At 71.1% G+C, this 57022-nt stretch carries 49 protein-coding genes and 2 tRNA genes (1 of these 51 cut by a window edge); 17 read left to right on the top strand and 34 right to left on the bottom strand.

The genetic code is table 11. From position 1 onward, the window contains the following. Positions 1 to 35: the 5' end (the start) of a hypothetical protein gene (locus ACZ5C2_RS23275; RefSeq protein WP_468794101.1), read on the bottom strand. Its footprint begins 217 nt before the window's first position; 35 of the gene's 252 nt are visible here — the first part of the coding sequence; it begins with the start codon at positions 33 to 35; its stop codon lies beyond the left edge, outside the window. Between the two features lie 93 nt (positions 36 to 128). On the opposite strand from ACZ5C2_RS23275, the gene ACZ5C2_RS23270 reads away from it, so the two are divergent. Then, positions 129 to 1091: a GlxA family transcriptional regulator gene (locus ACZ5C2_RS23270; RefSeq protein WP_468794099.1), complete on the top strand. Its 963-nt coding sequence runs from the start codon at positions 129 to 131 to the stop codon at positions 1089 to 1091. Positions 1092 to 1110: 19 nt separating this feature from the next. Here ACZ5C2_RS23270 and ACZ5C2_RS23265 read toward each other — a convergent pair whose 3' ends face one another. The 10 genes from ACZ5C2_RS23265 to ACZ5C2_RS23220 form a co-directional block, all read right to left on the bottom strand. Further along, positions 1111 to 2481, bottom strand: a complete 1371-nt coding sequence (locus ACZ5C2_RS23265; protein WP_468794097.1) for a bifunctional albaflavenone monooxygenase/terpene synthase — start codon at positions 2479 to 2481, stop codon at positions 1111 to 1113. Continuing rightward, the gene (gene cyc1 / locus ACZ5C2_RS23260) at positions 2478 to 3563 is read right to left on the bottom strand and encodes an epi-isozizaene synthase (RefSeq protein ID WP_468794094.1); all 1086 of its coding nucleotides are present in this window, start codon (positions 3561 to 3563) and stop codon (positions 2478 to 2480) included. The genes ACZ5C2_RS23265 and cyc1 overlap by 4 nt, the downstream gene beginning before the upstream one ends. Positions 3564 to 3787: 224 nt before the next feature. Next, a complete protein-coding gene (def, locus tag ACZ5C2_RS23255; protein WP_468794091.1) occupies positions 3788 to 4438 on the bottom strand; it encodes a peptide deformylase in 651 nt (216 codons plus the stop codon). 152 nt (positions 4439 to 4590) lie between these two features. After that, positions 4591 to 5571 carry a tetratricopeptide repeat protein gene (locus ACZ5C2_RS23250; RefSeq protein ID WP_468794088.1) on the bottom strand — a complete coding sequence of 327 codons (981 nt, stop codon included), beginning with the start codon at positions 5569 to 5571 and terminating at the stop codon, positions 4591 to 4593. Between the two features lie 177 nt (positions 5572 to 5748). Further along, positions 5749 to 6975 carry an HD-GYP domain-containing protein gene (locus tag ACZ5C2_RS23245; protein WP_468794085.1) on the bottom strand — a complete coding sequence of 409 codons (1227 nt, stop codon included), beginning with the start codon at positions 6973 to 6975 and terminating at the stop codon, positions 5749 to 5751. Further along, positions 6972 to 8390, bottom strand: coding sequence for an HD-GYP domain-containing protein (locus ACZ5C2_RS23240; RefSeq protein ID WP_468794083.1), 1419 nt, complete (start codon positions 8388 to 8390; stop codon positions 6972 to 6974). Before ACZ5C2_RS23240 ends, ACZ5C2_RS23245 begins: the two co-directional genes overlap by 4 nt. 147 nt (positions 8391 to 8537) lie before the next feature. Then, entirely contained in the window at positions 8538 to 8840 is a 303-nt protein-coding gene (rsrA, locus tag ACZ5C2_RS23235) for a mycothiol system anti-sigma-R factor (protein WP_468794080.1), read from the bottom strand. Then, positions 8837 to 9523: an RNA polymerase sigma factor SigR gene (sigR, locus tag ACZ5C2_RS23230; protein WP_468794077.1), complete on the bottom strand. Its 687-nt coding sequence runs from the start codon at positions 9521 to 9523 to the stop codon at positions 8837 to 8839. Before sigR ends, rsrA begins: the two co-directional genes overlap by 4 nt. Positions 9524 to 9778: 255 nt before the next feature. Next, positions 9779 to 10465, bottom strand: a complete 687-nt coding sequence (locus ACZ5C2_RS23225; protein ID WP_468794074.1) for an alpha/beta hydrolase family protein — start codon at positions 10463 to 10465, stop codon at positions 9779 to 9781. A 1-nt stretch (position 10466) separates the two neighbouring features. Next, positions 10467 to 11282, bottom strand: a complete 816-nt coding sequence (locus ACZ5C2_RS23220; protein WP_468794071.1) for an SOS response-associated peptidase — start codon at positions 11280 to 11282, stop codon at positions 10467 to 10469. Between the two features lie 60 nt (positions 11283 to 11342). On the opposite strand from ACZ5C2_RS23220, the gene ACZ5C2_RS23215 reads away from it, so the two are divergent. From ACZ5C2_RS23215 to ACZ5C2_RS23200, 4 genes are all read left to right on the top strand, one after another. Continuing rightward, complete coding sequence (locus tag ACZ5C2_RS23215; protein WP_468794310.1) at positions 11343 to 12065, top strand: M50 family metallopeptidase; 723 nt, start codon at positions 11343 to 11345, stop codon at positions 12063 to 12065. A gap of 94 nt (positions 12066 to 12159) precedes the next feature. Then, complete coding sequence (gene aroA / locus ACZ5C2_RS23210) at positions 12160 to 13476, top strand: 3-phosphoshikimate 1-carboxyvinyltransferase (RefSeq protein ID WP_468794069.1); 1317 nt, start codon at positions 12160 to 12162, stop codon at positions 13474 to 13476. 9 nt (positions 13477 to 13485) lie between these two features. Next, complete coding sequence (gene rsgA, locus ACZ5C2_RS23205; RefSeq protein WP_468794066.1) at positions 13486 to 14496, top strand: ribosome small subunit-dependent GTPase A; 1011 nt, start codon at positions 13486 to 13488, stop codon at positions 14494 to 14496. 126 nt (positions 14497 to 14622) lie between these two features. After that, positions 14623 to 14946 carry a DMT family transporter gene (locus tag ACZ5C2_RS23200; RefSeq protein WP_125504317.1) on the top strand — a complete coding sequence of 108 codons (324 nt, stop codon included), beginning with the start codon at positions 14623 to 14625 and terminating at the stop codon, positions 14944 to 14946. Positions 14947 to 14953: 7 nt separating this feature from the next. Here ACZ5C2_RS23200 and ACZ5C2_RS23195 read toward each other — a convergent pair whose 3' ends face one another. Continuing rightward, positions 14954 to 15562, bottom strand: a complete 609-nt coding sequence (locus ACZ5C2_RS23195; RefSeq protein WP_468794063.1) for a TetR/AcrR family transcriptional regulator — start codon at positions 15560 to 15562, stop codon at positions 14954 to 14956. Between the two features lie 128 nt (positions 15563 to 15690). On the opposite strand from ACZ5C2_RS23195, the gene hisN reads away from it, so the two are divergent. The 3 genes from hisN (at position 15691) to ACZ5C2_RS23180 (ending at position 17689) form a co-directional block, all read left to right on the top strand. After that, a complete protein-coding gene (gene hisN / locus ACZ5C2_RS23190; RefSeq protein ID WP_468794060.1) occupies positions 15691 to 16491 on the top strand; it encodes a histidinol-phosphatase in 801 nt (266 codons plus the stop codon). Between the two features lie 169 nt (positions 16492 to 16660). Beyond that, complete coding sequence (locus ACZ5C2_RS23185) at positions 16661 to 17062, top strand: CBS domain-containing protein (protein WP_468794057.1); 402 nt, start codon at positions 16661 to 16663, stop codon at positions 17060 to 17062. 207 nt (positions 17063 to 17269) lie between these two features. Beyond that, positions 17270 to 17689: a Fur family transcriptional regulator gene (locus tag ACZ5C2_RS23180; RefSeq protein WP_468794054.1), complete on the top strand. Its 420-nt coding sequence runs from the start codon at positions 17270 to 17272 to the stop codon at positions 17687 to 17689. Between the two features lie 118 nt (positions 17690 to 17807). On the opposite strand, the gene ACZ5C2_RS23175 is transcribed toward ACZ5C2_RS23180, so the two are convergent. From ACZ5C2_RS23175 to ACZ5C2_RS23160, 4 genes are all read right to left on the bottom strand, one after another. Beyond that, positions 17808 to 17881, bottom strand: a tRNA-Met gene (locus tag ACZ5C2_RS23175). 278 nt (positions 17882 to 18159) lie between these two features. Further along, positions 18160 to 19974, bottom strand: coding sequence for a tetratricopeptide repeat protein (locus ACZ5C2_RS23170; protein ID WP_468794051.1), 1815 nt, complete (start codon positions 19972 to 19974; stop codon positions 18160 to 18162). Positions 19975 to 20197: 223 nt separating this feature from the next. Beyond that, positions 20198 to 20271, bottom strand: a tRNA-Met gene (locus tag ACZ5C2_RS23165). 55 nt (positions 20272 to 20326) lie between these two features. Continuing rightward, entirely contained in the window at positions 20327 to 23266 is a 2940-nt protein-coding gene (locus ACZ5C2_RS23160) for a UPF0182 family membrane protein (RefSeq protein ID WP_468794308.1), read from the bottom strand. Positions 23267 to 23430: 164 nt separating this feature from the next. On the opposite strand from ACZ5C2_RS23160, the gene ACZ5C2_RS23155 reads away from it, so the two are divergent. Further along, positions 23431 to 23973, top strand: a complete 543-nt coding sequence (locus ACZ5C2_RS23155; RefSeq protein WP_468794048.1) for a PPA1309 family protein — start codon at positions 23431 to 23433, stop codon at positions 23971 to 23973. A 9-nt stretch (positions 23974 to 23982) separates the two neighbouring features. On the opposite strand, the gene ACZ5C2_RS23150 is transcribed toward ACZ5C2_RS23155, so the two are convergent. The 4 genes from ACZ5C2_RS23150 to ACZ5C2_RS23135 form a co-directional block, all read right to left on the bottom strand. Further along, entirely contained in the window at positions 23983 to 25077 is a 1095-nt protein-coding gene (locus tag ACZ5C2_RS23150) for a YlbL family protein (protein WP_468794045.1), read from the bottom strand. Positions 25078 to 25176: 99 nt separating this feature from the next. Then, positions 25177 to 25341, bottom strand: a complete 165-nt coding sequence (locus ACZ5C2_RS23145; RefSeq protein ID WP_228969642.1) for a hypothetical protein — start codon at positions 25339 to 25341, stop codon at positions 25177 to 25179. 212 nt (positions 25342 to 25553) lie between these two features. Beyond that, positions 25554 to 26012, bottom strand: a complete 459-nt coding sequence (locus ACZ5C2_RS23140; RefSeq protein ID WP_468794042.1) for a molybdenum cofactor biosynthesis protein MoaE — start codon at positions 26010 to 26012, stop codon at positions 25554 to 25556. 107 nt (positions 26013 to 26119) lie between these two features. Next, positions 26120 to 27232, bottom strand: coding sequence for an SDR family oxidoreductase (locus tag ACZ5C2_RS23135; RefSeq protein ID WP_468794038.1), 1113 nt, complete (start codon positions 27230 to 27232; stop codon positions 26120 to 26122). A 192-nt stretch (positions 27233 to 27424) separates the two neighbouring features. Between ACZ5C2_RS23135 and ACZ5C2_RS23130 the strand changes: the two genes are divergently transcribed. Together ACZ5C2_RS23130 and ACZ5C2_RS23125 are read left to right on the top strand one after the other, a co-directional pair. After that, on the top strand, positions 27425 to 28867 hold the full coding sequence (locus tag ACZ5C2_RS23130; protein WP_468794035.1) for a zinc-dependent metalloprotease: 1443 nt from the start codon (positions 27425 to 27427) through the stop codon (positions 28865 to 28867). Continuing rightward, positions 28864 to 29391: an NUDIX hydrolase gene (locus ACZ5C2_RS23125; RefSeq protein WP_468794032.1), complete on the top strand. Its 528-nt coding sequence runs from the start codon at positions 28864 to 28866 to the stop codon at positions 29389 to 29391. Before ACZ5C2_RS23130 ends, ACZ5C2_RS23125 begins: the two co-directional genes overlap by 4 nt. Before the next feature lie 57 nt (positions 29392 to 29448). Here ACZ5C2_RS23125 and ACZ5C2_RS23120 read toward each other — a convergent pair whose 3' ends face one another. The 4 genes from ACZ5C2_RS23120 to ACZ5C2_RS23105 form a co-directional block, all read right to left on the bottom strand. Continuing rightward, positions 29449 to 30204, bottom strand: a complete 756-nt coding sequence (locus ACZ5C2_RS23120) for an AIM24 family protein (RefSeq protein ID WP_468794029.1) — start codon at positions 30202 to 30204, stop codon at positions 29449 to 29451. Positions 30205 to 30221: 17 nt separating this feature from the next. After that, positions 30222 to 30902, bottom strand: a complete 681-nt coding sequence (locus ACZ5C2_RS23115; RefSeq protein WP_215205501.1) for an AIM24 family protein — start codon at positions 30900 to 30902, stop codon at positions 30222 to 30224. An 11-nt stretch (positions 30903 to 30913) separates the two neighbouring features. Next, entirely contained in the window at positions 30914 to 32677 is a 1764-nt protein-coding gene (locus ACZ5C2_RS23110) for a TerD family protein (RefSeq protein ID WP_468794026.1), read from the bottom strand. 136 nt (positions 32678 to 32813) lie between these two features. Beyond that, on the bottom strand, positions 32814 to 33410 hold the full coding sequence (locus ACZ5C2_RS23105; RefSeq protein ID WP_468794022.1) for a M48 metallopeptidase family protein: 597 nt from the start codon (positions 33408 to 33410) through the stop codon (positions 32814 to 32816). Positions 33411 to 33625: 215 nt separating this feature from the next. On the opposite strand from ACZ5C2_RS23105, the gene ACZ5C2_RS23100 reads away from it, so the two are divergent. Together ACZ5C2_RS23100 and ACZ5C2_RS23095 are read left to right on the top strand one after the other, a co-directional pair. Then, positions 33626 to 34876: a TOMM precursor leader peptide-binding protein gene (locus ACZ5C2_RS23100; RefSeq protein WP_468794019.1), complete on the top strand. Its 1251-nt coding sequence runs from the start codon at positions 33626 to 33628 to the stop codon at positions 34874 to 34876. Continuing rightward, positions 34869 to 36233: an ABC1 kinase family protein gene (locus ACZ5C2_RS23095; protein WP_468794016.1), complete on the top strand. Its 1365-nt coding sequence runs from the start codon at positions 34869 to 34871 to the stop codon at positions 36231 to 36233. The genes ACZ5C2_RS23100 and ACZ5C2_RS23095 overlap by 8 nt, the downstream gene beginning before the upstream one ends. A gap of 54 nt (positions 36234 to 36287) precedes the next feature. Here the strand turns inward: ACZ5C2_RS23095 and ACZ5C2_RS23090 are convergent, their stop codons facing one another. From ACZ5C2_RS23090 to ACZ5C2_RS23070, 5 genes are all read right to left on the bottom strand, one after another. Beyond that, positions 36288 to 36497 carry a hypothetical protein gene (locus ACZ5C2_RS23090; protein ID WP_468794013.1) on the bottom strand — a complete coding sequence of 70 codons (210 nt, stop codon included), beginning with the start codon at positions 36495 to 36497 and terminating at the stop codon, positions 36288 to 36290. A 135-nt stretch (positions 36498 to 36632) separates the two neighbouring features. Beyond that, positions 36633 to 36956 carry a hypothetical protein gene (locus ACZ5C2_RS23085; protein WP_468794010.1) on the bottom strand — a complete coding sequence of 108 codons (324 nt, stop codon included), beginning with the start codon at positions 36954 to 36956 and terminating at the stop codon, positions 36633 to 36635. Continuing rightward, positions 36953 to 37321: a WhiB family transcriptional regulator gene (locus ACZ5C2_RS23080; RefSeq protein WP_215205507.1), complete on the bottom strand. Its 369-nt coding sequence runs from the start codon at positions 37319 to 37321 to the stop codon at positions 36953 to 36955. Before ACZ5C2_RS23080 ends, ACZ5C2_RS23085 begins: the two co-directional genes overlap by 4 nt. A gap of 170 nt (positions 37322 to 37491) precedes the next feature. Continuing rightward, positions 37492 to 37806, bottom strand: a complete 315-nt coding sequence (locus ACZ5C2_RS23075; protein WP_468794007.1) for a hypothetical protein — start codon at positions 37804 to 37806, stop codon at positions 37492 to 37494. Positions 37807 to 37970: 164 nt separating this feature from the next. After that, on the bottom strand, positions 37971 to 40265 hold the full coding sequence (locus ACZ5C2_RS23070; RefSeq protein ID WP_468794004.1) for an ATP-dependent DNA helicase UvrD2: 2295 nt from the start codon (positions 40263 to 40265) through the stop codon (positions 37971 to 37973). Positions 40266 to 40340: 75 nt separating this feature from the next. On the opposite strand from ACZ5C2_RS23070, the gene ACZ5C2_RS23065 reads away from it, so the two are divergent. Then, positions 40341 to 40583: a mycoredoxin gene (locus ACZ5C2_RS23065; RefSeq protein WP_468794001.1), complete on the top strand. Its 243-nt coding sequence runs from the start codon at positions 40341 to 40343 to the stop codon at positions 40581 to 40583. A 66-nt stretch (positions 40584 to 40649) separates the two neighbouring features. On the opposite strand, the gene nudC is transcribed toward ACZ5C2_RS23065, so the two are convergent. The 5 genes from nudC to ACZ5C2_RS23040 form a co-directional block, all read right to left on the bottom strand. Further along, positions 40650 to 41594: an NAD(+) diphosphatase gene (gene nudC / locus ACZ5C2_RS23060; RefSeq protein ID WP_468793998.1), complete on the bottom strand. Its 945-nt coding sequence runs from the start codon at positions 41592 to 41594 to the stop codon at positions 40650 to 40652. A gap of 148 nt (positions 41595 to 41742) precedes the next feature. After that, entirely contained in the window at positions 41743 to 43155 is a 1413-nt protein-coding gene (locus ACZ5C2_RS23055; protein ID WP_468793996.1) for a dipeptidase, read from the bottom strand. A gap of 10 nt (positions 43156 to 43165) precedes the next feature. Then, a complete protein-coding gene (locus ACZ5C2_RS23050) occupies positions 43166 to 46702 on the bottom strand; it encodes a UvrD-helicase domain-containing protein (RefSeq protein ID WP_468793993.1) in 3537 nt (1178 codons plus the stop codon). Positions 46703 to 46802: 100 nt separating this feature from the next. Next, complete coding sequence (locus ACZ5C2_RS23045; RefSeq protein WP_468793990.1) at positions 46803 to 50123, bottom strand: ATP-dependent helicase; 3321 nt, start codon at positions 50121 to 50123, stop codon at positions 46803 to 46805. 254 nt (positions 50124 to 50377) lie between these two features. Beyond that, the gene (locus tag ACZ5C2_RS23040) at positions 50378 to 50764 is read right to left on the bottom strand and encodes an MGMT family protein (RefSeq protein ID WP_468793987.1); all 387 of its coding nucleotides are present in this window, start codon (positions 50762 to 50764) and stop codon (positions 50378 to 50380) included. Between the two features lie 186 nt (positions 50765 to 50950). Between ACZ5C2_RS23040 and ACZ5C2_RS23035 the strand changes: the two genes are divergently transcribed. The 3 genes from ACZ5C2_RS23035 (at position 50951) to ACZ5C2_RS23025 (ending at position 56939) form a co-directional block, all read left to right on the top strand. After that, on the top strand, positions 50951 to 53650 hold the full coding sequence (locus ACZ5C2_RS23035; protein ID WP_468794305.1) for a lysylphosphatidylglycerol synthase transmembrane domain-containing protein: 2700 nt from the start codon (positions 50951 to 50953) through the stop codon (positions 53648 to 53650). Between the two features lie 86 nt (positions 53651 to 53736). Beyond that, positions 53737 to 55284 (top strand): alpha/beta hydrolase, encoded by a 1548-nt coding sequence (locus ACZ5C2_RS23030; RefSeq protein WP_468793984.1) that lies wholly within the window; start codon positions 53737 to 53739, stop codon positions 55282 to 55284. A gap of 137 nt (positions 55285 to 55421) precedes the next feature. Beyond that, positions 55422 to 56939, top strand: coding sequence for an alpha/beta hydrolase (locus ACZ5C2_RS23025; RefSeq protein WP_468793981.1), 1518 nt, complete (start codon positions 55422 to 55424; stop codon positions 56937 to 56939). The last annotated feature ends 83 nt before the right edge of the window (positions 56940 to 57022 follow it).

The raw sequence follows: 57022 nt of genomic DNA, 5'->3' as shown, positions 1-57022 counted from the left end.
ATCGCGATCAGTGCTTCCATCTGCGTCGTATCCATGAACACCAGTGTTCTTCCCTACGCTCCTTACCAACAGTGGCAGGACTGCCGCGCACCCTCGATTTACCGCCAAGGACGGGGCACACTGGCGTCATGCTCCAGAACGTGGCCGCCGTCCTCCTCGACGGTGTGAACCCCTTCGAACTCGGCGTCGTCTGCGAGGTCTTCGGCATCGACCGCAGCGACGACGGGCTGCCGGTCTACGACTTCGCCGTCGTTTCGGCCGACGGTCCCGCGGTGCGCACCAACACGGGCTTCTCCCTCCAGGTCGAGCACGGTCTGGAGCGCCTGGAGGCGGCGGACCTCATCGCCGTGCCCGCCGGTGCCTCCTACGTGTCCCGGGAGTTCCCACCCGAGCTGCTGGACGCCCTGCGCCGGGGCGTGGACCGGGGCGCCCGGGTACTCAGCGTCTGCTCCGGCGTCTTCGTACTCGCCGCCGCCGGACTGCTCGACGGCCGGCGGGTCACCTCCCACTGGAAGCACGCGGAGGCGCTGACCAGGCGATATCCCGATCTGACCGTCGAGCCGGATGTGCTCTACGTCGACGAGGACCCCGTCATCACCTCCGCGGGCACCGCCGCCGGCATCGACGCCTGTCTGCACCTGGTGCGCAAGGAGCAGGGCCCGGAGGTCGCCAACAAGATCGCCCGGCGCATGGTGGTGCCTCCGCACCGCGACGGCGGCCAGGCCCAGTACATCGAGCGCCCGCTGCCGCAGTCCAAGGGCGACACCGTCTCCGAGGTACTGGTGTGGATGGAGCGGCATCTCGACGAGGAGACCACCGTCGAGCAGCTCGCCGCCCGCGCTCATATGTCCCCGCGCACCTTCGCCCGCCGCTTCCAGCAGGAGACCGGCACCACGCCCTACCGCTGGATCCTTGGCCAGCGGGTGCTCCTGGCCCAGCATCTGCTGGAGGCGACGGACGAGACGGTGGACGCGATCGCGGCCCGGACCGGATTCGGCAACGCGGCGGCACTGCGCCACCACTTCGTACGCGCCGTGGGGACCACCCCGCAGGCCTACCGGCGCACGTTCAGGGGCCCGGAGGCCGCCTGAACGCACGTCGGCCGGGCGGTCAGCGGGGCAGTGCCCGCAGCATCAACCTGCGCGGCCGGAGCGTGATGCCGATCCGGGGCCGGATGTCGGAACCGGACGCGTGCTCGAACCGATAGGCCGAGGCGACCACCGCGGTGATGAGCGTGAGCTCGGCCATCGAGAAGTGGTCGCTGGGGCACTTCCGGTTGCCGACACTGAACGGGCTCATCGCGTACTTGGGCACGTCCCGGGCCCGCTCCGGAAGCCAGCGGTCGGGGTCGAACTCCTCGTTCCGCTCATACGACCGCGGGTCGCGCTGGATGGCGTAAGGGCTGTAGATGAGGTCCGCCCCCTTGGGAATGCGGTATCCGCCGAGTTCCGTGTCCGCCACCGCGCGGCGCGTCAATATCCATACGGCCGGATACAGTCGCAGGGTCTCGGTGACGACATTCGCGGTGTACGTCAGCTTTCGGACGTCCTCGAATGCGATGGGACGGTCACCGACGACGCTTTTCACCTCGTCGCGGATCTTGTCACCGAGGTCCGGGTGTTCGGTGAGAACCAGGAGGAGCGACATGACCGTGGCTCCGACGGTTTCGCTGCCGGGGGTGAGTATGGCGATGACCTGATCGTGGATCTCCTGTTCCCCGATGGGCTCCCCATTGTCATCCTTCGCCTCTAGCAAAGCCGTCAGCAAATCGTCCGGCTTTTGACCGCTTGCCCGTCGGTCGGCGACGATCTCGTCCACCAGGACGTGCAAATCGGCCAGGGCCCGGTTGAATTCCCGGTTGGCCGGAAGCGGCACCTTGTAGAGCGGTCCGAGCGGTACCACCATGCGCTGGTACATGCCGCTGAACAGCGTCGCGAGGTCGGCACAGATACGGTCGGCCCGGGCGTCCATGTAGCCGCCACGCATCAGGCAGCGGGCGGAGACCCGGACGGCCGCGTGGAAGGACTCCCTCGTGACGTCCAGTTCCTCACCGGAGCGCCAGCGCTCCACGAGCGCGTACGCCTCTTCCACCATGATCGGCCCGTACGCGGGGATCGCCTCGAGCTTGAACGCGGGCTGAATGGTGCGGCGCTGACGGCGGTGCAGCGGGCCGTTGGCGGTGGCCACGCCCTCCTCGCCGAGCAGGTCCTGCAGGGACTCCCACAGCGGTCCGGCGATGATGTAGTCGGGGCTGAGTGCCACCGCCCCGGTGAGGGCGGGGGTGGTGACGGCGTACACCGTCTTCGGCCCGATCCTCAGTCGTACGACCTCACCGTGGTCACGCAGTCGGGACATGAAGGCGAGCGGATCGCGCGCCAGTTTCCAGCCGTGGCCGAGGAGGGGGACTCCTCCGCCGGCCAGGGGCGGCTCGCGCAGTGCGGTCGCCGCGGTTGCTCCGGGTTCCACCGACTCGACGGTCATTTCCCACCTGCCGCTTCGTTGTTGACGTACGGGGGCGTGGACCGGTCGTCCCAGCTGTCGATCCGGTACCGGCCGGACTCGTGGTGGAACCAGTAGACGGAACTGAACCAGTTCCGCATGTTGCCGACGCATGCGCGTACGGCAGCGCTCGTTTCCTTTCCTCCCACTGTGCCGTCGTCGAGGACGTCGGCGAACCGTAAGGCTTCCCGTTCGGCTTCCTGAAATTCGCGAATGCATTCCTGTACTCGGTGCCTCACGTCGGCGATCGCTTCTTCCAGTGTCAGTCCCTCATGGATGACGAGACTGATTCCGAGATTGTGGACCTCGCTGCCCGCTATTTCCTTCGGCAATGAGCACAGATCGTTGTACCAGGCGGCGAATTCCTGACTGAGCAGTGCCGCTTTCCGGTACGCCGGGTTCTTCCGTACCGCGTCCGGGAGTTCACCGCCCGCACTCGGTTCCAGCAGATCGGTCCAGATCCAGTGCGCAAAGGTGAGCCGGCGCAGTTCCAGATATTCTTCGACGGTGGGGACGATTCCCTCCGTACGGTTGTGGAATTCACGGTCGTACGCCTCGATCACCGTGTGGAAGTGCCGGGCGAACCGGGCGTTCCAACTGTCCGGCAGGAACGCGTACAGCCGCCGCACACTGTCCGCGAGCCCCGCGACCACGGGATCCTCGTGACTCAGGTGGTCGTCGGGGCTGTCGAGGGCACTGTGCAGCCGTTCCTTCAGCCGCTGCCAGGCGGCGGGGCGGCCGTGCACGACGTCGCGGTCGTGCCGGTCGTCCCAGACGAAGAACCACGCGCTGTAGTCCGCTATCGCCTGCAGGACCTCGTCGGGGGCGCCTATGTAGTACCCCGCCATAAGGTCGGTGTAGCACAGGCCGTCGGCATATTCCTCCACCTTGTCCGCCGGCATGAGCCGCTTTTCGAGCAGCCACGCCCTGGTCGTCTCCTGAAGCCTCGGCCAATACGGGTGGAGTTTCCGGGAAAACGCCGCCTCGATCACCGGAAGGGACAGCGCCGGTGGAACCGCGATGGTGGTCGGTGTCGATGTGGTGCCGTGTGACAAAGCATGCACGAACAATCCCCTCTCAGCCGCCAGTTGCCGCGTGCCCGGCCCCCCGTGCCGGGCGCACGCCGTGCGTATCCCCGCACCTCTATTCAGCACCACAACTGACCGCTCTGGGAACGGATTTGCTTCTTTCGCTACTTCTCAGGCGCGCACGGACGACCGAACGCCCGGCCGGAGAGAGGTCCCGGCCGGGCGTGCTGCGCGAGGCGGTGAAGGGCTTCTGCCCCTGGTCAGTCGCCCGCGACCACGGGGTAGCGCGGCTCGTTCTCGGCCATCTGCTGCAGGGCGGCCTTCCGCTCCCGCTTGGACAGCCGGTCGATGTACAGGTAGCCGTAGAGGTGGTCGGTCTCGTGCTGCAAACACCGTGCGAAGTAGCCCGTGCCGCGTACCCGCACCGGGTTGCCCTTCTCGTCCTGCCCGGTCACTTCGGCGTAGTCCGGACGAGCCAGCGACGCGTAAGCGGTGGGCACCGACAGACAGCCCTCGCTGCTGTCGTCCAGTCGGCGCCGCTCGGCGGGCAGATCGACCAGCTTCGGGTTGCAGATCACACCGGTGTGCCGCGCGCCCTCGTCGTCAGGGCAGTCGTAGACGAAGACCTTGAGGTCGACGCCGATCTGGTTGGCGGCCAGGCCCACGCCCTCGGCGGTGCGCTGGCTGGCGAACATGTCGGCGACCAGCTGCTGGAACTCCTCGCCGAAGTCCGTGACGTCCTTGCACTCCTTGTGGAGCACCGGATTGCCGACCACCGTGATCGGGCGCGAGGTGCCGCGCTCCCGCCAGGCCGCCTCGCGCTCCTCGCAGTCCTCCGTGTCGATGACGTATCCCTCGTCGTCCACGGGGAGCACGCCCGCGTGCTGCTGATCGGTGTCCTGCTGAGCCATGACCGACGTACGCCTTCCTCAGTGAAACCCAGGGGGATGCTCGATACAGGGTACGGGGAAACGCGCCCCGGCAGGGGCGCGGGACCGCGTCGACGGGCCGCTCCGCGCGTGGGCGCGGTCAACCCCCACGAACCCGCGCCCGGGGAGCGGTCTCAGCACACCTCTTCGAGATCCCGCCAGTCCCGCGAGTCCGGGCTGTCCGCAACCCACCCGTCCAACAACCCCCGGACCAGCGAAGCCGGCGCGGCAAGCCCGCATTCGCGCTCCGGCACCCACAACTGTCCGTCCGTGACATGGCCCAGCGGCCCGGGATGCCCCGGCTCGCTGTGGTCGTGCGGGTCGAGGTGCTCGCCCTCGCCCTCGTCGGACGGCATCCGCGACTCCGAACACATCCGGCACAGCAGCCGCACGGAGGACGACCAGTCCTCGGCGGCGAACCCGGCGTCGGAGGCCAGCTGCTCCAGCGCGTCCCGGTCGGCCTCGGACGCGGCCTCCAGCAGTACCACCCAGGTCGGCACCGGCGACGGCGCCCACAACTCGATCTCGTCGAACACCGGGTAGGTGTGCCCGGCGGCGGTGCTGCGCTCGCCGTGCGGCACGCCGTCGTGCAGGACGACCTCGCCCCAGCGTCGCCCGGAGGACGGCAGCGGAATGGACAGCACCTCGACCCGGGCGGGGTCGAGGCGCCGGCCCCACACGACCTCCGCCTCCCCCTCCGGGGACAGCCGTACGGCCGCGCTGCCCAGGTCCATGCCGAGGGGCTCGCCGGAGTCGTTGGCCGGGCCGGGAACCTTGAGCCCGTAGGCCTGCCAGGCCCGCCGGGCCAGCGGCCAGTCCTGCAGGGCGGTGGCGGCGATGCCGACGTTCCACCAGTCGGGAGCGCCGGTGTCCCGGTCGAGCAGTGCCACGGCCCGCAGACCGGCGGCGCGCGCCTGCTCCCAGTCGTGGCGGAACTTGTGCAGCAACGCGAGGTTGAACCAGGACTCCGACAGCCAGGGTTCCAGATCGGCGGCACGTGTCAGCAGCGCTCCCGCGTCCTCGTACCGGCCGTCGCCGATGAGCGTGAACGCACGGTCCGTGGCCTGCCGCCAGGAGGCGGAGGGCCGGTGCCGTACCTTGCCGAAGATCCTCACGATTCCCGCCTGCCAGTTCCGTTCGGTGGGCCGGCTGTTCCGATCCGCGCCCCCGGACACCCTCTCCTTCGCATCCAACCACGTACGGCCACGAGGACGCTCATTACCCATGGGTTACCCAGCCTCGCACGGGGTCAGACAGGCCTCTTCGCGGCTCTCACCACGTGGGGTCCCTCCTCAACGCTCCCCCTCCGGGTTCCGGGACAGGACCCGGGCCAGTGCTTCGACGACCTCCGGCGCGTACTCCCCAGCGGTACCGAGCCGCAGTTCCTCCAGGGCGGTGAGCGGCCCGCCGGGACCTCCTTCCCGGGACTTCTCCTCGTACGCGTTCGCCACCCGGACGATCCGCGCGGCGAGCGGCTGCTCCCCGTACGGATCGGCCTGGCGTTCGACGATGCCCGCCACCCGGGGGTCGACTCCGCTCTGGCGCACCACGGCGCCACCCAGCAGTGCGATCCGCCGCTGCTCGGAGACCGGCAGGAGGGCGGTGGCCCCCGCGGCCACCGGGTCGACAAGGCTGAGCTGACCGATGTCGTGCATCAGTGCGCCGTACTCCAGCACGGTCAGCTCGGGCTCGGTCAGCCCGAGGTCCCGGCCCACTGCCTGGCTGAGTTCGGCGACCCGGCGGGCGTGCCCGGCGGGGGTGTATCCGGCGATCTCGGTGGCCCGGGCGAGGGAGGCGATGGTCTGCCGGTAGGTGGCGCGCACGGCGGCGTACCTCCGGTAGGACAACTGTGCGAGCAGCAGGGGCACGGAGAAGACGGGCAGCGCCCACAGCCCCACGACCGCGACCCCGAGCGCCATCACCGCGCCCGTGGCGATCACGGCGGCCCCGATGCCGGGAATGGCCCGCAGTTCGTCGCGCAGCAACGGCGGGAAGGGCCAGCCGGTGCGGGAGTGTTCCAGGACGGCGGCGAGTACGGCGTCGCACAGCGCGGTGAGGGACAGCAGGGCGAGCAGCAGCAGCGCGTGCGCGGGTCCGCCCCAGTCGTCGAACACGCCCCGGCCGTACAGGGGCTGGAAGCACACGGCGACCAATCCGACGGTCAGCACCCGACGGGCCGGCGGGTCGAGGACGGGGCCGTCGCCGCGCCCGACCTGCGGCACGCTGCCGAGCAGGGACGCGGCGAGCACCACGGTGACCACCTGGGCGGCCCCGTGCGGAGCCGGTCGTCCCGCGACCTCCCCGAGCAGCGCGTACGACAGCGATCCGGCGGCGGCGAGCGGCGCGGCCTCCCGGATCCGGGTCCCGCCTCGCCGGGTGAGCTCACCGACGGCGATGAGCACCCCGAAGGCCAGGGCGACACCCCGGTCCTCGACGCCGTTGTAGAGGGTGCTGCCGAGGGAACCGGCGGCGAGGACGCCCGCACAGACGTGCACGACGGTGTGCAGCCGCGGCCTCACCGGCGCACCCCGGGCCGGTCGGTGGCCGATGCGGCGGACGGGCCCCCGTCGGCGGGCACGCCGGTGGGTGGGAAGACCTCGTCGGCGGGCACGCCGGTGGGTGGGAGGACCTCGTCGGCGGTCACCGCCGGATTCCATCCCCTCCGGCCGATCGCCCGTACCAGCGCGTCCACCATCCGCGGGTCGAAGTGGGTTCCCTCGCACCGGCGGAGCTCGTCCAGCGCCACCGGGACGGGCCGTGCCCTGCTGTAGGAGCGGGTGGAGGTCATCGCGTCGAAGGCGTCGGCCACCGCGACCACCCGGGCGGACTCGGGGATCTGACCGCCCGCCAGACCGTAGGGATAGCCGGAGCCGTCCAGCCGTTCGTGGTGGTGCAGCACCGCCGCGCGGGCCTCACCGAGGAAGGAGATCCCCCGCACCATCTCGTGCCCGTACTCGGGGTGCAGTTCGATCACCCGGCGTTCCTCGGGGGTCAGCGGACCGTTCTTGGTGAGCAGCCGGGTGGGCACGCCGAGTTTGCCGACGTCGTGCAGGATGCCCGCGAAGCGCAGCACCTCGACGCGTTCGTCGTCCAGGCCGAGTTCCCGCGCGATCATCACGGACGCCCGTCCGACGCGCTCGCTGTGCCCGCGTGTGTAGCCGTCCTTGATGTCGACGGCCTGGACGAGCGCGCGGATCGTGGCCCGGTGGGCCGCCCGCTCACGGTGGTACTGGGCGAACGCCCACCAGGAGACACCCATCGGCAGCAGCACGAACAGGGCCGCCACGGGGCCGTACGCACTGCGCCACAGCAGCGCCATCATGAGCCCGGCGAGACCGTGCACGGCGAGCGGTGGCAGCGACCTCAGGAACCGGCGCCACCACACGGCCGGGGCCGCCGTCCGTCTCCCGCGCGGGAGCACACCGGACGTCAGTGCCAGGATGCCGCCGTCGAGCAGGGTGAGCACCAGGCAGAACGCCAGCACCGCGGCCCCGGCCGCCGCGAGCGCGCCGGGTACGTCGCAGTCCGCCACGGTGGCCCGGCCCCCGACCGCCAGATGGACACGGCTCGCGGTCCATACGGCGAGCACCAGCTGAGCGGCCCGCCAGAGCCTTCGGACCAGGTACGGCCGCTGCTGCACCGGAAGCAGCAGTGCCCCGGGCAGCGCGACCAGCGCCGCGGCGTGCGGCGGCAGCAGGAAAGCCCCGGCGAGCAGGACGGGATGGAAGGTGCCGCCCAGGTGCGGGGCGGCGACGAGGCGCGACCGGGCGAGGCGCTCACAGCCGGCGTACAGCGCGGCGAGCAGGAGGACCGGCCACCAGGGAACACGGGCGTCCGGCAGGACTCCCGGCGACGGGAAGGGGAGCAGACAGAGCAGGGCCAGCAGGGCGACACCGGCGACATATGCACGGGCCCGTGCCGGTAACGCCTCCATGAGCCCCTCCCCGCCCGTGCCCGCCGCACTCGCCCTGCCGCCGTCCGCCAGGCTCTGGAGCCTAGGACGACGGAGGGTGCCTCCAGGGGCCGATAACCCGCGGATTAGCACGTACGAGTGACACGGAGGCCGGGGGGCGGCAGGAAGTCAGGACTCCTGCGGGCTGGCCTCGACGTCCTGGTCGGGCACGGCCTGGCCGGAGCGGATCACGTCGATCCGCCCCATGACCTTGGAACGCAGGTCGCCCGGCACGTCGTCCTGCCCGCAGCAGCGCTTCACCAGCTTCTTCACCGCCTGCTCGAGCCCGTACTTCTCCAGGCAGGGCGAGCATTCCTCGAAGTGGTGCTCGAACTTCACGCAGTCGGAATCCGGCATCTCACGGTCGAGGAACTCGTAGAGATGATCGAGGATTTCGCTGCAATCCGTCTCGTGCGGCTCTCCGCAGCTCATGACCTCGAGCCTTTCGCTTCGTTCGACTCTCCGGCACCGGCCGGGACCAGCCCGCGCTCGCGCGCGTAGTCCTCGAGCATGCCGCGCAGCTGGCGGCGGCCCCGGTGCAGCCGGGACATCACCGTACCGATGGGTGTCCCCATGATGTCGGCGATCTCCTTGTAGGCAAAGCCCTCGACATCGGCGAGATACACCGCGATGCGGAACTCCTCCGGGATCGCCTGGAGTGCTTCCTTGACGTCCGAGTCCGGCAGGTGGTCCAGCGCCTGCGACTCCGCGGAGCGCAGACCTGTGGACATGTGTGACTCGGCGCGCGCGAGCTGCCAGTCCTCGATCTCCTCGGCCGCGCTGCGCTGCGGTTCACGCTGCTTCTTGCGGTAGGAGTTGATGAAGGTGTTGGTGAGGATCCGGTACAGCCACGCCTTGAGGTTGGTGCCTTCGCGGAACTGGTGGAAGGACGCGTACGCCTTGGCGTACGTCTCCTGGACCAGGTCCTCGGCGTCGGCGGGGTTGCGCGTCATACGCAGCGCGGCCGAATACATCTGGTCGAGGAACTCGAGCGCGTCCCGCTCGAAGCGCGCGCTGCGCTCCGCGGTCGACTCCGCGCTCTTGCTGCCCTGGCCCTCGGGCTGCTCCGCCTGGCCGTGTTCGGTCCCTGCGTCGGTACCGGGAACCGGACCCACCTCCTCCAGTGTTGTCGTGAGACCAAAACCGGTCTCACCCGAATCGGAGGATAGACGACGATCCGGTCCGCCCGCCGCCCGAACAGGGGCGGTCTTGGCCGCGTGCAGCACCGTCCAGTCCAGATCGGCGCGGGCACTGCGGCTCGGGCAGAACGTGGAACCCATGCGGCGGACTTCCTCTCCTACGACGGTGGTGCCGTCGACCGGCACATACGTCCGTCCCAACAGTGGGGGCCCCACGGGCATTCCCGGTCCTCAGCCGAGTGCGCCGACCCACCGCACGACGGCGTCGGTCACGACCGCCAGGGCCTCCTCCTGTGTGATGTCCGCCCGTTTGGGCACGGCGAAGCCGTGACCGCCGTGGGGGACCTCGGCCAGTTCGAACGTGCCTTCCGGGAACTCCTCGGGCCTGCCGAACGGGTCGTTGGCGCCCTGGACGACGAGCGTGGGCCTGCCCGCGCCCAGCAGTTCGCCGGCACGGGACTTCTCGGGCCTGCCCGGCGGGTGCAGGGGGAAGCTCAGGGCGAGCACCGCGTGGGCGCCGAGTTCGGTGGCGGTGCGGCAGGCGACGCGGGCGCCGGCGCTGCGTCCGCCCGAGATCACCGGCAGGCCCGGCTTCGCCAGCGCGGGCCAGATGCCGCGCCAGCCGGTGTCCAGGGTCCTCGGCGCGGGGGCGACCTTCTTGCCGGCCACCCGCCAGGGCTGTTCGACGAGGGCGACGGTCACACCGTGCGCGGGCAGCTCGGCGGCGAGCGCCTTGAGGTCCCGGGCCTCGATGCCGCCGCCGGCGCCGTGGCTCGCCGCGAGGACGAGGCGCGGGCCGTGCCGGGCGCGGTGCCAGGTGATGCGGGCGGTGCCCGCGTCGGTCTCGACGTTCTCGGTCGCGACCGGCGCGTCCGCCGCGTCTGTCGTGTCGGGGGCGTCCGTCGTGTCGGGGGTCACGTCAGAACAGTGTGCCCTCTTCCGGCGCGGCCAGCTCCTTCAGCAGCTCCGGTCCGTTGTTGCGGACATTGCTGACCGCCGTGGCGACCGGGTAGGCGCGCATCAGGCCGGCCGGCGGCGGGGCGAGCAGCTCGCGCAGCTCGTCGGCGTCGGTGCGGGCCGGGTCCAGCCAGGCGTCCCAGCGGTCCGGTGTGAGCATCAGCGGCATGCGCGGGTGGATCTCGGCGAGGGCGTGCGGGCCGTCCGCCGGGGACACGGCGAGCGGGCTGCTCTCCGCCTCGGTGGTGATGACGGAGCAGGTCACCCACCAGGCCCGGGGGTGGTCGTCCGGCAGCGTCTTGTCCCGCCAGAACTCGTACAGTCCGGCCATGGCGAACACCGAGCCGTCGGCCGGCGTCACGAAGTAGGGCTGCTTGCGGGGCCGCTTCTTCTTGCCCTCGGCCTCCAGGTCCCGCTCCTGCTTGCCGGTGACCCACTCGTAGTAGCCGTCGGCGGGGAGGATGCAGCGCCGGGAGGAGAAGGCCCGGCGGTAGGACGGCTTCTCGTGGACGGTCTCCGCGCGGGCGTTGATCATCCGGGCGCCGCCCTCGGGGGTCTTGGACCAGGAGGGCACCAGTCCCCACTTCAGCGTGCGCAGCTGCCGAACCGGGCGCGGGTCCGTCACGTCCTTGAGGGCACGGTCGAGGACGGCGTAGACCTCCTTGGTCGGCGCCACGTTGTAGTCGGGCTCCAGGGTCTCCTCCGGCTCCCACTTCTCGATCTCAAAGATTCCTGCGAGATCCTCGGGCCTGCGACTCGCTGCATACCGTCCGCACATACGTGCAACACTGCCAGACTCCGTACGCACAGAGGGAGCGATCCGAAACACATGGAAAGCATGGTCAGCACCGCGTCCGCCTCGCTCGGCTCCCTCTGGGACGAGGTGTCCGGCACCCAGCCCGACCCCGATGTGTGGGTGGTCGTCGTCACCCTGGCCGCCGCGGCCGCCGTCGTCGTACCGCAAGGGCTGTGGCGGCTGTCCCGCAACGCCGTCACCATCGCCCACGAGGGCGGACACGGGCTGGTGGCGCTGCTCACCGGCCGCACGCTGACGGGGATACGTCTGCACTCGGACACCAGCGGCCTGACCGTCAGCCGAGGCAAACCGCACGGCATCGGCATGATCCTCACCGCCGCCGCCGGTTACACCGCTCCCCCTCTGCTGGGCCTGGGCGGCGCCTCGCTGCTCGGCGCCGGGCGCATCACGCTGCTGCTGTGGCTGGCCACGGCGCTGCTGCTGGCGATGCTGGTGATGATCCGCAACGCCTACGGTGCGGCGTCGGTGCTCGTCACGGGCGGCACGTTCGTGCTGGTGTCCTGGCTGACCGGACCCCAGGTGCAGGCAGCCTTCGCGTACGCCGTGGTGTGGTTCCTGCTGCTCGGCGGGGTGCGCCCGGCCTTCGAGCTCCAGGCCAAGCGGGCGCGCGGGGGTGCGGGGGACTCGGACGCGGATCAGCTGTCCCGGCTGACGCACGTACCGGCGGGGCTGTGGCTGTTCCTGTTCCACGCGGTGTCGCTGTGCTCCTTGCTGGGCGGGGGCAGGTGGCTGCTGGGCCTGTGAGCCGAGGGAGGGCACCCAGCCGCGGGCGGGTCCGTCACCACGGACGCGCAGGTGAGGAACGGCCTTGTCCTCCCCCTCCTTATAGAGTGGCCCCATGGTCCCGAACCCCGCGCACACCGCTCTCTGGCCCGCCCCGCACGCAAGCGGAGCCGTCGACGCGACGGTCCACGTGCCCGGGTCCAAGTCGGTCACCAACCGTGCCCTCGTGCTCGCCGCCCTCGCCTCCGAGCCGGGCTGGCTGCGCCGCCCGCTGCGTTCGCGCGACACGTTGCTGATGGCGGGCGCCCTGCGCGCGATGGGCATCGAGATCGAGGAAGGCGTGGGCCCCGACGGAACGGGCGAGGCCTGGCGGGTGCTGCCCACGGGACTGCGCGGCCCGGCCACCGTCGACGTCGGCAACGCCGGCACCGTGATGCGGTTCCTGCCCCCGGTCGCCACGCTGGCCGACGGTCCCGTCCGCTTCGACGGTGACCCGCGTTCCTACGAGCGTCCCCTGAACGGAGTCATCGACGCGCTGCGCCGGCTGGGCGCCCGGATCGACGACGACGACCGCGGTGCGCTGCCGATGACCGTGCACGGCGGCGGCGCCCTGGACGGCGGGACCGTGGAGGTCGACGCCTCCTCGTCCTCCCAGTTCGTCAGCGCCCTGCTGCTGTCCGCGCCGCGCTTCAACCAGGGCGTGGAGGTCCGGCACACCGGCGCGACCCTGCCGTCCCTGCCGCACATCCGGATGACCGTCGACATGCTCCGCGCGGTGGGCGCACAGGTCGACACCCCCGAGTCGGGGGGTGAGCCCAATGTCTGGCGGGTCACCCCGGGGGCGTTGCTCGGCCGTGACCTGACCGTGGAGCCGGATCTGTCCAACGCCCAGCCGTTCCTGGCGGCGGCGCTGGTCACCGGCGGCACGGTCGTCGTCCCGGACTGGCCGGCCCGTACCACCCAGCCGGGTGACCGGCTGCGGGAGATCTTCACCGAGATGGGCGGCTCCTGCGAGCTGACCGAGCACGGGCTGGTGTTCACCGGCTCCGGGTCGGTCCACGGCATCGACGTGGACCTCGGCGAGGTCGGCGAGCTGACGCCGGGCATCGCGGCCGTCGCGGCCCTCGCGGACTCCCCGTCCACCCTGCGGGGCGTGGCCCATCTGCGGCTGCACGAGACGGACCGGCTGGCCGCGCTCACCAAGGAGATCAACGAGCTCGGCGGCGACGTCACCGAGACCGCCGACGGACTGCACATCCGCCCGCGCCGGATGCACGGCGGGGTCTTCCACACCTACGAGGACCACCGCATGGCCACCGCCGGCGCGGTCATCGGCCTGGCGGTCGACGGCGTACAGATCGAGAACGTGGCGACCACGGCGAAGACCCTGCCGGACTTCCCCGACCTGTGGACCGGGATGCTCGGGGCATAGGGGTCCGCCATGCGCCGTTACGGCAAGCACACCGACGAGGACGACATCCGCTCGCGCCCCAACCGCAAGGGCAACCGGCCGCGCTCCCACATCCGGCCCAAGCACGAGGACGCCGCCGGAGGGCTGGTCCTCACCGTCGACCGGGGCCGGCTGACGTGCCTCGTCGAGGACCGGGTCGTCATGGCGATGAAGGCCCGGGAACTGGGCCGCAAGGCGGCGGTGGTCGGCGACCGGGTGGCGATCGTGGGCGATCTGTCCGGAAAGAAGGACACGCTCGCGCGGATCGTACGGATCGAGGAGCGCACGTCGGTGCTGCGCCGCACCGCCGATGACGACGACCCCTACGAGCGGGTGGTCGTGGCCAACGCCGACCAGCTCGCCGTCGTCACCGCCCTCGCCGACCCCGAGCCCCGCCCGCGGCTGATCGACCGGTGCCTGGTCGCTGCCTTCGACGGCGGCCTGACTCCGCTGCTGGTGCTGACCAAGTCGGACCTGGCGCCGGCCGACAAGCTGCTGGAGCTGTACGGCGACCTCGACATCCCGTACGTCGTCACCAGCCGTGCGGAGCTGGAGAGCGGTGAGGCCGTGAACCGGGTGCGGGAGCAGCTGGACGGCCGGATCACGGCGTTCGTGGGGCACTCCGGGGTGGGCAAGACGACCCTGGTGAACGCGCTGGTGCCGCTGGAACGGCGCCGTTCGACCGGGCATGTCAACGCGGTGACGGGGCGGGGGCGGCACACGACGACCTCCGCTCTGGCGCTGCCGCTGCCGGACGCGGAGGGCTGGGTGATCGACACCCCGGGTGTGCGCTCGTTCGGGCTCGCCCATGTCGACCCGTCCCGGGTCATCCACGCCTTCCCCGATCTGGTGCCGGGCACCGAGGGCTGTCCGCGCGCGTGCAGTCACGACGAGCCGGACTGCGCGCTGGACGCCTGGGTGGCCGAGGGGCACGCGGATCCGGCGCGGCTGTATTCCCTGCGTCGGCTGCTGGCGGCACGGGAGCACTCCGAAGGCGACTGACCTCCGCGTGTTTGCCGGGACGTGCGGGCGGTAAGTGCATACTCGCACCGAGCCGGACCCGAACCTGCCGAACCTGGCGAACCTGGCGAAACGGTCACCGTACGTGGCACTGCGGGAGGACGACACATGGCGTGGCTGCTGGTCATCGTGGCCGGGTTGCTCGAGACCGGTTTCGCCGTGTGCCTGAAGCTGTCCCACGGCTTCACCCGGCTGTGGCCGACCGTGGCGTTCTGCGCGTTCGCGCTGGGCAGCTTCGGGCTGCTGACCCTGGCGCTGAAGAAGCTGGACGTGGGTCCCGCGTACGCGGTGTGGACGGGCATCGGGGCGGCGGGGACGGCCATTTACGGGATGGTGTTCCTCGGGGACCTGGTGTCGACGCTGAAGATCGTGTCGATCACGCTGGTGATCGTCGGCGTGATCGGGCTGCAGCTTTCGGGGTCCGCCCACTGAACCGGATCTACGGCACCGGCTGCCGTAGCAGGGCACCGCGTACCAGATCGGCGACGCCGTTGTCGGCCGGCGGAGCGGCCACGCAGGACAGGGCCAGACGGATCACGAGTTCACAGGAACGGGCCAGATCGGCGGTGTCACTCCTGGGGACGCCGGGGCCGGCCAGGACGGCGACGGCACGGTCCCGGACGAGGGCGACGAGGTCGGCGGGTGAGGGCAGCGGGCCGTCGGCGCGGCGCTGGGCGGGCACGGCGGAAGCGGACGTGACGGCCGGGAGGGCCGGCGCGGGCAGGCCCGCGCTCCAGCATCCGGTGAGCAGGGCGCGGACCAGGGCGTTGCCGCGGGCGTCGGCCGTGGTCCACTCGGCGGCCGCGGTCAGCCGGTCGCGCGGGTCGCCGTGCCCGGCGAGAGCGCGGTCGACGCCGGCGAGGTAGCCGTCGGCCTCCCTGCGGACGAGGGCCCTGGCGAGGCCGTCCTTGCTGCCGAACTCGTTGTAGAGCGTCTGCCGGGAGACTCCGGCCGCGGCGGCCACGTCCACCATCCGCACCGCGGACCACGGCCGGCGCGTCAGTGCCGCGTAAGCGGCGTCCAGCAGTGATTCCCGCGCTGCAGGCATCTTCGCCTCCCTCGGGGCGAGCGGCCGGTCCTGCGGTTCAGATTTGACGCGTCGTCGGGCACTGTCAAGGGCTCTCGGGCGCCGCCCCCGGTAGCCCCGCACCGACCTCGGCAGATACCGTTCGTTGCATGCCCGACTACCTTGACGACCTGCGTCTCGCCCATGTCCTCGCGGACGCCGCCGACGCCGCGACGATGGACCGGTTCAAGGCCCTCGACCTCAAGGTGGAGACGAAACCGGACATGACGCCGGTCAGCGAGGCGGACAAGGGGGCGGAGGAGTTGATCCGCGGCCACCTCCAGCGCGCCCGTCCGAGGGATGCGGTCCTGGGCGAGGAGTACGGCGTCGAGGGCACGGGGCCGCGTCGCTGGGTGATCGATCCGATCGACGGCACCAAGAACTACGTCCGCGGTGTGCCCGTCTGGGCCACGCTGATCTCCCTGATGGAGGCCGGCGAGGGAGGATTCCAGCCGGTCGTGGGTGTCGTGTCCGCCCCTGCCCTGGGCCGTCGTTGGTGGGCCGCGCGGGGGTACGGCGCCTTCTCCGGCCGCAGTCTGTCGTCGGCCTCCCGGCTGCGCGTCTCCCGCGTCTCCAAGCTCTCCGACGCCTCCTTCGCGTACTCCTCGCTCAGCGGCTGGGAGGAGCAGGGGCGGCTGGACGGCTTCCTCGACCTCAGCCGGGAGGTGTGGCGCACGCGCGCGTACGGCGACTTCTGGCCGTACATGATGGTCGCCGAGGGGTCGGTCGACATGTGTGCCGAGCCCGAGTTGTCGCTCTGGGACATGGCGGCCACCGCGATCGTGGTCACGGAGGCCGGCGGCTCGTTCACGGGTCTCGACGGCCGCCCGGGACCGCACAGCGGCAACGCGGCGGCGTCGAACGGGCTGCTGCACGACGAGTTGCTGGGGTACCTCAACCAGCGCTACTGAGATTGCGCGAGGTCCACGTGCGCCCCCAACCCGCCGCGCACGCCCTCTTGTTGCCCCCCGCTTTGCCTGCCACTCTGAGAGTCCCCCCACTTGTGAATTTGTGAAACCGCGAACAAGCCGGCTCTTGTGCCCGTGACCTCGCGTTTTCCGGTAGGAGGTGGCTCCATCCATGCTCGTCCGTGACGCCATGAGCACCGTGGTCCTCACCATCGGCCCCGCACACACACTCCGACAGGCCGCCGCCCTGATGTCCGCCCGCCGGGTGGGCGCGGCCGTGGTCCTCGACCCCGACGGCACCGGCATCGGCATTCTCACCGAGCGCGACGTCCTCAACTCCCTCGGGGCCGGACAGGATCCGGACACCGAGCGCGCCCACGCCCACACCACCACCGACGTCGTCTTCGCCACCCCGAACTGGACCCTGGAGGAGGCAGCTGTCGCCATGACCCACGGCGGTTTCCGTCATCTGATCGTGCTCGACCGGGGCGAGCCCACCGGCATCGTCTCGGTCCGCGATGTCATCCGCTGCTGGGCACCTCAGCGGCAGCGGGCCCAGCACGTTCCGGTGTAGGCGCACGCGAAACGGGCCGGACCCCCGAGGGGTCCGGCCCGTCGATCGGCAAGCGGTCCAGCGCTGGAATCAGCCGCGCAGGGCCTGGGCCGCGGCCTCCAGCCTCATACGCCCCTCGCGTCCCGTAATAGACAATGTCTAAATCAAGTAGAGCTCCAAAGTCACACCCATTCGGGACACGGTCCCCCTGCTGTTAGTCTGGTGCCTATGAGTGACCTTCTGGAACGGCTCCGCGGACGTGGATGGCGCATGACCGCGCAGCGCCGTGTCGTGGCCGAGGTCCTCGACGGCGAACACGTCCACCTGACGGCCGACGAGGTCCATGCCCGGGCTGTCACCCGGCTGCCCGAGATCTCCCGCGCGACCGTCTACAACACCCTGGGTGAGCTGGTCTCGCTCGGTGAGGTGCTGGAAGTCGCCACGGACAGGCGGGCCAAGCGCTACGACCCCAACGCCCACCGTCCGCACCACCACCTGGTGTGCGCGCGGTGCGGGGCGATCCGCGACGTCCACCCGACCGGCAACCCGCTGGCGGACCTGCCCGACACGGAGCGCTTCGGTTTCACGGTCTCGGACGTGGAAGTGACCTACCGCGGTGTCTGCCCGAACTGCGCGGCGGCGGCGTAGGAACCGACTCCCGGACTCCCGACTCCCGGACGAAGAAGGAAAGCCCCGGCACTGATGATGCCGGGGCCACAACGGCCGATGGCCGAAATCCTTTCGGATTCCGGCCATCGGTCTTCAGTAGCGGGGACAGGATTTGAACCTGCGACCTCTGGGTTATGAGCCCAGCGAGCTACCGAGCTGCTCCACCCCGCGTCGTTGAACGCAACGTTACGTCAAGGGCGCCGACAGAAGCAAATCCGTTGACCGGGAGCAGCCGCACGCCGCGCCCACCACGGGCAACACCGCGGCCCGCCCCACCACGACAGCACTCAGCCGCCCCACTGCGGGCAATCGTGCCGCTGGGCGGCACGGGTGGGCGCAGCGGCACCCCGCAATCGCCGGGACGCGCAACACCCCCGCCCAGCTGCGACTCCCGCACAGCCCAGCCCTGCCGACGCCCCACCCCGCCAGCGCACCCCGCCAGCGCAGCGTCACGCCGACAGCTCCTCACGCAACGCGTCCCGCAACCGCGTAGCCCGCTCGGTCACCGCCGCAGGCCCGAGCGCCGCCGCCCGGTCCGCCCACCGCTGTCCATCCGCCAGCTCCCCCCTCCGCGCGCAGACCAGCGCGAGCCGCAATGCCGCACGACCGTGGCCCGCGTCCGCCGCCCGCGTCCACCACACCGCCGCCTCGGGCTCGCTGCCCTCCCGGGCCAGCAGCAGCCCCAGATTGAACGCCCCGTTCCGCGATCCGGCCTCCGCGGCCTCCCGGTACCACCGCGCCGCCTCGAGCACATCCCCCCGGGCCGCGGCGAGCATGCCGACCCGTACCTGCGCCCGCCGGTGCCCCTGGGTGGCCGCCCGCTCGTACCACTCCTCGCACTCGCTGCGCCGGTGCACCGGTTCCCCCAGCTCGTGCGCGGGCTCCGGCGGCCTGCGGGCGTCCAGCACCGTTGCCAGCCGGTACGCGGCCTCCGCGCTCCCTCCGCCCGCCGCGCACCGCAGGAACCGCTCCGCCTCGCCCTCCTCGCCGTCCCGCAGCAGCGCCATGCCGACCTGCAGGGCAGCCTCCGCATGCCCGGCGGCCGCCGCCCGCTCGTACCAGCGCAGCGCGGCCTGCTCCTCGCCCCGGCCGGCGTGCAGGATGCCCAGGTTGAAGGCGGCGTCCACGCTGCCCGCCTCCGCCGCCTTGGAGAACCACGGCTCCGCGCCCGTCTCGTCCCCGGCCCGCAGCAGCAGGATCGCCAGCGCGTTCGCCGCCTCGCGGTGACCCGCGTAGGCGGCACGGCGGTACCACTGCTCAGCGGGAGCCGTCCGGCCCTGGTCGGCGCAGAGCAGCCCGAGGTTGTACGCGCCATTGATGTCACCGGCGTCCATCGCGGCCCGGTACCAGCGCTCGGCGGTCTGGGTCTCGCCCCGCTCGGCGTGCAGCGCGCCCAGCGCGTTGGCGGCGTTGCCGTCGCCGTCCTGAGCGGCCCGCAGCCACCACACGGCGGCGTTCTCGGAGTCCCCGGCGTCGCGCAGCAGGAAGCCGAGCGCGCAGGCGGCCCGGGCCTCTCCGTCCTTGGCGGAGGTCAGGTACCAGCGGCCTGCCTCCTTGAGCTCGCCGCGCTTCTCCAGGATCGCCCCGAGGTGCAGCGCCGCCCGGCGGTGTCCGCGCGCGGCGGCCTGGCGGTACCACTGCTCGGCCTCTTCGACCGGTGCCGCGCCGTCGTCGGACGCCCGTGCGGCCTTGCGGTCCAGCGCGCGAGCCAGCCGGTACGCCCCTTCCCGGTGCCCCCGCTCGGCCGCGGCCCGCATCCAGCGCTCGGCACCGGCCGTGTCCCCACGGTGTTCCAGCAGGTCGGCCAGGGCATAGGCGCCCAGAGCGTGGCCCTGCTCGGCGGACTGGCGCAGCCAGTACTCGGCGGCGGGCTCGTCGCCGCGCTCGCGGTGGTGGCGGCCCAGCGCGTGCGCCGCCGCGGTGGAGCCGGCGACGGCGGCGATCCGCCACCAGCCGGCGGCCTCGTCGGGGTAACCCCGCTGGTGCAGCAGGACGCCCAGATTGTTCGCGGCGGCACGGTCACCCGCGGCGGTGGCGGTACGCAGATGGGGCTCGGCTCCGTCGAGATCGCCGCGGCGCAGCAGCATGGCGCCGAGGACGCTCATCGCCTCGACGTCGCCGGCCTCGGCCGCGAGCCGCTGCCGCAGCTCCTCCGCCGCGTCGTCGGCGGCTTCACCCGCCTCGTCGCGAGATTCCTCCCGGGGGGAGGACTGCACAAAACGCCCTGTCCCGAACAGAGTTGCCTTGTCCCCCATACCATCCATCGTCGCACCACCTGCAACCTGGGTACACCTGGTATACCGCAGCCAGTGAGGTCACTACAGCGTTTTGTCGACATGCCCACAGAGAGACAAGTCAAACACAGATCCCCCAACTCCCGTCGGCGGCACGACCGTCGTCCGCTCAGGCACATGCGTTCGCACATCACAAAGGCCCGGACTCCTTGAGGAGTCCGGGCCTTTGCTGTCGCCGACTGCGCGACTTCAGTAGCGGGGACAGGATTTGAACCTGCGACCTCTGGGTTATGAGCCCAGCGAGCTACCGAGCTGCTCCACCCCGCGCCGTTGTGTTGCAACCGTAGCACGGCGCGGGAGTGGCCTTTGACCAGCCTGCTCGCTAACCGGTCGGACTGGCGTCGGGACTGGGCTTGCCGTCCCCGCCGCCGGCGCCGCCGCCCCCTTCGGTCGACTGGGCCTCCTCGGCCTTGCGGAGCGCCTCCTCCAGGTCCTTCTGCGCCTTGCCGTAGGCCTCCCAGTCATTGTCCTTCAGGGCTTCCTGGCCGGCCTCGAATGCCTTCTGGGCGTCGTTCAGAGCCTCCTGGACCGTGGGGTCCTCCGATGCGGGCGGTGGCTGGGTGCCCTCGTCCTCACCCGTTCCCTCGTCCTCGCCCGGTGGTGGCTCGACAGGTGCGCCCTCTCCGCCGAAGATCTTGTCCAGGGCCTTCTCGAGGGTGTCCTCGAACGCGGTCTGGCCTCCGTAGGTCACCAGCACCTTCCGCAGCAGCGGGTACTTCAGTCCGCCACCGCGTACGTAGACCGGCTCCACGTAGAGCAGTCCTCCGTCGAGCGGGACGGTCAGGAGGTTTCCGTACTCGACCTCCGAGTCGCCGCCTCTCAGCAGCCTGATGGTCTCGGCGATGTCCTGCTGGGAGTTGAACTGGCTCTGGACCTGTTGCGGTCCGGAGACGGTGGTGCTGGTCGGCAGCTTCAGGACTCTGATCTTTCCGTAGTCCTTGGTGCCGGGGTCGGCGTTCACCGCCACGAAGGCGCTGAGGTTGTCACGTCCGTTCGGAGTGAGGGTCGTGGTGAGCGAGAAGACCTGCTCCTGCTGGTCCGGCATCTTCATGCTCAGGTAGTACGGAGGCACCGCGTCGCCCGTCTTGTTCGTCGGGTCGTCCGGCACCTCCCACACCTCGCTGCCCGAGAGGAACGTGGTGGCGTCCTTCACGTGGTAGCGGGTCAGCAGCTCGCGCTGCACCTTGAACAGGTCCTGCGGGTAGCGCAGATGGGCCATCAGGTCGCCCGAGATCTCGCTCCTCGGCTCCACCGTGTCGGGGAACGCCTTCATCCACGTCTTGAGGACGGGGTCCTTGGTGTCCCACTGGTAGAGCTTGACCTCGCCGCTGTACGCGTCGACGGTCGCCTTCACCGAGTTGCGGATGTAGTTGACCTGGTTCTGCTGGGCCACCACCGCGCGCTGGTCGTTGGTGGCGGTCAGCGAGTCGGCCGTGGTGTCCCCGAGGGTCGTCCGCGAGGCGTACGGATAGCCGTTGGTGGTCGTGTAGGCGTCGACGATCCACTGGATCCGGCCGTCCACGACCGCCGGATAGGCGTCGCCGTCGATGGTCAGCCACGGGGCGATCGCCTCGACGCGCTCCTTGGGCGTGCGGTTGTACAGGATCCGCGAACCCTCACCGATGGCACCGGAGTACAGGATCTGCGGCTCGCTGAACGCCACCGCGTAGGCGGCCCGGTTGACCGGGTTGGCGAGATTGACTCCGCTGTCGCCCTGGTAACTGTACGTCTTCTCACCGCTGTCGTCGGAGTAGTCGATCTCCTTCTGGGGACCGCCGACGATCGAGTACGTCGTCGTCCGCTCGCCGTAGTAGACGCGCTGCTCGTACGATCCCAGGTCACCCTTGGACGGCAGGTCGGACTCGGTGAACGCCGGGCGGCCGCCCGCGTCGGCGCTGGTGCCCTCCGCGGCGACGACACCGTATCCGTGCGTGTACCGGAAGTGGTCGTTGATCCAGTTCCGCTTCGGAATGCCGTCGTAGTTCAGCTCACGCAGACCGATGACGGTGTCCTGGTCCTTGCCGTCCTTGGGGTAGCGGTCGACGTCCAAGTTGGTCGGGAACGCGTAGTAGTTCCTGATCTGCTGGAGCTGCTGGAACGTCGGCGAGACGATGTTCGGGTCCATGATCCGGATGCTCGCCGCGTCGGTGACGTCGTCCCGCAGCTTGGTCTTGTCCTCGGTCTGGGCCGTGCCCGGGAACTCGGTGACCTGCGAGTCGTTGATCCCGTAGGCCTCACGCGTGGCCTTGAGGTTCTTCTCGACGTACGGCGCTTCCTTGGCCTGCTCGTTCGGCTGGACCTGGAACTTCTGCACGATCGCCGGGTAGAGGCCGCCGATGAGGATCGCCGACAGCACCATCAGACCGAAGCCGATCACGGGCAGCTGCCAGGTGCGCCGCCACAGCGTGGCGAAGAACAGCAGCGCGCAGATCACGGCGATGCAGAACAGGATCGTCTTGGCCGGCAGATAGGCGTTGGCGTCGACGTACCTCAGGCCCGTCCAGCTGTCGGTCGCCTTGAAGTCGCTGGACTTCACGGCCAGTCCGTACCGGTCGAGCCAGTACGCGACCGCCTTGAGGGTGACGAAGACGCCGAGGAGCACCGACAGGTGCCCGGTGGCCGCGGCCGTGGCGCGCGCGCCCGGGCTGGTGATGCGCAACCCGCCGTACAGGTAGTGGGTGAGCGCGGCGGCGATCAGCGCCAGAATCGTGGCGGCGAAGCCGAAGCCGAGCATGAACCGGTACCAGGGCAGGTCGAAGGCATAGAAGGAGACGTCGAGCTTGAACTGCGGGTCCTTCTGACCGAACGACACGCCGTTGACCCACATCAGCCAGGTCCGCCACTGGCTCGACGCCGAGGCGCCGGCGATCAGACCGACCAGCGCGGTGATGCCGAGCAGCAGCCACTTCTTGTACGGGGCGACGCCCATCCGGTACCGGTCGAGGTTCTGCTGCTCCATGGACATGGCACTCAGCGGCGGCCGCGTGCGGTGCGCCAGCCAGATGTTGAAGCCGACCGCGAGGGCCATCAGCAGCCCGAAGACGAAGAACAGTCCGATCTTGGTCCACAGGGTCGTCGTGAAGACGGACGAGTAGTTGACCGAGCGGTACCACAACCAGTCGGTCCAGAAGCCCGCGAACATGGTGAACACCATGCCGAGGACGGCCAGGACGCCCAGTGTCATCAGCAGGGTCCGGACCCGCCGGGACGGGCGGCCCACTCTGATCCGTGGCCCCGTCGGGCCTCCGCCGCGGTCCGGCATCTGGAAAGCCAAGGTAGGCACCTCGAAGTTCGCTGTTGATTCGTCAGGCCCGCGGTTTCACGGACCATGTGTGGCCCCCCGTGATCGTGGACCCACACCTATGCAACTTACTCACGCTTTACTCGGTTCCCGATTCCGGCGAGGAACGAGAGAGGATTGTGACCATGTCCAACACACCCATGGCCGCCAACCCGCTCACCCGGGCCGTGCTCGAGATCGACGAGTACGCCGCCGGACTCGGCTGGGACCAGCCCGCACGCCTGTTCGCCCTCGTAGACACCGCCCGGCTGCGGGCCGAGCAGCCCTCGCTCGCGGGCCGGCTCGGCCTCGGCGGCGAGCAGGAGACCGTCGCCTTCACCCCGATCGAGCAGGACGAGATTCCCCCGGGCAAGCCGCTCGACGAATTCCTGGGCACCATCGCCTGGCCCGACGCCGTGGCGGGCTGCGCCCTGACCGTGGAACGGCTGATGCTGCCGCCGTCCGCCGAGGCGCAGGTCCCGAAGGATCTGGACGAGGCCGCGCTGACCAGGTGGGTGGCGGAGCACCCGGAGCGTCAGGAGGTCCGTATGACGGTCGCGGTACTGCGCGACGGTTCCCGCGAGTCCGCGCTGCGGCTGCGCGAGAAGGACTCCCCGACGTCGGTCCTCACCGGTTCGGACCTGGTGCCGGGACTGGCGGAGGCTTTGACGGCGACGTTCGCGGAGTAGGCCTTCCGGTCAGGAGACCGTGCACTCCGGCAGTCCGGCGGTGTCGCCGGAGCGGATGTCCTCCAGCGCGCCCAGGGCGTCGTCGATGGTCTCCACCCTCACCAGGGTGAGGCCCTCGGGGGTGTCCCTGGCGGCGGACGCGCAGTTGTCGGCGGGCGTGAGGAAGTACTCGGCGCCCTTGTCACGCGCGCCGACCGTCTTCATCTCGATCCCGCCGATCGGCCCGACCTTGCCGTTGTCGTCGATCGTCCCGGTGCCCGCGACGAACGTGCCGCCGGTCAGGCTGCCCGGAGTGAGCTTGTCGTAGATACCGAGGGCGAACATCAGGCCCGCGCTGGGCCCGCCCACGTCGGCGAGCTTGATGTCGATGTCGAACGGGAAGGTGTGGTCGGTCCCGGCGGAGATCCCGACGATGGCTCGCTTCTCGCCGGCGTCGTCGGACCTCGTGGTGGTGATCGTGACCTTCTCGGTCTTCGTCGGCGTCCGCTTCTGCTTCTCGGCGGCGGCCTGCTCCTTGGCGGGCACGATCGTGAAGACGACGTCCTCGCCGGGCTTGTGCTCGGTCACCAGTTCGGCGACATCGGACGGCTCCTTCACCGCCTTGCCGTCGACGGCCTTGATCACGTCACCCGCGTGCAGTCTCCCCTCGGACGGGGACCCCTTGACAACCGTGGAAACGATCACCCAGGACTTCACCGGGACGTCCAGTTCCTTCAGTGCCGCGACCTTGGCACTCTCCTGGGACTGGCTGAACTCCTCGGCGTTCTCCTGGGTGGACTGCTCCTCCGTCTTGCCGTTGGGGTAGAGCGTGTCGTGCGGCACGACCTTGTTGTCGTGCGCGAGCCATCCGGAGACGGCCTCGACGAGGTTCATCCGGTAGTCGGCACTGGTGACCCGCACCGTGGTCATGTTGAGGTGGCCGTCCGCCGGATAGGTCTTGCGTCCGGCGATCTGCAGCACCGGCTCGCCGTCGTGCTCGCCCAGCGTGTTCACCGTCGGCCCCGGCGACATCTCCGAGTACGGCACGGGGATGAAGACTCCCGCGCACAGCAGCGCGATCAGCATCAGGGTGGAGGCGAGCATCGTCGCGGTGCGGCGTGGCATGCATCGACAGTACGGGACGGGCCTGTCAGCGCACCGTCAGGGCCGCCGGTCGGGCGGCCCTTGCCGTCTCGTACGCCGTGACCTGCTCATGTACGGCCTTCAGCGGTCCGACCGCGGCTTCTCCATGGCCTCGCGGAACCGGGCGTAACCGATGAGTTCGGGGCCGTCGCTCCGCACCTTCCGGGTCCTGTTGGCCCAGCTGCCCCACAGCCCCGCTCCGATCGCGGCCACCAGCGGAATCAGCAACCAGGCGAGCGCCGCCATGCCGACCTCCCAACCCCATGAGCGTCCGCAACTGACTGATCAGCAGATTAACCATCCGCAGTGACAACGCTCACCTCTGGGGTGCGGTTGTGCAACCGGAGGTCCGGCCCTTCCCGACAGGCCCTCACCCGGCCCGACCACCACCCCTCAAAGACGGCGCTACGCGCCGACCCGCCCTCCCGTCGCCCGACCACCACCCCTCAAAGACGGCGCTACGCGCCGACCCACTCTTCGGTCCCGTCCGAGAACCGCTGGTGCTTCCAGATGGGCACCTCGTGCTTGAGGTCGTCGATCAGCTTCCGGCAGGCCTCGAAGGCCTCCCCCCGGTGCGGGCACGACACGCCGACGACCACGGCGAGGTCGCCGACCCGGAGGTCCCCCACCCGGTGGACGGCGGCGAGCGCCCGTACGGGGTACTCGGCCGCGACCTTCTCGGCGATCCGCCGCATCTCGTCCTCGGCGCTGGGGTGACACGAATAGCCCAGCTCGTCGACATCGGTGCCACCGTCGTGATTGCGCACGGTTCCCACGAACAGCGCCGTCCCGCCGGCCGCGTCGTCCCCGACCGCGCGGAGGATCTCGTCCACCGACAGCGGCGTGTCGCGGATCGCGAGCAGCTTGATCGGATCCTGTGCGGCCTGCTCACCCGGGTGATCGTGCGTGGATGCCATGCCCCCATCGTGCCCCACCGCGACGACAACCCGGAATACGGCTGCCGCCCGGCGTGCGCGCCTGCCGGTTCGGACCCGGAGGTGGGAGACACCGCCGGCCTCGGTGATCAGATCCGGCGGCGGGCCTTCCGGGCCCGGCGCACCACCGCCGCCGCGCCCAACAGGGCCACCGTCGCACCCGCCGCGCCCGCCGCCGTCGCGTCCTTGCGCCCCAGCCGCCGTCCGGCGACCGTGTGCCTGCCCGACACCTCCTCCAGCAGTTCCGCGAGCACCTCCTCGTTGGTGTGCGCGGGCCGCCACCCGGCGTCGTGCAGCCGGCTCCCGCTGACCACCCAGGGATACATCGTGTAGGCCAGATCCCCGGCCGGGGACGGTGTGAGTCCGATGCGGTGCAGCCGGGCCGCCGCGCCGAGCGCGACCGCCGAGGGCAGCTCCATCCGGCGGATCCCGCTGAGCTCCTCGACCTCCTCCTGTTCCAGCCAGCCGTCGCAGCCGACAGCCAGTTCACCGTCGACCTTCTCCAGCACGGCGTACTCGAGGGCACTGCACAGATCGTCGACATGACAGAACTGCCACGCGGGCCGTGATCCTGCCACCACGAGCAGCCGAGGTGACTCGAAGTACCTGGTCAGTGCGGTGTCGGTGCCTCCCACCAACACGGCGGGGCGTACGACGGTGACATTGAGGCCGGGGTGCGCGCGCTGTCCGCGGCGCGCCAGCCGCTCGATCTCCAGGAGATCGCCGACTCCCGTGGCCTCCGCCGTGGCGCGCAGTTCCGCGTCCTCGGACAGCGGAAGCTCGTTGTCCGGCAGCGCCCCGTAGACCATCGTCGAGGTGCACAGCACCACCCGGTGCACACCGGCGGCCGCCGCAGCGGTCAGCACGGTCTGTGTGCCCCGTACGTTGTAGGCCGTCCGGGCGGCCGCATCGCTCTCCAGATCGATGTCGAGCGCCAGATGGACCACCACGTCGGCCCCGCGGAGCTTGTCCGCGATGGCCGGATCCCGTACGTCCAGGATGTGCCAGCGTGCCTCGGCGCACTCGCCGCGCCGCTCGTCGATGGCGATGACCTGTCTGATCTCCTCCGAAGCGGCGAGCCGCGCGGTCAGCAGCGCGCCGACTCCGGACGCGGCTCCGGTGACCGCTACGACGGGCCCGCGTGGCGCGGGACTGGTTGACTTGTTTCGCGCTGCGCGAACCTGCGGATCTGGGGAACTCACCGGGCGTCTCCAGCGGTTGTCTTCAGTACGAGCGCAAGCGACGCGTACGTACCAGGTGGCATCCATCCTGCCGCAGGCCCTGTGTCGGCGAAGCACCGAGGCCCGAACCGCTCCAGGTGTCTACGCTGGGTGGTGTTGTCGGGCAGCCGTGCCGCCGGAAAGAACCGGTGGCCCTACCAGCCGAGGAAACCCGTGAGTGACACCCCATTCGGATTCGGCCTTCCGCCGGAGGAGCCGGACGACGGCGACGAGGGCAAGAAGAAGGACCCGCAGAGCGGCGGTGGTCAGGGCCCGGTCGGCCCCTTCGGTTTCGGTGTGCCCGGAGCCGGAGGCTTTGGCGGCCCGGGCGCGGACAATCCGTTCGCCGCGATGTTCGGGTCGCTGAACCCGAACGACCTGGGCGCCGCGTTCCAGCAGCTCGGCCAGATGCTCTCCTACGAGGGCGGGCCGGTGAACTGGGACATGGCCAAGCAGATCGCCCGGCAGACGGTCTCCCAGGGGACCGCGGAGGGCTCGAAGGACGCGAGCGTCGGGCCCGCGGACCGCAAGGCCGTGGAGGAGGCCGTCCGTCTGGCCGACCTGTGGCTGGACGACGCCACCTCTATGCCGTCGGGCGCCAACTCCGCCGTGGCATGGAGCCGCGCGGAGTGGGTCGAGGCCACCCTGCCGGCCTGGCGGGAGCTGGTCGACCCGGTCGCCGAGCGCGTCGGGAACGCGATGGGCGACGTCCTGCCGGAGGAGATGCAGGCCATGGCCGGCCCGCTGATCGGCATGATGCGCTCCATGGGCGGCGCCATGTTCGGCACGCAGATCGGACAGGCCGTCGGCGTGCTCGCCGGTGAGGTCGTCGGTTCGTCCGACATCGGCCTGCCGCTGGGCCCGGCCCGGCGGGCCGCGCTGCTGCCGCTGAACATCGAGACCTTCGGCAAGGACCTGGGCGTCCCCCAGGAGGAGGTCCGGCTGTACCTCGCCCTGCGCGAGGCCGCCCACCAGCGTCTGTTCGCCCACGTCCCGTGGCTGCGCTCGCATCTCTTCGGCGCGGTCGACGGCTACGCGCGCGGGATCAAGGTCGACACCGGCAAGCTGGAGGACGTCGTCGGCCAGTTCGACCCGCAGAATCCCGAGCAACTGCAGGAGGCTCTCCAGCAGGGCATGTTCCAGCCGGAGGACACGCCGGAGCAGAAGACGGCCCTGGCCCGCCTGGAGACGGCGCTGGCGCTCGTCGAGGGCTGGGTCGACGCGGTGGTGCACGCGGCCGCCAAGCCGCGGCTGTCGTCGGCCGACGCGTTGCGCGAGACCCTGCGCCGCCGTCGCGCCTCGGGCGGCCCCGCCGAGCAGACGTTCGCCACGCTGATCGGTCTGGAACTGCGTCCGCGCCGGCTGCGTGACGCCTCGCGTCTGTGGGCCTCCCTCACCGACGCGCGTGGCGTCGATGGCAGGGACGCCCTGTGGGCGCACCCGGACATGCTGCCGACGGCCACCGACCTGGACGACCCGGACGGTTTCGTGCACCGCGAGCAGATCGACTTCTCCGAGCTGGACAAGATGCTCGGCGAGGCCGCGGACAAGCCCGACCTCCGGAAGAAGGACGAGGGCGACGGCAACGGCGGAAACAAGGGCGACGACGCCGAGTGAGCCTGTACGACGACACGGTCCTCGTGCTCAAGGCGTACGGGGACCAGGCGGAGCTGCGCCAGGCGTATCTCGATCATCTCGCCGCGCATCCGGACGGCATGTGGAAGGCCTGCCACGCGGGCCATGTCACCGCGAGCGCTCTGGTGATCGATCCGGAGCGCGGCCGGGTGCTGCTCACCCTGCACAGGAAGCTGCGGATGTGGCTCCAGATGGGCGGCCACTGCGAGCCCGGCGACGCCTCGCTGGCCGCGGCGGCCCTGCGGGAGGCGACGGAGGAGTCCGGCATCCCGGACCTGGCGCTTCTGGCGGGCGGTCCCGTGCGGCTGGACCGGCATCCGATCCCGCCGCCGTGCCACTGGCACTTCGACGTCCAATACGCGGCCGCGGCCCCGCCGGACGCGGCACACGCGATCAGCGACGAGTCCCTCGACCTGCGCTGGTTCTCCTACGACGAGACCGAGGACGTGGCCGACGAGTCGGTCCTCCGTCTGGTGGAGGCCACACGGGCGAGGCTCGGCGCCTGACGCACGTAAGGGGCGACCGCCTCTGGTGGTCACCCCTTACCGCAGTCGCTCCGCCGGTCAGCTCCAGGCGTTGCCCTGGTTCTGGCTGCGGGCACCCTGCTGACCCATGCCGTACTGCGCGGCGAGTCCCGAGCCGATCTGGGCGTTCTGCGGCGGCAGCAGCTCGCTGGGCTGAACGAGTGCGAAGCCGCTGCCCATGAAGCTGAGCTCCCAGCCCTCGCCGGTGCTTCCACGGCGCCGCCACACCCCCGAGGAGTGGGTCTGGGCCTGCATCTGCACGCGCAGCGAGGTGGACCAGGCGACGATGGCGTCGGCGTCGCAGTTGACGTACTTGTCCGGTGTGACCTGCATCAACAGCGGCATGCCGGAGGTCATCAGGGCGACCTTGCCGTTGCCGGTGATGTTGAGCTGGTACTTACCGGAGCCGGAGATGCCGTACAGGCTGTCGACGGCGATGACCTCGTGGTGCAGCGAGGAGTCCATCGCAAGTACGTAGCTGCTGTCGACCGTCAGCCCGTCGTGATCCACGTCCATGACGTGGATGCGCTGGGCGAGGTTGGCGAGGTAGACCGTGCCCTGCCCGTGGCAGCGCATCAGGTCGAGGCCCTCGCCGGTGTGCGCACGCGCGCGTGACGCGCTGTTGCTCTGGAACTCGGCGTCGAACTCCATGAGTCCCTGGTAGGCGACCATGCTGCCCTTGCGGGCGAGAATGTCGTCGTGGCCCTCCAGGGCGACGCGGAGCATCTGCTGGTTCTGCAGACTCCAGCGCTCCTGGCTCTGCTGATCGTTGAAGGCGAAAAGTGGGCTCTGCATGATGTGGTTGCTCCCCCTCAGCCCCGGACCCGGAGACGGTCGGTGCTGTCCTCACTGGGCTGGACGACGACGATGCCCTGACCGGAGAAGGCCATCTGGTAGGCCTCGCCGCTGCCGCGGCCGATCAGCGACTGGGCGCGGAAGCTGCGCTTGCCCTTCACCTTGAGGTTCGGGGACCAGGCGACCAGGGCGTCCGGGTCGACGTACGTCTCGTCGTCGCCGCCACCGCAGTCGACGACGATCGGCTTGCCGCGCGAGGTCAGCGCGACCCAGCCCTGTCCGGAGATCTTGGTGTTCCACAGACCCTGTCCGGCGAACTTCGCCAGGCCCTTGACCCGCTCCACGCCCCACGTGAGATGGGCGTCGAAGGCGAGCAGGTTGGTGGCGTTGACGGAGATGCCGTCACCGTTGAGGTTGATCACCACGACGTTCGCGCCGTAGTCGGCGAGGTAGAGCAGGCCGTCGCCGGAGCACTTCATCAGGGGTGCGCCCTCGCCGGTCATCCAGTCCTTGGCGATCTGGCGCACGGCCGGCGGATTGGGCTCGTACTGGACGAACCCTTCGTAGGCGACCATCGAGCCCACGCGCGCGAGAAGGTCGTTCCCGGTCTGCATGGCGACCTTGAGCATGTGGTTGCCGTGGTTCTCCATGCGGGCGGTGACGGGGGCGGGGGCGTAGCCCGCGAGTGGCTGGTTCATGACGGGCTCCCTCAGATCTCGTACGGCTGGACGACGATGAAGTTGCCGGGTGCGCCCCGGAACTGGAGGTTGACGCTCTCCCCGGTGTCACCGGGGTAGGAGTTGCGGCGCATCCGCACCTGGCTGGAGACGACCACCTGGGAGGCGGCGGACCAGGCGACCACGGCGTTGCAGTCGGCGAAGGTGGTGGGCGTGACCGGCAGCACCACGGGCGTGCCGTGGGTCTTGACGACGATCGTGCCGGTGCCCTGGAACTGCATCGTGAACAGGGCGCCACCGGGGATGCCGTGGCCCTCGATGCGGCGGACCTCGTACTGGAGGCCCTCGTCGAAGGCGAGGACGTTCTCGGCGGAGACGCACACGGCGTCGCCCTGGAGCTCGATCGGGTGCAGCATCGTGGAGTCTTCGGCGAAGAACACCTGGCCCTGGCCGGTGCAGCGCATCAGCTGCATCTCCTGGCCTGTGGCGTTGCCCACGATCCGGCCGGAGAAGCCGGCGCCCTTGTAACTGAAGTCGACCTTGCCCTGGTAGAGCACCATGCTGCCCTGCCGGGCCAGCACGGGTTGTCCGCCGATGCCGAGGTCGGCGCGGACGAGCTTCTTGTTCTGCTGGGTCCAGCGCTGCCCGGTGGGCGTCTCCTTGAACTGCTGGAGCGCGCCGAGGACACCCGGGCTGCTCTGTGGTGCGCTTTGGGGTGCGCCGTAGGGGGCCTGCTGGTGGGGCACCTGTCCGGGAGGGGGCTGCTGCCCGTAGCCCGGAGGGGGCGTGGGCTGGCCGTAACCGGGCGGTGGGGCGGGTGCCTGCGGTGTCTGCGGTGCCTGCGGCTGGCCGTAGCCCGGGGGCGGGGCGGGTGCCTGCGGTGCCTGCGGCTGGCCGTAACCCGGGGGCGGCGGGGCGGTCTGGCCGTACGGCGGCGGCTGCTGACCGGGCTGGCCGTAGGGCGCCGGAGCCGGGGGCGGTACCGGGTGACCGCCGGGCGGGGTGTTCAGGGGCGCGACGATGGTCGGCGCGGAGTGCACCGGCGGCACGGAGGGCGCGGGGGCCGACGGCGGGGTGACACCCGGAGGCGGCGCGAAACCCTGTGCGGCGGGCTGGGGTGCGGGGGCCGGAGCGGGCGCCGGGGCCGGAGGGGGCGCGGCGCCGCCTCCGGGTACGCCGAACGCGGGGGGCGCGGTGGACTGGTCGGGCGGCGCGAACCCGGGCGACGCTCCGCCCCCCGGCTGCTGCTGCGGGGCGGCCGGCTCCTCCTCGGCGACCTCGCCGCCGAAATTCCTCAGCAGCGCGTCGAGCCCGCCGTCGAAGCCCTGTCCGACGGCGGCGAACCGCCACACGTCCTTGAAGTAGAAGTCGCCGAGCATCACGGCCCGCTCGGTGGAGAATTCCGAGCCGCTGAAGGGATACCGGGCCACTTCCTCGCCACCCGCGACGATACGGATGTACCCAGGGCCGACCTGCGACATCTGCCCGGCACCGTCGAGCGTCGCCGTGAAGGACAGCTTCCTGATCTGCTGCGGAATCCGGTCCAGGGTCACGCGGAAGGACTCCGTGTCACCCGCCTGGGCGCCCAGGAGCTGAATGGACTCCTCGGGGGACTTCGGCTGGTTGAAGAAGACGAAGTACCGGTCGTCCGAAAGCCGTTCGTCGGCGTCGAGGCCGAAGCAGCTGATGTCGAAGTTCAGCCCCGGGCCGGAGATCTGCACACCGATGTACAGATCTGTGCCCGCGGTGAGGTCACTGATCCTGGCCTTGTGGCCGCGCTGGAATTCCCTGGCCATACGTACGACCGTCCCCCATCCCGAATGTGAGTGCGTCGCGCCAGGCTAACGGCAAACGCCGACAGTGGATGAAGTCGGTACAGACCCGGTACACAAGGCGTGCGCGGGCCCACCGTGCGCTCACGCCGGGTGGTGCTCAGCCCTCGTCCGCTCCGGGAACGTGCGGCAGCCGCTCGGCCGCGACCACGCCCTCGAGGTAGCCACGGGCCCGCTCGGTCTTGGGATAGGCCTCCAGCAGCCGCCAGAAACGCGGACCGTGCCCGGGCACCAGCAGATGCGCCAGCTCGTGGCAGAGGACGTAGTCGACGACGTACTCGGGCATGCCCTGCAGTCGGTGGGACAGCCGGATGCTGCCCTCGGACGGGGTGCACGAGCCCCAGCGCGTGTTCTGGTTGGTCACCCAGCGTACGGAGGCGGGCCTGGCGCGCCCGTCGAAGTACTGGTCCGACAGCCGCCGGGCGCGCTCGGCGAGCTCCGTGTCCCCGAGCAGCCGTCGGCTCTCCTGGGCGGCCAGCTTGTCGAGCATGACGCTCACCCAGCGCTGCTCCTCCGCCTCGGACATCCGGGCGGGGATGAGCACGACGGTGCGATCGCCCTCGCGGTACGCGGAGACCGTTCTGCGTCGACGGGCGCTCCTGCGGACCTCGATCGCGCTCGCCCTTGAGCCGCTCGTCGGCTGGCTCGTCGTGCTGCGCTGTGGTTTTCCGGCGCTGTGCAGTGGGTCGGCGGGCACGCCCCGACGTTACCCGCTGCACACGGGGAAGTCTTGACTCCGGGACGGTTCCATGACGATCCCCTCACCATGCGCCGGATTTGTACGATGTATTCCACCGCCTGTGGACAACTTTCGGCGACCCACGGCACGTCCCGGCATGCTGGCATCTGTGGCCGAACCACGAAAGGGCTCGGCCACTCACGGGGACAATCCAGGACGTACGGGGGCCTGTCATGCATCCGATGGTGAAGCCCGCGCTCAGGCGCGGCTGGCGCGATCTCAACACCGTGCAGTTCGGGATGACACCGGCGCACGCACTGACCGTGGGCCCGGTGGACACGGCCACGGGAAGCTTCCTCGACCTGCTCGACGGCACCCGCGGTGTGGAGCTCCTGCGCGAGGAGGGACGGCGCATGGATCTGCCCGACGGTCATGTCGACCGGCTCGTGCGGCGACTGTCGCGGGCCGGGCTCCTGGACGACGCCCGGGGCGGCGGCCCGGCCGGCGAGGCCCTGCGCCGGAAACCGGAGATCCTCGAGCGGCTCCGCCCGGACCTGGCCTCCCTCGCCCTGACCACCTCCGATCCCGGCGATCCGCTCCGCCGGCTGGCGGCACGTCGCAGTATGCGGGTGCAGGTGAGAGGCGCGGGCCGGGTGGGCGCGGCAGTCGCGACCCTGCTGTCGGGGGCCGGAGTGGGCGAGGTGGAGGTGCGTGACGTCGGGCGGGTCGAACCGTGGGACGTCGCGCCGGGCGGGCTGCCCGCCGAGGCCGTCGGGGAGCGCCGGGAGGAGGCGGTCCGCCGGGCGGTGCGCCGGGCCGCACCCGACCGCCCGCCGCGCCGGACCGCCCGGTCACCCCTCGACGAGGGCGGCCCTGGTTTCTCCCTGGTGGTCCTCGCCCCGCGGGACGATGTCGCCGTGTACGCGCCCGACCCGTCGGCCGCGGAAACCCTCTTCGCCTCGGGCACACCCCATCTCTATGCCGGCGTGGTGGAGGGAACCGGTGTGGCCGGTCCGCTGGTGCTGCCCGGCGAGACCGGTTGTGCGGGGTGTCTCCAGCAGGACCGCGTCGACCGGGACCCGGCCTGGCCCCGGCTGGTCGCCCAATGGCGCTCCGGCCGCCGGCGCCAGGTCGGCGCCTGCGATCTGACGCTGGCCGTGACGGTGGCGGGACTGGCGGCCGCACATGCGCTCGCCTTCCTCGACGGCCGGGTTCCGTCCACAGCGGGTGCGCGCTGGGAGGTGTCCGTTCCCGGCCTGACCTGGCATGCTCGGCCGGTGTGGCCCCACCCCGCCTGCCCGTGCGGGGCTGCCGGGAAGGACCCGGAGAAAAGGACGGGACGACACCCGGAAAAAGGTAAGGGAGAACACACCGCCGGGGACGGGGGGTCGCGCGAGACAATGGCCGTGCAGGGGCCGTCGGACAAGTGGCGCCGTCAGGCGGACGCGAAGCGGCCGGCAGGTACTTGGAGGGCGCATGTCTGATCTTCCCCGCAAGGCGGTCACCCGGACCGCCAAGCTGGCCGCGCTCCCGCTCGGCTTCGCCGGGCGGGCGACCTGGGGACTCGGCAAGCGGATCGTGGGCGAGTCCGCCGAGCTTGTCGGCCGCGAGCTCCAGCAGCGCACCGCCGAGCAGCTGTTCAAGGTGCTCGGCGAGCTCAAGGGCGGTGCGATGAAGTTCGGCCAGGCCCTCTCGGTCTTCGAGTCGGCGCTCCCGGAGGAGGTCGCCGGCCCTTATCGCGCGGCGCTGACCAAACTCCAGGAGGCGGCCCCGCCGATGCCGACCCGTACCGTTCACGGGGTGCTCGAGAAGCGGCTGGGCGAAGGGTGGCAGAAGCTGTTCCTGGAGTTCGAGGAGCAGCCGTCCGCGGCGGCCTCGATCGGTCAGGTGCACCGGGGGGTGTGGCACGACGGCCGCGAGGTGGCGGTCAAGGTGCAGTACCCGGGGGCCGGCGAGGCCCTGCTGTCCGATCTGAACCAGCTCAGCCGCTTCGCCCGTCTACTGGGTCCGCTCATTCCCGGAATGGACGTCAAACCGCTGATCACGGAGCTGAAGGACCGTGTGTCGGAGGAACTGGACTACGGCCTGGAGGCCCAGGCCCAGCGGGCCCACGCCGAGGAGTTCGCCGGCGATCCCGACGTCGTCGTGCCGGATGTGGTGCATCAGTGCGAGCAGGTACTGATCACCACGTGGATGGACGGCATCCCGCTGTCGGAGATCATCTCGGACGGCACCGAGGCACAACGTGACCGGGCCGGCCAGCTCCTCGCCCGCTTCCTGTTCTCCGGCCCCGCCCGCACCGGACTGCTGCACGCCGACCCCCATCCGGGCAACTTCCGCCTGCTGCCCGGTGGTCCGGACGGCGAGGACGACTGGCGCCTGGGCGTACTGGACTTCGGCACCGTCGACCGGCTCCCGGGCGGACTGCCCTCCCCCATCGGCGAGGCCCTGCGCATGACGCTGGACGGCGAGGCGGAAGCGGTCTACGACATGCTCCGCACGGAGGGCTTCGTCAAGGAGTCGATAGAGCTGGACCCCGACGCCGTCCTCGACTACCTGATGCCGATCATCGAGCCGGCCCGGGCCGACGAGTTCACCTTCACCCGCGGGTGGATGCGGAGTCAGGCGGCCCGGATAGCCGACCCCCGCTCACCCGCCTCCCAGCTCGCCAAGCAGCTCAACCTTCCCCCCGCCTACTTTCTGATCCACCGGGTGACCCTCAGCACGATCGGCGTGCTCTGCCAGCTGGGCGCGACGGTGCGGCTGCGGGACGAACTGGAGGAGTGGCTTCCGGCATTCGTCCCGGAGGAGTTTCGGGACGAACCGGCCGCGGAGGCGTGACCGGCGCGGCCGGCCGACCCCGGGCGCGGCGAGAACCGCGGGTGCCGGCCGCCGCTACCACCACCGCGAGTCCAGTCGCCCCTCGATCGCCCGCAGATTGTCGCGGGAACACCTCTCGCAGTAGTGCCGCCGGGCACCGTTCTCCACGGAGAAGGTCCAGGCCGGCTGCGAGCCCTCGGCGTGGGTGCCGCAGCGGGCGCACACCAGCGGCTCGGGTTCGGCCACGGGACCGTCGTCGTCACTGTCACCGGAACGACTCGTCATCCGGCGAAGATAACGCCGTTCCGGGCTGGCCGCGCGGCACAACGCCCTGCGGGGGCCGCTCCGTTCACACGGACCGGCCCCCGCAGGAGAAAGCCGCGCCTCCGGCACGGAGGCCACCGCTTCAGGTGGTATCGGTTACTGCATGACCGCCATGGCGAGCGCGCGGCGGGCACGCCGGGAGGCACGCTCGGCCCGGCGCTGCATCCGGCGCGCGGTCACCAGGCGCACAGCCTGGCGCTCCTCTTGCGCCTCCTGCAGTCGCTCGTGCATTCGCGCACGGGCCATGGCTTCTGGGATGAGTTGCATCTCTCGGGTCCTGTTCTGGCGCGAGTCGTTCGCACCACTGGTGGTGAAGTCTTCGGTCGCGGAGCCTGCGGGCTCGTGAGTGGACGGCATCATCGGGGCCTGCTTCTGGGGGTTGCGCGTGAGGGGGCGGTCGATCGTTCCTGGGGTGTTCATGCCGTGACCGGGTTCTTGCGCGGGCGGCCACGCGGCCGCTTCCGGGCGACGACAACTCCCTGGACGAACAGCTCGCCACCCCAGACGCCCCACGGCTCACGCCGCTCCTTGGCGCCGGCGAGGCATGCCTCCATCAGCGGGCAGGTGCGGCAGAGGGACTTGGCGTACTCGACGTCCGCGGGCGACTCGGCGAAGAAGACCTCCGGGTCGTAGGAGCGGCACGGGACGGGCACGCCGAGGTTCTCGATGGCGTCGTCGAGCGCGGTGAGCGCGGTGAGCGGAGTCAAGGTCGGGTCCTCCGTGGAGCCGGACTTGGGGATCGTGTCGGAAGGCGGTACGGACGGGGCGTGCGCTTCGAGTTGCACGGTTCGTCTTCCTCGTCTGGTCGTTTCCGGCCTGTTGGCCGGGTGGCGGCTTGGTACCGGGTTCTTTCTTGTCCCGAGGCGCTTCGCTCCGCCTCCCCGTTCGGGGAAAACAGAAGGGCCGCGGATCCCGGTTGGGGTTCCGCGGCCCTGAAGGCGCCGGCCTGATCGAATCAGGCTGGATCACTCCAGGGTTCTGGCCCACGGAAGGCCCACATCAGGTGGTGCTGCGTCGTCTGCTTCCGGAATCCGGCACCAGCCGCCGCAAAGGCATAGGCCTGCGCCTTTGCCACTACCGCTTCCAGTGCCTCGGTCGGTCGCTCATCCCGCTCACGGATGGCAGGAGCCGCGGGAGCAAGGGAGGACACCAGGCGTGCGGCACGGATGCCGGACAGACCGGTGCCCTGGTTCGAGGCGCCGAGAATGCACAGGGAGACGGCCGAGCGATCGGTCATTTTGACGATGGAGCTGGTGTTGATGCTGATCACTGGACTCGCCTCCTCTCGGCGTCTCGGGGGACTGGGGTGAACCAGTCCGCGGATATGCAAGTAGAACACGGAAACAGGGCCTTGGAGAAGGCCACCGTCCCCGTGCCTAAGAACCTATGGGGATCGCTGGGGCATGCGCAAACTATTTTTTCGACGAGTTCGTATCAGTCCGGATCCGGCCCCTCGGTGACGTCACGGCCTGCGCAGATGGCCAGGACATCGGACCCGTAGCGGCCCAGCTTGCGCATCCCCACCCCGGGAATGCGTGCGAGCCCGTGCTCGTCGTCGGGGACCGTCTCCGCGATGGCGATCAGCGTCTTGTCGGTGAAGACGCAGAAGGCCGGCTGTCCGCTGCGCCGCGCCTGGTCGGCACGCCACTCACGGAGCCGCTCGTACAGACCCTCGTCCATGTCGGAGGGGCAGTCCTCACAGCGCATCAGCTTCATCTCGCCCGCGTCGGTCAGCGTGCGGCCGCAGACCCGGCAGCGGGCGGGACTGCGCTGTCCACGTCTCGGGCCCGGCGCGGCCCGGCCCGGCGCCGTACCGAAGGAGCCGCGCTCCACACCTCCCGGGCCGACCGCACCACCGCGGCTCGCGGCCGTGGTGGACCCGGGGCGCAGTCCGGTGAGGAAGCGGCTGGAGCGGCGGCTCGGCCGGCCGCCGGGCGAGCGGGAGAGTGCCCAGGAGAGATGGAGGCGCTCACGGGCCCGGGTGACACCGACATAGAGGAGACGTCGCTCCTCCTCGATCTGCTCGTCCGTCTTTGCGTAGGTGATCGGCATCATGCCCTCGGCGACACCGACCAGGAAGACGACGTCCCACTCCAGCCCCTTGGCCGAGTGCAGCGAGGCGAGAGTGACGCCCTGCACGGTGGGCGCGTGCTGGGCACCGGCCCGCTCGTCGAGTTCGGCGACGAGGCCGGCGAGCGTGGCGTCCGCTCGGGCGGCGGCGAAGTCCTGGGCCAGGTGTGCCAGGGCGGCCAGTGACTCCCAGCGTTCCCGGACCGCGCCCGATCCGGCCGGCGGCTGTGTTGTCCAGCCCTCGCCCGAGAGCACGGCGCGCACCTGGGAGGGCAGGTCGGGGGCGTCGTCGAGGAGCGCGTCGTTGCGGCCGAAGCGGGCTGCCGCGCGCAGGGCGACGATCGCTTTGCGCACCTCGGGGCGGTCGAAGAACCGCTCGGCGCCGCGCAGCTGGTAGGGCACCCCGGCATCGGCGAGGGCCTGCTCATAGGTCTCGGACTGCGCGTTCGTTCGGAACAGGACGGCGATCTCGCTCGCCGGGACGCCCGCGTCGATCAGCTCACGGATGCGGCGCGCGGCCCCCTCGGCCTCCGCGGGCTCGTCGGTGTACTCGGTGAAGACCGGCTCGGTCCCCGCGGCGCGCTGGGAGATCAGTTCCAGCCGGTGATCGGCGGCGCGGCCGCGGGCCTGGGCGAGCAGCCCGTTCGCCAGACGGACGACCTGGGGGGTCGATCGGTAGTCGCGCACGAGTTTGACGACCGTGGCACCGGGATGGCGCGTGCGGAAATCGAGCAGATGGTCGGGTGTTGCTCCCGTGAACGAGTAGATCGTCTGGCTGGCGTCGCCGACCACGCACAGGTTCTCCCGGTCGCCGAGCCACAGTTCCAGCAGTCGCTGCTGGAGCGGGCTGACGTCCTGGTATTCGTCGACGACGAAGTGCTGGTACTGGGTGCGGACCTGGTCGGCGATGTCGTGCCGGTCCTGCAGGACGGCGACCGTCAGCAGCAGCACGTCCTCGAAGTCGATGACGACGCGCTCACGCTTGAGATCCTCGTAGGCGGAGTAGAGCTGGGCGACCTCGGCGGGGTCGCGGGGTGTCTCCCGGCCGGCCTTCGCGGCGGCGGCCGCGTAGTCCGCCGGGACGGTCTGGGTGACCTTGGACCACTCGATCTCGCCGGTGACGTCCCGCAGCTCGCCCCGGTCGAGCCGGATACGGCAGGCGGCGGCCGCGTCGGCGACCAGCTGGATCTTGCGGTCGACGAGCCGGGGCAGGGAACCACCGATCGCTTTCGGCCAGAAGTACTGGAGCTGGCGCAGCGCCGCGGAGTGGAAGGTGCGGGCCTGGACACCGACCGCACCGAGCTGGCGCAGCCGGCCGCGCATCTCCCCGGCGGCCCGGTTGGTGAAGGTGACGGCGAGCACGCTGGAGGGCTGGAGGATCCCGGCGCGCACCCCGTAGGCGATCCGGTGGGTGATCGCCCGGGTCTTGCCGGTACCCGCGCCCGCCAGCACACACACAGGACCGTGCAGAGCGGTGGCCACGGCCCGCTGCTCTGGATCGAGCCCTTCGAGCACCGCGTCGGCCGAGTCCGGTACCTGCGGGAAGAGGGTGGAGTGCGTTGCTGCTGTCACACAGCCATGCTGCCAGGTCGCCGGAGACAGGTGAGCCGGTTGTCCACAGGGAGGGTCTCGCAGTCGTACCAATGCGGCAGACGTCACGCGGGAATGCCTGCGTTTTCAAGTACGTTCCCCCCACGACAAGAACTTCCCCGCCGCCGAAGGAGCGCGAGAGGCATGCAGGGCACTGTGACGATGTACAGCACCACGTGGTGCGGCTACTGCCGTCGGCTGAAGAGCCAGATGGACCGCGAGGGCATCGCGTACACCGAGATCAACATCGAACACGACCCTGAGTCCGCGGCCTTCGTGGAGAAGGCGAATGGCGGAAATCAGACAGTCCCGACTGTCCTCTTCGCTGACGGTTCGACGCTCACCAACCCGTCGCTGGCGCAGGTGAAGCAGAAGGTCGGCGTCTGAGCGGTTCACACGAAGCGGGGTGGCCTCCTCTCTTGAGGGGGCCACCCCGCTTCTTCGTGTCCCGGTTCAGAAGGCGTTGCGGGCCGGCAGGGCCTTGCCGTACCAGCGCTCGATCAGGCGGGCCGCGATCGAGATGCCGTACGGCGGGAGCACCTCGCCGGACTCGAAGGCGGCGCCGAGCTCGTCGCGGGAGAACCAGCGGGCCTCGTGGATCTCGTCGCCGTCCACGTTGATCCCGGTCGTGGTGGCGCGGGCGGTGAAGCCCAGCATGAGGCTGGAGGGGAAGGGCCAGGGCTGGCTGGCGATGTATTCGACCTCGCCGACGGCGATGCCCACCTCCTCGTGGACCTCTCGGCGTACCGACTGCTCGATGGACTCACCGGGCTCGACGAATCCGGCGAGCGTGGAGAAGCGGCCCTCGGGCCAGTGGACCTGGCGGCCGAGGAGGATGCGGTCGTGCTCGTCGACGACGGCCATGATCACCGCGGGGTCGGTGCGCGGGTAGTGCTCGGCACCGCAGGCGGGGCAGCGGCGGATGTGGCCGGCGGCGGCGATGACGGTGCGCTCGCCGCAGCGGGAGCAGAAGCGGTGCAGCCGCTGCCAGTTCTCCAGGGCGACCGCGTGCACCATCAGGCCCGCCTCACGCGGCGGCAGGAGCAGCCCTGCCTCGCGCAGGCCTGCCGGGCGGGCGGACTCGTCCATGCGACCGGGCAGGGAGTCCTTCTGGAGGGCGAAGTAGCTGACGCCGTCCTCGTCGATGCCCAGGAAGTAGCGGTGTGCCTCGGTGAGCGGGGCCTCGAAGGACGGGGTCATGACGAGTTCGGTACGTCCGTCCGCCGTCTCGTCGATGAGGACCTGGCCGCCGGAGACCACGAAGCAGCGGGTCGAGGGGTGGCTCCAGGCCGCCGCGAGCCATGCCTCGTCGAGCCGGTAGTGGGCGGCGCGGTCGATGCCGCTCGGGGCGGTGAGGGAGACGGGGCGGTCGGCGGTGTGGTCGGTCCAAGTGGTCACGGGTGCTTCCAACTCCCCCGGTGGAACGGATTGGGTCGGCGGGCGGTTCGGCGGGACGCGCGGCAGGAGCCGGGTCCGGCGCCGCGCGGTGGCGGCGGGCCGCTCCCGTGTGCCCCGCGCGGGCGTCGGGTTCGGACGGCGTGGGAGGTCAGGGGGCGTGCCGCCAGTGCTCGGCGAGGTCGCCCCACAGGTATGCGCTGGTCTCGACGCCCTTGAGCAGCAGGTCCAGCTCGACCTTCTCGTTCGGGGCGTGCCAGCCGTCGGACGGGACGGAGATGCCGAGGAAGAGCACCGGTACGCCGAGGACGTCCTGAAGGTCCGCGGCAGGCCCGGAGCCTCCCTCGCGCGTGAACAGGACGGGTGTGCCGAAGGCGCGGCCCATCGCGCGGACCAGGGAACGCAGGGCGGGGTGGTCCAGCGGGGTCAGGCAGGGGCGGGTGGCGGGGCTGAAGGAGATTTCGTGGCGGATGCCGTCGGGGAGCTGTCCGGGCACCCAGGCGCGGACGGCGTTCATCACGTGTTCCGGGTCCTGTCCCGCGACCAGTCGGAAGGAGAGTTTCACCATGGCGGAGGACGGGATGACCGTCTTGCTGCCGGGGCCCTGGTAGCCGCCGCCGATGCCGTTGACCTCGGCCGTGGGGCGTGCCCAGACGCGCTCCAGGGTGCTGTATCCGGCTTCGCCCCGGGTTCCGTGCGACGTGGCGGTGCGCAGCCACTCCCCTTCGTCGAAGGGCAGCGCGGCGAAGAGTTCGCGTTCCCGGTCGGTGAGCTCGACGACGCCGTCGTAGAAGCCGGGGACCGCCACGCGCGCGTGTTCGTCGTGCAGGGCGGCCACCAGGCGGGCGGCGGCGGTGGCCGGGTTGGGGACGGCGCCACCGAAGGAGCCGGAGTGGATGTCCTGGTCGGGGCCGTACAGCCGGATCTCGCACTCGGCGAGGCCGCGCATGCCGGTGCACACCGTCGGGGTGTCCTCGGACCACATTCCGGTGTCGGAGACGATCACGACGTCGGCGGTGAGCCGGTCCGCGTGCTGTTCGACGAGCTCACGGAAGTGCGGGGATCCGGATTCCTCCTCGCCCTCGATCAGCAGCTTCAGATGGACGGCCGGGGTGGTGCGGCCGGTCGCGGCGAGGTGGGCGCGGACGCCGAGGGTGTGGAAGAAGACCTGGCCCTTGTCATCGGCGGCACCGCGCGCGTAGAGGCGGTTGTCGCGGACGACGGGTTCGAAGGGTTCGCTGTCCCAGCCGTCCTCGCGGGCGGCGGGCTGTACGTCGTGGTGGCCGTAGACCAGCACGGTGAGTGCCTCCGGGTCGGCGGAGGGCCACTCGGCGTAGACGGCCGGGGCGCCGGGGGTGTGCCAGACCTCGGCGGTGGGGAAACCGGTCTCCTTGAGCTTCGCGGCGAGCCAGTCGGCGCTGTCGCGCACGTCGGGCGCGTGGTCGGGCTGGGCCGAGACGGACGGGATGCGCAGCCATTCCGCGAGGTCGTCGAGGAAGGCGGCGCGGTGCTGCTCGATGTAGGTACGGACGGCGCTGACGGCACTGTCAACGGGCTGGCTCATGGTCTCGAGCCTATCGGCCCGCAGGGGTGTCCTCGGAGTGCGGTATATCACCGGGCGGTTCCTCGAGCAGCAGTCGCTCCAGCTCCGCGCGGCCGGGCAGTACGCCGGGCCGGACGATCTCGCCGGTGCGTACGTAGAGGAACGCGGCTGTGACGTGTTCCACCTCGATGGCGTGCTGTTCGGCCCAGGCGAGCCGGTAGACGGCGAGCTGGAGCGGGTCGGCGGTGCGGCCCCGGCCGGTTTTCCAGTCGACGATCTCGTACGTCGTTCCGTCCTCGCCCTCTTCCTTGTAGACGGCGTCGATGCGGCCGCGGACGACGCGGCCGGCGATCGTCAGCTGGAAGGGCGCCTCCACGCGGTGGGGCGTCCGGTGGGCGTACTCGGTGCGTTCGAAGGCCTCCTTGAGGGCCTCCAGGTCGCGCTCGTCATCGATCTCGGCGTCGCTGCCGGGCAACTCCTCCGGGTCGAGCATGGGCAGCGTCAGTGCTTCGAAGCGTGCCTCGACCCAGGCGTGGAAGCGGGTGCCTCGGCGGGCGGCGGGCTGGGGCGGACGGGGCATGGGGCGGGCCAGCTCCTGGGCGAAGGCGTCCGGGTCCTCGGCGAGGCGGAGCAGTTGGGAGGCGGTCAGCGAGGCGGGCAGCGGGACTTCGGTCACGGCGGCGCGGGTGCGCAGCAGCTCTCCCGTGAGGGCGTCGAGGTCGCGGTCCCAGGAGGCGACGGCGCGGGCCTCCTCCGGGGTGAGCCGGGGTTCTCCCGGTGCGTGGGCGGGCCGACGCCGCTCCGCGCGGGGGCGTGGGGTGGCTTCAGGGGCTGTCGCCTGGTGCGGGACGGTGGGGCGGTCGGCGGTCCAGGAGTCCCAGTCGTCCGGGTCGGTCGCGGTGAAGGGCTCCCCCTCGGCGAAGGGCTCTCCGTCAGTGAAGGGCTCCCCCTCGGCGAAGGGCTCCCCCTCGGGGAAGGAGTCCTCCTCGTCCGGTGGCGGCGGCCAGTCCGGGTCGTCGTAGGTGCCGGGGTCGTGGACGGCCGTGGCGGGACCGTCCGGGTGGACGGCAAGGGCGTCCAGGTGGGCGAGGACGGTCTCGGCGGCCGCGCGGCGCCGGGCGAGGGCGTCGGCGTCCAGCGGCAGGGGCCACACCTGATCGCCGCCGGCCCGGTGCAGGGCGGGGTTCTCCTCGCCCTCGGCGGGCTCGTCCGCCCACGCCTCGATCTCGCCGTACCCGGCGGCGCAGTGCTCGTGGAGGGCGTACAGGAACGGGGAGGGGCCACGGGGCTTCTTCTGGCTGGGGCCCCACCAGTGACCGGAGCCGAGCAGCAGGGAGCGCGGGCGTGTGAAGGTGACGTAGCCGAGGCGGAGCTCCTCGGTGTGCTGGTGGTCCTTCATGGCCTCGTGGAAGGCCTTCAGACCGCGGGAGTCCCAGCTCAGCACGTCGGGCAGGGTGTCGGCGTCGCCGCGCAGTGCGTGCGGCAGCACCCTGCCCTGCGCGGTCCACTTCTCGCGGCCCTGACTGCTGGGAAAGGTGCCGGTGACCAGTCCGGGGACGGCCACGACGTCCCATTCGAGGCCCTTGGACTTGTGGGCGGTGAGCACCTTGACGGTGTTCTCGCCGCCGGGCAGCGCGTTGTCGAGGCCCTTCTCGTACTGGGCGGCGGTACGCAGAAAGCCGAGGAAGGCGAGCAGGGTGGCCTCACCGTCGCCGGCGGCGAAGGACGCGGCGATGTCGAGGAAGTTGGAGAGGGTTTCGCGTCGGCGGGCTGCCAGGGCGTGCGGGGACGCGGAGAGTTCGACCTCGAGGCCGGTGACAGCGAGGACGCGGTGCAGGACGTCCATGAGGGGGTCGGCGAGGGAGCGGCGCAGGTCGCGCAGTTCGGCGGCCAGGCGGGCGAAGCGTACGCGGGCGTCCGGTGAGAAGGGCAGGCCGTCGTCGTCCCCGCGGCCGTCCAGCGGTGTCTCCAGGAACGTGTCGAGGGCGTCGGCGAGGGAGATCACCTCGGCCGGGTCGACGCCTTCGACGGCTTCGGCGAGCCGCCGGTCGGGGTCGTCGTCACCGTCCACGCGCGCGTGGGAGACGAGCCGTCGTGCGCGCCGCCCCAGCAGGGCGAGGTCGCGGGGGCCGATGCGCCAGCGGGGGCCGGTCAGCAGCCGTACGAGGGAGGCGTTGGCGCCCGGGTCCTGGAGGACCTCGCAGACGGCGACCAGGTCGGCGATCTCGGGCAGGTGCAGCAGCCCGGAGAGGCCGACCACCTCGACGGGGAGGTCCCGGGCCACCAGGGCGCCCTGGATCTCGGCGAAGTCCGTCGCCGTGCGGCACAGTACGGCGATCTCGCCCGGTGCCTTCCCGGTGTTCACGAGGTGGGCGATGGAATCGGCGATCCAGCCGATCTCGTCGGCGTGGGTGGGCAGCAGGGCGCAGCGGACGGTGCCGTCGCGTTCGGCGCCCGGGGCCGGGCGAAGGGCCTCCACTCCCGCGTGCATGGCGCGCAGGGGGCCGGCGAGCCCGTTGGCGAGGTCCAGCAGTCGGCCTCCGCTGCGGCGGTTCTCGCTGAGCGACTGGCGGGTGGCGGGCCGGCCGCCGGCGTGGGCGAAGTGTTCGGGGAAGTCGTCGAGGTTGGCGACGGATGCGCCGCGCCAGCCGTAGATGGCCTGGCAGGGGTCGCCGACCGCGGTCACCGGGTGGCCGGTGCCGCCGCCGAACAGTCCGGCCAGCAGGACGCGCTGGGCGACCGAGGTGTCCTGGTACTCGTCGAGGAGGACCACGCGGAACTCGTCACGCAGGATGCGGCCCACCTCGGGGACGGCGGCGAGCCGCGCGGACAGGGCGATCTGGTCTCCGAAGTCGAGCAGATCACGTTCCCGCTTGGCGGCCCGGTAGCGCAGCACCAGCTCGGCCAGCTCGCGCCGCGCGGCAGCGGCCTCGGGGACCTTGCGCAGGTCGGCGTTGGTGAGTTCGGTGCTCTGCAGGGTGCTCAGCAGTTCGGCGTCGTGGGCGCGCAGGTCCTCGGGCCGTACGAGGTGCTCGGCGAGCTCCCCGTCGAGGGTGAGGAGGTCGCCGACCAGGTCGGGGAAGGAGCGGGTGAGCGCCGGGTAGGGACCGGGGGCCTCGCGCAGGACGCGCGCGGCGAGCTGGTAGCGGGTGGCGTCGGCGAGCAGCCGGGAGGTCGGTTCGAGACCGATGCGCAGTCCGTGGTCGGTCAGCAGACGGCCCGCGAAGGCGTGGTATGTGGAGATCACCGGCTCGCCCGGGGGGTTGTCCGGGTCGATGGCATCGGGGTCGGTGACGCCGGCCTTGATCAGCGCCTTGCGGACGCGTTCGGCGAGCTCACCGGCGGCCTTGTTGGTGAAGGTGAGGCCGAGCACCTCTTCGGGTGCGACCTGGCCGGTGCCGACCAGCCACACCACGCGGGCCGCCATCACCGTCGTCTTGCCCGATCCGGCTCCGGCCACGATCACCTGCGGGGCGGGCGGCGCGGTGATGCAGGCCGTCTGCTCCGGGGTGAAGGGGATACCGAGGAGCTCCTTGAGCTGATCGGGATCGGTGAGAGGGGCGGGCACACGGAGAATCTAGCGGCGGACACTGACACCGGAAGCCGACCGGGCCCTCCGGGAGCGCAGAATCGCAGGTCGGAGAGGGTGGTGCGATGCGTCACGCCGGTCAGTCGACGACGTGGCGCCCCTCGGGCCGGGCGCTGCACGAGGCACGGAACGCGCAGTGGGCGCAGTGCTGGCCCGCGGTCGGGGTGAACCGTTCGTCGAGGACCTTGCCGGCGGCCGTGGCCAGCAGATCGCCGACCCACTCCCCTTCCGGCGGCTCCTGGGCCTGCACCTTGGGCAGGGTCTCGCCCCCGTCCCGTTTGGCGGCTCCCTGGCGAAGCTGGACGAGCTCGGCACCACCCGGTTCGGGGCGCGTCCCGTCGAAGACCTCGTCGACGGCGCCCTCACCGACGGCGAGCTGGTAGACGGCGAGCTGGGGGTGGCGCTCCACCTCCTTGGTGCTGGGCGTCCGTTTTCCCGTCTTGAAGTCGACGACGTACGCGCGTCCCTCGCCGTCGGCTTCGACGCGGTCCATCTGGCCGCGGATGCGCACCTGGTAGTCGCCCGCTTCGAGGGTGACGTCGAAGTCGTGCTCGCTGGCCACCGGGGTGCGTCCGGTGCGGTCCATGACGTGCCACCTCAGGAAGCGTTCGAGCGCCACGCGCGCGTTCTCCTTCTCCTGCGCCGACTTCCACGGCGCGTCGAAGGCGAGCGCGTTCCACACGGAGTCGAGGCGCTCCATGAGGACGGCGAGATCGGCCGGGGTGTGCCCGGAGGCCACCTCGTCGGCCAGGACGTGGACCACATTGCCGAATCCCTGGGCGGCGGTCGCGGGTGCGTCGGCCTTCACCTCACGGCCCAGGAACCACTGCAGGGCGCAGGTGTTGGCCAGCTGGTCGAGGGCGCTGCCGGAAAGCACGACCGGCTGGTCGCGGCTCCGCAGCGGCACCTTGCTCTCGGTGGGTTCGAACATGCCCCACCAGCGGTACGGGTGCGCGGACGGCACCAGTGGGCGCCCTTCCTCGTCGGCGAGCGCGGCCAGCCGGGCCAGCCGTCCGGCGGCGGCCTGCCGGAGGGTGTCCGAGACCCGGGGGTCGACCGTCGTGGCGCGCAGTTCCGCGACGAGTGCGGCGACGGACAGAGGGCGGCGGGGTCGCCCGGTGACATCCCTGGGCTCGACGCCGAGCTCGGTCAGGAAGCGGGAGGGCTGGTCGCCGTCGTCGGCGGGGGCCTTCACGGCCGTCACGACGAGACGCTCGCGCGCGCGGGTGGCGGCAACGTAGAACAGACGGCGTTCCTCGGCGAGGAGCGCTCCGGGAGTGAGGGGTTCGGCGAGTCCGTCGCGGCCGATGCGGTCGGCCTCCAGGAGGGAGCCGCGGCGGCGCAGGTCCGGCCACAGGCCCTCCTGGACACCGGCGACGACGACGAGGCGCCACTCCAGGCCCTTGGAGCGGTGCGCGGTCATCAGACGTACGGCGTCGGGACGGACGGCACGCCGCGTGAGGGTGTCGGCGGCGATGTCCTCGGCCTCGATCCCCTCGAGGAAGTTCAGGGCGCCCCGGCCACCGGTGCGCTCCTCCGCGCGGGCGGCGGTCGCGAACAGGGCGCACACGGCGTCGAGGTCCCGGTCGGCGTTGCGGCCGGCCGCGCCGCCGCGCCGGGCGGAACGCTCCAGGCGCTGGGGCCACGGCGTGCCGTCCCACAGGGCCCACAGGGCCTCTTCGGCCGTACCGCCGGCCGCCAGCCCCTCACGGGCCCGGCGCAGCAGGGAGCCGAGCCGCTGGGCGCCCCGCGCACAGACGGGATCGTGCACGGCGAGCCGTTCCGGCTCGGCCAGCGCACGCGCGAGCAGCTCGTCCGAGGGTGGTGGCAGCGGATTGCCCGCGGCCCGCTCCTCTTCGCGCAGGGCCCGTCCGAGGCGGCGCAGATCGGCGGCGTCCATGCCGGCGAGGGGGGAGGTGAGGAGTGTGAGAGCGGTCTCGGTGTCGAGCCAGCACGCGTCGGCGTCGGCGTCGGCGTCGGAGTCGGTTCCGGCGTCTTCCCGCTCGCCCGCCTCGGCGGTCGCCACCGCGCGCAGGGCCGTCAGCAGCGGGGCCACGGCGGGTTCGTGGCGCAGGGGCAGGTCGTTGCCGTCGACGTCCACGGGGACGCCCGCCGACGTGAGCGCGCGGCGGACCATGGGCAGGGTGCGGGATCCGGCCCGCACCAGGACGGCCATGTCTCCCCAGGGGACCTGGTCCTCCAGGTGTGCCCTGCGCAGGATGTCCGCGATGTTGTCCAGCTCGGTGCCGGACGTCGGGTACGTGTAGACCTCGACCCGGCCGCCGTCCCGCGGCGGTACCAGCTCCCGGTGGGCGCGGACCTTGTCGGCGGGGAGCCGGGGCAGCGGCATGCGCCGGGTCACCAGCCGGGTGGCCTCCAACAGGGCGGCGCCGGAGCGCCGGGAGGTGCGCAGCACCTCGACCGGGGCCGGGCGGCCGTCCGCGCGGGGGAACGCGTGGGGGAACTCCAGGATGCCGCCCACGTCCGCGCCCCGGAAGGCGTAGATCGACTGGTCGGGGTCGCCGAAGGCGACGAGGGTGCGTCCGCCGGCCAGGGCGTGCAGCAGCCGCACCTGGGCGGGGTCGGTGTCCTGGTACTCGTCGACGTAGACGGCGTCGTACCGCGCGGCAAGCTGCCGGGCGGTCTCCGGACGGTGGGCGAGGAGCACCGCGCGGTGGACGAGTTCGGCGTAGTCGAGGACTCCTTGCAGGTCGAGGACGTCGAGGTACTCGGCGAGGAAGGCGGAGGCGGCGCGCCAGTCCGGGCGTCCGATGCGGCGGGCGAAGGCGTCCAGGGCGCCGGGGCCGAGGCCCAGTTCGCGGCTGCGGGCGAGGACCGCGCGGACCTCGTCGGCGAAACCGCGGGTGGTCAGGCAGGCGCGCAGTTCGTCCGGCCAGCGCACGTGTGCCAGCCCGAGCCGCTCCAGGTCCACCTGGCCGGCGAGCAGTTCACGGACGGTGACGTCCTGCTCGGGGCCCGACAGCAGCCGCAGCGGCTCCACGAAGAGGTCGCTGTCCTGGTGGGCGCGGACCAGGGCGTAGCAGAAGGAGTGGAAGGTGGTCGCCTGCGGCGCGTGGGCGGCCCCGATGCGCAGGGCCATGCGGTCGCGCAGTTCGACGGCCGCCTTGCGGCTGAACGTCAGCACCAGGATGCGCTCGGGGTCCTGGCCGCGGGCGATCCGCGTGGCCACGGACTCGACGAGCGTGGTGGTCTTCCCGGTACCCGGACCCGCGAGAACGAGCAGCGGACCGGTTCCGTGCTCAACCACGGAGCGCTGTGCGGCGTCCAGTCGAGGGGGATTCACGCGAGCCGGCGGGGTACGCACCAGTCGATAAGCACCACGGTTTCCCCGCCGCACCGGGGGGTGCGACAGGCCGCTGGTGGTGGAGGAGGAGCTCACGTGGTTCGCCGGTCCTGGTGGGTTTGCTGTGGGGCCGTTCGCCGCGCGTGCGGGGCGGTGGGCGGATGACGGGGACACGCGCTGCCGACGCTACGCCGGGGAGAACCGCGGAAGCCGACTGTCCGCTTCTTCCCTCCCGGCACTCACGGCGCACATGTCCCTCGCCTCACGAACGTACGTCATGCCACGGATATGCCCCGTCTGCCCCTGGCGGATCACGGGTCACACGGCGGCGGGCGCGATGGCGGAAGCTGTCAGGTGTGACCCTCGGGGTGCCCGCCGCCGTCCCATCGCGCGCGTCTCATGTCGAGCCGCGGCACATGGTCCTGAGCGGCCCGGCTCGCTTCCTTCAGGGGTGTGCCCTCCGCGCGGTAGTGGCCAAGGGCCCTCGGCTCGTGGCCCGGCAGCAGCACACCGTCCGCGCGGACGACGCGCCACCACGGCACCGCTCCCCCGTACAGGGCCATCACACGCCCCACCTGCCGGGGGCCGCCCTCCGCCAGCCACTCGGCCACATCCCCATACGTCATGACACGACCCGGAGGGATCAGTTCGGCCACCTCGAGGACCCGCTCGGCGTACTCGGGCAGGGCGTCCGGGTCCGCCGGGCCGCCGTCGGACGGAAGGCTCTCCTGACTCATCCCACCCATCCTGCCCCACCCCACCGACAACGCGACGCGCTCACGCGTGTGCGTACGACTCGCCCCGGAGCAGTGCTTCGGGCAGACTGTGCCGCCCCGCTTTCGGACCCTGATGCCCGCTTGTGCCGATACGGCATGCCACCATCGTGCGGGCGGTGACCGGTGATACGAGATCGAGAAGAGATGATGAAGCAGCAGGGTGCGCACCCCGAGGACACGGAGGGCACCCCTGACGCCTCGTCGCGCCCGGACACCGCGGGCCCCGGTCCCACCGACCCGGACACCACGCACATCGACGAGGTGGAGGGCGACGAACCGCTGCTCCCCGCCCGAGTGCACCGCCCGTCCGATCTCATGCGGCTCCTGGGCGGTGTCCTCGCCATCGTGGTGCTGCTGGCGATCGCCGCGTTCGCGCACGGCACCACCTCGGGGCTGGAACAGGACATCAACAAGGGCACCGGTCAGGCGCCCGACCTGCTCATCAAGATCGCGGGCCTGGCCTCGAGCATCGCGATCCTCCTGGTACCGGTCGCCTTCGCCATCGAACGGCTGATCAAACGGGACGGGTTGCGGATCGCCGACGGCGTGCTCGCCGCCGTCCTCGCACACGGTGTGACACTCGCCACCGACCTCTGGGTGGCCCGTGCCGCCCCGGGCTCGATCCAGGAGGCACTCACCCAGCCCTCCCCCGGTGACATCCACGCCCTCACCGACCCGGTGCACGGTTACCTCGCGCCGGTCATCGCCTACATGACGGCCGTCGGCATGTCCCGCCGACCCCGGTGGCGCGCGGTGCTGTGGGTCGTGCTGCTCCTCGACGCCTTCTCGATGCTCGTCACCGGGTACACGACCCCGTTCTCGATCATCCTCACGGTGCTGATCGGCTGGACCGTCGCCTACGGCACCCTCTACGCGGTGGGCTCGCCCAATGTGCGCCCCACCGGACGCACCCTGATGGCGGGCCTGCGCACCGTCGGCTTCCGTCCCGTGACCGCCTCGCGCGAAGAGGCACCGGACGCCTCCGAGGCGGGTGACCGCGGGCGCCGGTACTTCGTCACCCTGGAGGAGGGTCCGCCGCTGGACGTCACGGTGGTCGACCGTGAGCAGCAGGCGCAGGGCTTCTTCTACCGCGCGTGGCGCAATCTGGCCCTGCGCGGCTTCGCCACCCGCAGCAGCCTGCAGTCACTGCGCCAGGCGCTGGAGCAGGAGGCGCTGCTGGCGTACGCGGCCATCGCGGCCGGCGCCAACGCCCCCAAGCTGATCGCGATGTCCGAACTCGGTCCCGACGCGGTGATGCTCGTCTACGAGCACAGCGGTGGGCGCACCCTCGACTCGCTGCCGGACGAGGAGATCACCGACGATCTGCTGTACGACACCTGGCACCAGGTTCAGGCTCTGCAGTCCCGCCGTATCGCGCACCGCAGGCTGGTGGGCGACGCCATCCTGGTGGATCGTTCCGGCACGGTGATCCTCACCGATCTGCGCGGCGGCGAGATCGCGGCCGGCGATCTGCTGCTGCGCATGGACATCTCCCAGCTGCTGGTGACACTGGGTCTCAGGGTGGGCGCCGAACGCGCGGTGGCCTCCGCGCTGAGCGTCCTCGGCCCCGACACCGTGGCGGACTGTCTGCCGATGCTGCAGCCCATCGCGTTGAGCCGCTCCACGCGCGGGACCCTGCGGAAGCTGGCGCGGGAACGGGCCGAGCGAAACCGGGAGGCGGTGCTGGAGGCCTCCCGGCAGACCAGGCCGGCCCGCGCGGAGCACGGCGCCCACGACGCCGAACAGATCCTGCCCGACAGGCCCGGCAAGAAGGCCGTACGCGCGGAGCAGCGCGCCGAGAAGCGGGCCATCGACGAAGCGCTGGAGGAGGTACGCGAGGAGGATCTGCTCACCCAGATCCGGCACGAGGTGCTGCGGATCCGGCCACAGGCCCCGGTCGAGCCGGCCCGCCTGGAGCGGGTACGCCCGCGGACGCTGATCAGTCTCATCGCCGGCGCGATCGGCGCGTACTTCCTGCTCACGCAGCTCACCCACATCGAGTTCGGCCCGCTGATCGCCAACGCGGAGTGGGGCTGGGTGGCCGCGGCCGTGCTGTTCTCGGCGGCCAGCTATTTCGCGGCGGCCATGGCCCTGCTCGGGTTCGTGCCGGAGCGGGTGCCGTTCCTGCGGACGGTTGCGGCGCAGGTCGCCGGCTCGTTCGTGAAGATCGTCGCCCCGCCGGCGGTGGGCGGTGTCGCCCTGAACACGCGCTTCCTCCAGCGTGCCGGGGTACGGCCGGGGCTCGCGGTGGCGAGCGTCGGCGCGTCGCAGCTCTTCGGGCTCGGCTGCCACATCCTGATGCTGCTGGCCTTCGGCTATCTGACCGGTACCGAGAAGACCCCCTCCCTCTCGCCGTCCCGCACGGTGATCGGCGGCCTGCTCACGGTGGCGGTGCTGGTGCTGGTGGTGACGTCGGTGCCGTTCCTGCGGAAGTTCGTCGTCACGCGCGTGCGGTCGCTGTTCGCGGGTGTCGTTCCGCGCATGCTCGATGTGCTGCAGCGCCCGCAGAAACTGATCACCGGCATCGGCGGCATGCTGCTGCTGACGGCGTGCTTCGTGATGTGTCTGGACGCGTCCATCAGGGCATTCGGCGACGAGACGACCTCGGTCAGCCTCGCCGGCGTCGCCGTCGTCTTCCTCGCGGGCAATGCGCTGGGGTCGGCGGCTCCGACGCCCGGCGGTGTGGGCGCGGTGGAGGCGACCCTGACGGTCGGCCTGATCGCCGTCGGGCTCCCCAAGGAGGTCGCCGCACCGGCGGTGCTGCTCTTCCGGCTGCTGACGTTGTGGCTGCCCGTGCTGCCGGGCTGGCTCGCCTTCAACCACCTCACGCGCAAGGCGGCCCTGTAGACGGGCCTCCTCGTGAGGTGCGGGGCCCTTACCTCGTACGGCTCGTGTCCCGCGCGTCCCGTCCCCGGCGACCGCAGGATGGGAGCATGCCCCACCCCTACCGTCTGCGTGCCGCTGCCCTGACCGCCTGCGCCGTCCTGCTGCCCGCACTGCTGGCGGGCTGCGGCGAGGACGACAGGGACGAGGACCTGACACGGCAGGAGCTCGACTGGAAGGACTGCCCGGCCCCGTCCGAGGCGCAGGGCGGAGGCCCGCCCCCCTCCCCTCTGCCCGGTGCCCGGGGCGAGTGGAGCTGCACCACCATGAAGGCTCCGCTGGACTGGGGCGATCCCGAGGGCGACACCATCGGCCTCGCGCTGATCCGGGCCCGGTCGAGCGGCGCCGACAGCGAGCGCATCGGCTCCCTGATCTTCAACTTCGGTGGCCCGGGCGGTTCCGGCGTCACCACGCTGCCCGCCTTCGGCGAGGACTACGCGGCCCTGCGCGCCCGTTACGACCTGGTGAGCTTCGATCCCCGCGGGGTCGGCCGCAGCGCACCCGTGATCTGTCAGAACGACCAGCGGCTCGACACCCGCCTCCAGCAGGACGCCACCCCCGACGACGGCGCGGAGCGCAGGGAACTCCTGGACAGCACCAAGGAGTTCAACGCCGACTGCGAGGAGAACTCCGGGCGGATCGTGCCGCATGTGCGCACCACGGACGCGGCCCGTGACCTGAACTTGATGCGCCAGGTCCTGGGCGACGAGCGTCTGCACTACTTCGGCATCTCCTACGGCACCGAACTCGGCGGCGTCTACGCCCACCTGTTCCCCGGGAGGGTGGGCCGTGCGGTGTTCGACGCGGTCGTCGACCCCACCGAGACCGCGGAACAGGGCGCGCTCGGACAGGCCCGCGGTTTCCAGCTCGCGCTCGACAACTACGCCGAGGACTGTGTCTCCCAGGTCGAGGAATGCCCCGTCGGCGACAGCGCCCAAGACGTGAAGGACCGTGTCGCGGGGCTCCTGGAAGACCTCGACAGCACGCCCGTCCCGGGGATCTTCCCACGGGAACTGACCCAGACCATGGCGACCAACGGGATCGCGCAGGCGCTCTACTCGCAGGAGTTCTGGGAGTTCCTCACCGATGGTCTGGAGCAGGCCTACGACGGTGACGGCACGATTCTGATGCTGCTGTCCGACGCGATGAACGGGCGCAGTGAGAACGGCGAGTACAGCAACCTCGTCGCGGCCAACGTCGCCATCAACTGCGCCGACGACAGGCCCCGCTACGGCCCCGCGGACGTGGAGCGCAGCCTGCCCGGATTCCGGGCCGCGTCCGAGCTGTTCGGCGACTATCTGGCATGGAGCATGATCAGCTGCACGGACTGGGCGGTGCCGGGTGCCGCGGACCGTCCGGACGTGAGCGCTCCCGGTGCCGCACCGATCCTGGTGATCGGCAACACCGGCGATCCGGCCACCCCGTACGAGGGGGCACGCGCAATGGCGCGGGCTCTCGGCGAGGGTGTCGGTGTGGGGTTGACGTACGAGGGGCAGGGGCACGGCGCCTACAACAGCGAGAACCGGTGCGTGCAGGACGCGGTGCACGGCTATCTGCTGGACGGGAAGGTGCCGAAGGACGGAACCGTCTGTTCCTGACCGGAAGCAGGAATATCGCGTATCCGCTGGTCAGAGCGTTACCCACAGGCCGCCGCGGCGGGCGGCGAATGTGCCTACCATGGCACGACCGCCATCCGTGGCACGGTGCGGACGGCCTGCGAGGGGGGAATCGGCACATGACCCGTTTCACACGGTGGACGGCCCTGACGGTCGCCGCCGCGCTGCTGACGGCCGGCTGCAGCGGCGCCGGCTCGTCGGACGACGACTCGGGGGACGGCGGCAACGGCCGCGACGACGGCAAGAGCGGCGGGACGGCGCTCGACTGGGGGCGTTGCGAAGCCTCCGGGAACGCGCCGGCACCAGGCGGCGACTGGCAGTGCGCCACACTCCAGGTGCCGCTGGACTGGTCGGAGCCGGACGGCTCGACCATCCCACTGGCCCTCATCCGGGCCAGGGCCACGGGAGACGACCGCCTGGGCTCCCTGCTGTTCAACTTCGGCGGCCCCGGCGGCTCGGGCGTCTCCATGATGCCGTCCTACGCCCCCACGGTCGCCAAGCTGCACGAGCGGTACGACCTGGTCAGCTGGGATCCCCGCGGAGTGGCCGCCAGCGAGGGCGTCCGCTGCCGCAACGACAAGGGCATCCAGGCCGCCGAGTCGTCGGTGGACGGCACCCCGGACACCCCGGCCGAGGAGCGGACGTACCTCGAGGACGCCGCCGACTTCGGCAAGGGCTGCCAGGAGGCCGCCGGGAATCTGATGGCCCATGTGTCGACCACCGACACCGCTCGCGACATGGACCGTATCCGGCAGTCCCTCGGCGACGACAAGCTGAACTACTTCGGTATCTCCTACGGCACGGAACTCGGCGGCGTCTACGCCCACCTGTTCCCCAAGAAGGTGGGCCGGCTGACGCTCGACGCGGTGGTCGACCCGACCGCCGACACCGTCGGGCACGCCAAGAACCAGGCGCGTGGCTTCCAGACGGCTCTCAACAACTACCTGAAGTCCACCGGCCAGGACCCCGGGCAGGGGTCGCGGGAGATCGCGGAGCTGCTGGACCGGATCGACGCCGAGCCCTTGCCGACGTCCTCGTCCGGACGCGAGCTGACACAGTCGCTGGCGCTGACGGGCATCGTCCTGCCGCTGTACAGCAAGACCAGCTGGCCGGCGCTGACCAGCGCGCTGGAGGCGGCGGAAGAGGGGGACGGTTCCGAACTGCTGGCCCTGGCCGACGGCTACAACGAACGCGACGCCTCGGGGCGCTACGGAACCACGACCCACTCACAGCGGGTCATATCGTGCCTGGACGACAAGCAGCGGCCGGCCATGGAGGAGACGAAGAAGCTGCTGCCCGAGTTCGAGGAGATCTCACCCGTGTTCGGCGCCTTCCTCGGCTGGGACACGGCCGGCTGGTGCCACGACTGGCCGGTGCCCGGTCAGTTCGACACACCGGAGGTGAGCGCCCCCGGTGCGGCCCCGATCCTGGTCGTGGGCAACACCGGCGACCCGGCCACACCCTACGAGGGCGCCCAGAAGATGGCGGACGAGCTCGGCAAGGGCGTCGGCGTGATGCTCACCTGGAAGGGCGAGGGCCACGGGGCGTACGGCAGTGGCAGCGACTGCGTCGACTCCACGGTGAACGCGTACCTGCTGAACGGCACCGTGCCGAAGGACGGCAAGGTCTGCTCATGACGACGGCGGGGGGGGGGGGGGGGGGGGGGGGGGGGGGGGGGGGCAGGGGGGGGGGGGGGGGGGGTGGAGGGGAGGGGGGGGGG

It is taken from the genome of Streptomyces sp. NPDC031365 (genome assembly GCF_055569765.1).
Note: the sequence above shows the minus strand (reverse complement) of the source record. Positions and strands in the feature narration are given on the sequence as shown.

Excerpts from the sequence above, each read along its gene's own strand:
- ACZ5C2_RS23160 (WP_468794308.1), bottom strand. The coding sequence starts at position 23,266 with ATGCCGGACCGCGGCGGAGGCCCGACGGGGCCACGGATCAGAGTGGGC.
- aroA (WP_468794069.1), top strand. The coding sequence starts at position 12,160 with ATGGTCCCGAACCCCGCGCACACCGCTCTCTGGCCCGCCCCGCACGCA.
- ACZ5C2_RS23185 (WP_468794057.1), top strand. The coding sequence starts at position 16,661 with ATGCTCGTCCGTGACGCCATGAGCACCGTGGTCCTCACCATCGGCCCC.
- ACZ5C2_RS23065 (WP_468794001.1), top strand. The coding sequence starts at position 40,341 with ATGCAGGGCACTGTGACGATGTACAGCACCACGTGGTGCGGCTACTGC.
- ACZ5C2_RS23220 (WP_468794071.1), bottom strand. The coding sequence starts at position 11,282 with ATGTGCGGACGGTATGCAGCGAGTCGCAGGCCCGAGGATCTCGCAGGA.
- ACZ5C2_RS23120 (WP_468794029.1), bottom strand. The coding sequence starts at position 30,204 with ATGCAGAGCCCACTTTTCGCCTTCAACGATCAGCAGAGCCAGGAGCGC.
- ACZ5C2_RS23270 (WP_468794099.1), top strand. The coding sequence starts at position 129 with ATGCTCCAGAACGTGGCCGCCGTCCTCCTCGACGGTGTGAACCCCTTC.
- ACZ5C2_RS23215 (WP_468794310.1), top strand. The coding sequence starts at position 11,343 with ATGGTCAGCACCGCGTCCGCCTCGCTCGGCTCCCTCTGGGACGAGGTG.
- hisN (WP_468794060.1), top strand. The coding sequence starts at position 15,691 with ATGCCCGACTACCTTGACGACCTGCGTCTCGCCCATGTCCTCGCGGAC.
- ACZ5C2_RS23090 (WP_468794013.1), bottom strand. The coding sequence starts at position 36,497 with ATGACGAGTCGTTCCGGTGACAGTGACGACGACGGTCCCGTGGCCGAA.
- def (WP_468794091.1), bottom strand. The coding sequence starts at position 4,438 with ATGGCTCAGCAGGACACCGATCAGCAGCACGCGGGCGTGCTCCCCGTG.
- ACZ5C2_RS23040 (WP_468793987.1), bottom strand. The coding sequence starts at position 50,764 with ATGAGTCAGGAGAGCCTTCCGTCCGACGGCGGCCCGGCGGACCCGGAC.
- ACZ5C2_RS23150 (WP_468794045.1), bottom strand. The coding sequence starts at position 25,077 with ATGCCACGCCGCACCGCGACGATGCTCGCCTCCACCCTGATGCTGATC.
- ACZ5C2_RS23025 (WP_468793981.1), top strand. The coding sequence starts at position 55,422 with ATGACCCGTTTCACACGGTGGACGGCCCTGACGGTCGCCGCCGCGCTG.
- rsrA (WP_468794080.1), bottom strand. The coding sequence starts at position 8,840 with ATGAGCTGCGGAGAGCCGCACGAGACGGATTGCAGCGAAATCCTCGAT.
- ACZ5C2_RS23095 (WP_468794016.1), top strand. The coding sequence starts at position 34,869 with ATGTCTGATCTTCCCCGCAAGGCGGTCACCCGGACCGCCAAGCTGGCC.
- ACZ5C2_RS23195 (WP_468794063.1), bottom strand. The coding sequence starts at position 15,562 with ATGCCTGCAGCGCGGGAATCACTGCTGGACGCCGCTTACGCGGCACTG.
- ACZ5C2_RS23030 (WP_468793984.1), top strand. The coding sequence starts at position 53,737 with ATGCCCCACCCCTACCGTCTGCGTGCCGCTGCCCTGACCGCCTGCGCC.
- ACZ5C2_RS23055 (WP_468793996.1), bottom strand. The coding sequence starts at position 43,155 with ATGAGCCAGCCCGTTGACAGTGCCGTCAGCGCCGTCCGTACCTACATC.
- ACZ5C2_RS23265 (WP_468794097.1), bottom strand. The coding sequence starts at position 2,481 with ATGACCGTCGAGTCGGTGGAACCCGGAGCAACCGCGGCGACCGCACTG.
- ACZ5C2_RS23115 (WP_215205501.1), bottom strand. The coding sequence starts at position 30,902 with ATGAACCAGCCACTCGCGGGCTACGCCCCCGCCCCCGTCACCGCCCGC.
- ACZ5C2_RS23100 (WP_468794019.1), top strand. The coding sequence starts at position 33,626 with ATGCATCCGATGGTGAAGCCCGCGCTCAGGCGCGGCTGGCGCGATCTC.
- ACZ5C2_RS23140 (WP_468794042.1), bottom strand. The coding sequence starts at position 26,012 with ATGGCATCCACGCACGATCACCCGGGTGAGCAGGCCGCACAGGATCCG.
- ACZ5C2_RS23180 (WP_468794054.1), top strand. The coding sequence starts at position 17,270 with ATGAGTGACCTTCTGGAACGGCTCCGCGGACGTGGATGGCGCATGACC.
- ACZ5C2_RS23110 (WP_468794026.1), bottom strand. The coding sequence starts at position 32,677 with ATGGCCAGGGAATTCCAGCGCGGCCACAAGGCCAGGATCAGTGACCTC.
- ACZ5C2_RS23035 (WP_468794305.1), top strand. The coding sequence starts at position 50,951 with ATGAAGCAGCAGGGTGCGCACCCCGAGGACACGGAGGGCACCCCTGAC.
- ACZ5C2_RS23200 (WP_125504317.1), top strand. The coding sequence starts at position 14,623 with ATGGCGTGGCTGCTGGTCATCGTGGCCGGGTTGCTCGAGACCGGTTTC.
- ACZ5C2_RS23155 (WP_468794048.1), top strand. The coding sequence starts at position 23,431 with ATGTCCAACACACCCATGGCCGCCAACCCGCTCACCCGGGCCGTGCTC.
- ACZ5C2_RS23145 (WP_228969642.1), bottom strand. The coding sequence starts at position 25,341 with ATGGCGGCGCTCGCCTGGTTGCTGATTCCGCTGGTGGCCGCGATCGGA.
- ACZ5C2_RS23085 (WP_468794010.1), bottom strand. The coding sequence starts at position 36,956 with ATGAACACCCCAGGAACGATCGACCGCCCCCTCACGCGCAACCCCCAG.
- rsgA (WP_468794066.1), top strand. The coding sequence starts at position 13,486 with ATGCGCCGTTACGGCAAGCACACCGACGAGGACGACATCCGCTCGCGC.
- ACZ5C2_RS23240 (WP_468794083.1), bottom strand. The coding sequence starts at position 8,390 with ATGGAGGCGTTACCGGCACGGGCCCGTGCATATGTCGCCGGTGTCGCC.
- ACZ5C2_RS23170 (WP_468794051.1), bottom strand. The coding sequence starts at position 19,974 with ATGGATGGTATGGGGGACAAGGCAACTCTGTTCGGGACAGGGCGTTTT.